This is a genomic window from Paraburkholderia sp. BR10954, from assembly GCF_040965775.1.
Taxonomy (GTDB): domain Bacteria; phylum Pseudomonadota; class Gammaproteobacteria; order Burkholderiales; family Burkholderiaceae; genus Paraburkholderia; species Paraburkholderia youngii.
Genome location: NZ_JBFRCK010000020.1, coordinates 56,825 through 113,630, shown reverse-complemented (window position 1 = coordinate 113,630; position 56,806 = coordinate 56,825). Strand labels below are relative to the sequence as shown.

Below are 56,806 nucleotides of genomic sequence, written 5' to 3'. Positions count from 1 at the left end.
GCATGCCCGCGATCGGCGACTTCGGATCGTTCTTCGCGGCCGGATTCACCACGTCGTTCGTGCCGAGCACCAGCACTACGTCGGTCTGGCCGAATTCGTTGTTGATGTCCTCCATTTCGAACACGAGGTCGTAGGGCACCTCGGCTTCGGCGAGCAGCACGTTCATGTGACCGGGCATGCGGCCCGCCACGGGGTGAATCGCATAGCGCACGTCCACGCCCTTTTCGACGAGCTTGTCGGTCAGCTCCTTCAGCGCATGCTGCGCGCGCGCCACGGCCAGCCCGTAGCCCGGTACGATCACGACACTCTCGGCGTTGCCCAGCATGAACGCCGCATCATCGGCGGAGCCCGCTTTTACCGGACGCTGCTCCTGCGCGCCAGCCGCTGCCGCTGAGCCAGCCTCGCCGCCGAAGCCGCCAAGCAGCACGCTGAAGAACGAGCGGTTCATCGCGTGGCACATGATGTACGACAGAATCGCGCCGGAAGAGCCCACGAGCGAACCCGCGGTGATCAGCATCGCGTTGTTCAGCGAGAAGCCGATACCCGCCGCCGCCCAGCCCGAGTAGGAGTTCAGCATCGACACGACCACCGGCATGTCCGCACCGCCGATCGGAATGATGATCAGCACGCCGAGCACGAACGCGATGATCGTCATGATGATGAACGGCAGCCACGACTGCGTGAGGAAGAACAGGACACCGAAGCCGAGCATCGCGAGCGCGAGCATCAGGTTGATCAGATGCTGGCCGCCGTAGACCACGGGCGCGCCCCGAAACAGCCGGAACTTGTACTTGCCCGACAGCTTGCCGAACGCGATCACCGAGCCGCTAAAAGTGATCGCCCCCACGAAAGTGCCGATGAACAGCTCGATGCGGTTGCCGTATGGCAGGAAGCCCGGATACGGCGCATCTTCTGCAACGAGCCCGAATGCGGCGGGATCGGAAACTACCGCGTACGCAATGCAGACAGCAGCAAGACCGATCAGCGAATGCATCGCCGCGACCAGCTCGGGCATCTTCGTCATCTCGACGCGCGCGGCGACATACGCGCCAAGACCGCCGCCCACCACGAGCGCCGTGAAAAGCAACGCAAGCCCGAGCCCGAGATTCGAGCCGAACTGCGCGGACTCCTTCACGATAAGCGCAAGGGTGGTGAGAATGGCGATCGCCATGCCGATCATGCCGAAGGTATTGCCAGCGCGCGCGCTCCTCGGGTTGGAAAGCCCCTTGAGCGCCTGAATGAAACAGACCGACGCCACCAGGTAAAGCAGCGTAACGAGGTTCATGCTCATTTACGCGCCCTCCTTGCCGGTGAGCTTCTTCGGCTCTTTCTTGCGGAACATCTCCAGCATGCGCCGCGTGACGAGGAATCCGCCGAACACGTTGACGGCCGCGAGCAGCACGGCGAACGTGCCGAAGAACTTGCCCGCCCCGCCCACGGTCAGTCCCGTGGCGAGCATCGCGCCGACGATGACGATCGCCGAAATCGCATTGGTCACGGCCATCAGCGGCGTATGCAGAGCAGGCGTGACGTTCCAGACCACGTGATAGCCGACGTAGACGGCTAGCACGAAGATGATCAGATTGATGACCGTATGATTGATGACTTCCATTCCTGTTCTCCTTCTCGTCATGCCTTGCGCGTGACCTGGCCGTCACGGGCCAGCAGCGTAGCTGCGACGATGTCGTCCGCGAGATCGATGTTGAGGATGCCCTCCTTCGTGACGATCAGCTTCAGGAAGTCGAGCAGATTGCGCGCGTAGAGCGCGGAGGCATCGGCGGCGACCATCGAAGCGAGGTTCGTGTAGCCGCAGATCTGCACCCCATGGTGCGTCACGACCTTGTCGGCCTCGGTGAGGGGGCAATTGCCGCCGCGCCGTCCCGTGGCCTGCTCGGCGACCGGACCGCGTCCCGCCGCGAGGTCGATCACGACCGAGCCCGGCTTCATCGCCTGCACGGTTTCCGATGGCAACAGCGTTGGCGCGTCGCGGCCCGAAATCAGCGCGGTCAAGATGACGATGTCGGCCTGCTTTGCGCGCTCATGCACCAGCGCCGACTGGCGCGCGAGCCACGAAGGTGGCATGGGGCGAGCGTAGCCGCCCACACCTTGGGCCGCCTCGCGTTCCTCATCGGTTTCGAACGGCACGTCGAGAAACTTTCCGCCGAGAGACTCGATCTGCTCCTTGACCGCCGGGCGCACGTCGGAAGCTTCGATCACCGCGCCAAGGCGCCGCGCCGTGGCAATGGCCTGCAGACCCGCCACGCCCGCACCAAGAATCAGCACGCGCGCCGCCTTCACGGTGCCCGCGGCGGTCATGAGCATCGGCATGAAGCGCGGATAAAGGTTCGCAGCCAGGAGCACCGCCTTGTACCCGGCGATATTGGCCTGCGAGGACAGCACATCGAGGCTCTGTGCGCGCGTCGTGCGCGGTGCGGCTTCGAGCGCGAACGCGGTGACGGCAGCCGCGGCGAGTGTGGTCGCATTGTCGACGTTGAAGGGGTCGAGCATGCCGACGAGCACCGAACCCCGCTTCATGAACGGCAATTCGCTCCGCGTTGGCGACTGAACCTTGAGCACGAGGTCCGCGCCGAAGGCAGCAGCCGCATCTGCTACCCGCGCGCCCACGGCGATGTACGCCTCGTCAGGATAGCTCGCGCCGATGCCCGCCCCGGTCTGGATCGTCACCGTGTGCCCCTGGGCGACGTATTTCCTGACTGTTTCGGGTGTCGCGGCCACACGGCTTTCGTTCGCCCGCGTTTCCGCGGGGATTCCAATGTGCATCAAAGTACTCCTGGTTGCATGTGCGTGGTATGAACGTACCCACGAGGCCTGCTGCGGGAGGCAGCAACCATTCGACCTTCGGGCGCAATGCACCCCTCAAGGAACTGGTGGGTAATCCATAAAAAAAGCGCACCCTCGAAGAATGCGCTTCACAGGCTTTTCCGCGCTCTATAGAACTTTCTTTTCGCGCAGAGCATCGATATCGGGCTGCGACATACCGAGCACGTCACGCAGCACGTCGTCCGTATGTTGGCCGAGCGTCGGCGGCGCGCCGTACGAATCGATAGGCGTGCCCGACATCTTGACCGGATTCGCCACCATACGAACTGGCTGATCTGTGAGCGGGTGCGCGACTTCCACGCACATCGCGCGTGCCTGCACATGCGGATCTGCGAACACCTGTTCCAGATTGTTGATCGGTCCAGCCGGCACTCCGGCGGCGTCGAGTGCTGCGAGCAGTTCATCGCTCTGCCATTCGACGATCAGCGGCTCGAACACTTCGCCCAGTGCACGACGATTCTTCACGCGCAGAGCGATCTCGCTGAATCGCGGATCAGTAGCAAGTTCGGGATGCCCGAGAACATTGCACATTCGCGTGTACTGCTCGTTGTTGCCGGCAACGATCATGATGTCGCGATCGGCGCAACGGAACATGCGGGACGGCATGCCACCATTGCCCTCGGTACCGCGCCGGATCGGAATCTGGCCGGAAACGAGGTACTGGCTTGCATAGTGCGATGTGGCAGCAATCATCGCGTCCAGCAATGCCAGGTCGATGTACTGCCCTTCGCCAGTACCGCCTTGCGCCGCGTCGCGATGATAGAGGGCCGCGATGATCGCCGAAGCGGCATACTGACCACAGAGGATGTCGGCAAGACTGGGCCCGGTTTTCATAGGGCCGCCGCCGGGCACGTCGTCACCGTTTCCGGTCACGCTCATCAAGCCACCCATCGCCTGGAAAATCGAGTCATAGCCCGGCCGTGGGCTATACGGTCCGGTCTGGCCGAACCCGGTTATCGAACAGTAGATCAGGCGCGGATTGACCAGCTTGAGGCTCTCGTAGTCGAGCCCGTAACGCTTGAGGTCGCCCACCTTATAGTTCTCGAGCAACACGTCGCATTGTGCAGCCAGCGAGCGGATCAGCGCCTGGCCTTCAGGCGTAGAAATATCGCAGGTGATCGACTTCTTGCCGCGGTTCGCGCTGATAAAAAACGTCGACTCGCGCGTGACTTTGCCGTCCCGATCCATCAGGAACGGTGGGCCGAATTGCCGCGAATCGTCGCCCTTTCCCGGACGCTCGACCTTGATGACCTCGGCGCCGAGATCCGCCAGCATTTGAGCCCCCCACGGCCCCGCGAGAATACGGCTCAGGTCGAGGACGCGAACACCCGCCAACGCGCCTTTTGTCATAACAAACTGTCCCCTTGAATTCGCACCGGCTGCGCCGGAAGCCATGCATCAGCGGCCGACGAATTTCGCCGCACGTTTTTCGATGAAGGACTGAACACCTTCCTTGGCATCTTCAGTGTTGTAGAGAAACTGCTGGGTCGACTGAATGGTCGCGTAAGCATCCTGCCAGCCTTGTCCCAGCGAAACCCGCGCATTCTGCATCGTGGCCTGCACGGCTAGCGGTGCCTGCGCCGCAATTCGCTCTGCGATCGCGAGCGCCCGGTCGAACTCCTGCCCCGCGGGCACGACATCCTGCACGAAGTTCATGTGCCGCGCCTCTTCCGCGGTGAATTCGTCGCCAGTAAGTAGTACCTTCATCGCGTTGCCCCAGCCGGCACGCTGGACCATGCGGAACGTCGCACCACAACCTGCCATGATCCCCCGCTTGACTTCAAGCTGGGAGAAACGGCAGTTGTCGGCCGCCACAGCCACTTCCGATGCGAGCATCAATTCGACCGCGACCGTGAAACAGATTCCCTTGAGCGCAATGACGACCGGCTTGGTGCGCAGCGGCGCGCGCAAGTTGAACGGATCGACCTCGCCTTCAGGAAGCAGGGATTTCCCTTCCCGGCGCAATGGCGCGATCTTCGGCATGTCGAGCCCTGCCGTAAAGTGATCCCCTTCGGCGTAGACCAGCCCGCAAAAAATATCGCTGCTCTGTTCGAGCTGCGTGTAAGCCATGGCCAGTTCGCGGAACATCTTCGGGGTAAATCCGTTGCGCTTTTCCGGCCGGTCGATGCCCATCAAAAGCAGGTTCCCGCGCTGCTCAACGCGAATCTGTCCGTCCTCGTGACGAGTAGTCATGCAGTGTCTCCTCGCGGTGTTTCCCGTTAGTGAATCTGCCCTCGCGCTCAATTGACAAAGCCGGGCCTCACATTCAGAATCATAAACGTCGTTCAAATAATTGGCAACGTGCGGTACGCTTTGACGTAACCCGAACGGCGCGCCGCGGCCCACGAACCACGCGCGAGCAGCGTTTCCCCTCATTCCCTCAAGGAAGAACCATGGCCTACGAGACGATCATCGTCGAAACGCACGGAAAAGCCGGCTTGCTCAGGCTGAACCGTCCGCAAGCCTACAACGCGCTGAACAACCAGCTGATGGACGAGCTGACGGCAGCACTCGACGACTTTGAAGCCGATCCCGCCATCGGCTCGATCGTGCTGACCGGCAGCGAAAAGGCGTTCGCCGCCGGAGCCGACATCAAGATGATGAACGAATGGACGTACATGGACGTCTACAAGAATCAGTTCATCACATCGAACTGGGAACGCACCTCGCGTTGCCGCAAGCCGGTCATCGCGGCGGTCGCGGGTCTTGCGTTGGGCGGAGGCTGCGAACTGGCCATGATGTGCGACTTCATTCTCGCCGCCGACAACGCCCGTTTCGCCCTGCCCGAAATCACGCTGGCGACCATTCCCGGCGCTGGCGGTACCCAACGCCTCACGCGCGTGCTCGGCAAATCGAAGGCGATGGAGATGATCCTCACCGGCCGCAAGATGGACGCCGTCGAGGCCGAACGATGCGGCCTCGTAAGCCGCATCCTGCCAGTCGGCACGCTCGTCGAAGAAGCACTGAAAACGGCCGATGAGATCGCGCGATATTCGCAACCCGTCGTGGCGATGGCGAAGGAGTGTGTGAACCGCGCCTACGAATCCAGCCTCGCGGAAGGCATCCTGTTCGAGCGGCGCATGGCCTATTCGACCTTCGCCACCGCAGATCGAAAGGAAGGCATGGCAGCCTTCGCCGAAAAGCGCAAACCCCAGTTTCGCGATTGTTGAATCACCAAGAACGCCACGCGCATCGTGGCAAACCGAGCACGCCAGGTCACGCGCGTCAGGCGCATTTCTCTGGCACCCACACTCCCTATCCAGATTACAGGCGCGCGATGAAACCGTATGTCAACCGCATTACTGAATTACTCGGCATTCAATATCCCATCATTCAGGGCGGCATGCGCTGGGTGGCGCGAGCCGAACTGGCGGCGGCCGTGGGCAACGCGGGAGGGCTCGGGTTCATCTCCGCGCACACCCATGCAAGCGCCGATGCACTCGCGCGCGAAATCGACAAGGTGCGTTCGCTCACGGACAAGCCCTTTGGCGTCAACCTGACCGTTCTCGGCGCGAATGCCGGTCTCGACTATGACGGGTATGTTCGCACGATCGTGTCCCAGGGCGTCCAGGTCGTTGAAACGGCTGGCAGCAACCCCGCGAAATACATCGCCGAGTTCAAGGCACATGGCGTTAAGGTCGTGCATAAGTGCGTCACGGTTCGCCACGCGGTGAAGGCCGAATCGCTCGGCGCAGACGTCGTCAGCATCAACGGGTTCGAATGCGCGGGGCACCCTGGTGAAGACGATATCCCCGGACTGATCCTGATTCCCGCCGCAGCCGAAAAGCTCAAGGTGCCGATTCTCGCGTCCGGGGGCTTCGCCGATGGGCGCGGCCTGATGGCGGCTCTCGCGCTCGGCGCGGATGGCATCAACATGGGTACGCGTTTCATGCTCACGCAAGAATCGCCGGTCCACCCAGCGATCAAGCAACGTCTGCTGGAAGCGACCGAGCGCGATACCGTCCTGTTGGGCCGCTCGATCGGGGACCCGAGCCGCGTGGTCAAGAATAGCGTGAGCCTCGCCGCGCTCGAACTTGAGCGCAGCAAAAACGTGACGCACTCGGACCTGTCCGCACTGACCGGAGCACAGCGCTGGATGGATGCGTTCGCTACGGGAGAAGTCGAAGGCGGCGCTTTCCCCGCCGGTATCGTCACAGGCCTCATTCACGATTTGCCGACCTGCGCGGAATTGATCGCCCGCATCGTCAAGGAAGCCGCCGCGATTGCCCAACGTCAGCTCGGCTTCAGCGCTGCTCTGGCATGAAACTGACCGGCCTTCGAGTCATTGACCTGTCGCAGTTCATGCCGGGTCCGTTCCTCGCTGCCAACCTCGCCGATCACGGGGCGCAAGTCATCAAGGTCGAACCGGTCACCGGCGACCCGACGCGCGGCGCACCCGGCACGGACGGCGCTTTCTTCGCGGCGATCAACCGCGGCAAGCGCAGCATCGGCCTCGACCTGAAGCATCCGGACGGACGCGAGGTCGCGTTGAAGCTGCTGAACGAGGCCGATGTCGTCATCGAATCGTCGAGGCCGGGCGTCGCTGCTCGCCTTGGCATCGACTACGACACGGTGAGCCGCGCGAACCCGAAGGTCGTTTATTGCGCGATTACCGCATTCGGCCAGACCGGCCCGCTCTGTCAATTGCCCGCACACGATCCGGTAGTTCAATCGCTTGCAGGTACGCTGCCGCGCGATGAGCGGGGAATGCCGATTGCCATGGGACCGTCGCTCGCCGCGCTGGCCGGTTCGCTGACGGCATTGTCCGCTGTGTTGATGGCGCTGCTGCGCGTCCGGGAAACCGGGCGCGGCGACTACATCGACGTGTCGCTGTTCGATGCGGCGCTCACGGCACAGCCGTACCTGAGCGGCCGTTTGCTCAACATGCCGGCCGGGCAATCGTCGGAAGCGACCGAGGGCGATAGCGGACTCGCGATGCTCAGCACCTACGAGACCGCCGATTCGAAATGGCTCTGCCTCGGCGGCCGGGAATACAGTTTTGCCAGCAACCTTCTTACGCCGCTCGGCCGTCCCGACCTGGTCGCCGACGCGACCGGGCCGGCCGGTGAAGGCCAGATACGCGTTCGAGCATTCCTGACGCAAACATTCATTACACGCACGCTCGATGAATGGCTCGATTGGTTCAAAGGCCGGAACGTCAGCGTGGCGCCGGTGCTCTCGACCGCGGAGGCGCTAAACCATCCACATGCTCATGAGCGAAGAATGGTCCAGACCGATCCGTCCGGACGCGCCCACGTAGCGAGCCCGATTCATTTCCGCATGGAGCCCGCGTCGCCACCGCTCGCGGTTCCGGGACTGGGCGAGCATGCGGAGCTCGTCCTGCACAGCATCGGCTACAGCGAAGACCGGATTGCGGAACTCGTTGCCTCGGGCGCCGTGCGGGGGCAGCACAACGAAGCGCATGACTTTGCGCAAGCCGCCAATTGACGCCAACAACATCATGCCCATACTGCTAGAGGCGGACGCCATCGACTTTGCGTCCATCATCCGTCGCGGCGACACTGTCACATGGGGCCAATCGAACGCGGAGCCTCTTGCGCTCACCCGCAAGCTGCTCGAGCAACGGCATGCTGTCGGCGCGTTCCGGGTTTTTCTCGGCGCCAGCAACTACGACACGTGCCGCCCCGAGCACGCCGACTGCATCGATTTCGTTTCGTACTGCGGCAGCGGCTCCAACCGCGCACTGGCCAAGGCTGGCGCGCTCGACATTCTTCCGTGCCACTATTCGCAGTTCCCGGAGATGATCGACTCGGGTCAGCTTGCGATCGACGTGCTGCTGCTGCAGTTGGCGCCCCCTGATTCGCAAGGCCGCTATAGCCTGTCGGTCGCGCATGAGTATCTGATCCCTGCGCTCGAGCGCGCGCGCGTCATCGTTGCGGAGGTCAATGAACAGGCCCCCTGGACTTACGGCGAACGGTATCTTCGCGACGACGAGATCGACTTCATTCTTCCGACATCACGCGCTCTGCCCGAGAGTTCGCCAAGCGCGGCAAGCGCGACGGATCAGGCGATTGCACAAAACACGGCCGCTTTGATCGAAGACGGCGCCACGATTCAACTCGGCCTCGGCGCGATTCCCGAAGCGATCCTCGCTTGCCTCGGCGATCGGCGCGACCTCGGCATTCATTCCGGCACGATCGGGGACAAGGTCGCCGATCTGATGGAAATCGGCGTGATCAACAATGCGCGCAAGACCATCGACGCGGGCAAGACCATTGCAGGCGTGATGATGGGCGGCCGTCGCATTCACGAGTTCGCGCATCGCAACGACGCCGTCGAGTTCCGTTCGACCCGCTACACGCACGACGCGAACGTGCTCGCAAGCATCGAGCGCTTCGTCGCCATCAACTCGGCTGTGGAAGTCGATCTGAGCGGCCAGATCAACGCCGAGGTTGCCGGTGGCTTGTATGTGGGCGCGGTGGGCGGCGCACTGGATTTTCTGCGCGGCGCGCGGCGCTCGCGTGGCGGCGTTCCAGTCATCGCATTGCCGTCTACCGCGGGCAAGGGCGCCAGCCGCATCGTCGCGTCGTTGAATGGACCGGTCAGCACGCCACGCAGCGATGCCGCCATCGTGGTGACCGAATACGGCGTAGCCGATCTGCGCGGCCTGACGCTGCGGCAACGGCGCGAACGCATGCTGGCGATCGCCCATCCGGATCATCGCGGCGATCTCGATCAGATGCCGAGCGCCCTGCCCCTTCATCGCACCGGAAGCGCGACGCTCGTTGCCTGATCGCAAGCGCAGCCGCATCCGCAACCTCGAACTTTGCAAGGAAACGTCCCATGAAACGCGCGGCAATTGTCTCCCCTGTACGAACGCCCGTGGGCACCTTTGGTGGCAGCCTGCGCGGCGTTAGCGTCGAAGAGCTCGGCGCACTCGTCGCGAACGAAACGATCCGGCGTGCCGGGCTCGACCCCGCTCGCATCGACGACGTCGTCTTCGCACAATCGTATGCGAACAGCGAAACGCCGTGCGTGGGCCGCTGGATCGCGCTGCAGGCGGGGCTGCCTGTCGACGTGCCCGGCATGCAGCTGGACCGCCGCTGCGGCGGCGGCCTGCAGGCGCTCGCCACCGCCGCGATGATGGTGCAGACCGGTGCCGCGGACGTCGTGCTGGCTGGCGGCGTGGAAAGCATGAGCAACATCGAGTACTACAGCACGGACATGCGCTGGGGCGCCCGCTCGGGCTCCGTGCAGTTTCACGACCGGCTCGCGCGCGGCCGCGAGCGCTCGCAGCCGGAATCACGTTTCGGTTATATCTCCGGCATGATCGAGACCGCAGAAAATCTCGCCATCGACTATGGCATCAGCCGCGAGGCCGCCGACGAGTTCGCGCTGCGCAGCCATCAGCGCGCCGCGGCAGCGTGGGAGTCGGGCCATATGGCCGAAGAGGTCGTTGCGGTCAGCGTTCCGCAGAAAAAGGGCGAGCCGCTGCTGTTTTCCAAAGACGAGGGATTCCGTGCGGACGCCAGTATGGAAAGCCTCGGCAAGCTTCGCGCGTTGATGCCGGGAGGAACGGTCACCGCAGGTAACTCCAGCCAGCAGAACGATGCGGCCGCCGCTTGCCTCGTCGTCGCGGAAGACCGCCTCGAGGAGCTCGGACTCGAACCCATGGCCTGGCTGACCGGATGGGCTGCGGCGGGCTGCGAGCCGTCACGGATGGGCATCGGCCCCGCGCCCGCAGTGCAGAAGCTGATGATGCGCACCGGTCTTACGCTCGATCAGATGGATCTCGTCGAAGTGAACGAAGCGTTCGCATGCCAGGTACTGGCTGTCCTCAAAGGCTGGAACTGGCACGACATCGACCGGCTCAACGTGAATGGCTCGGGCATATCGCTCGGACACCCGATCGGCGCAACGGGCGTGCGGATCGTGACCACGCTGTTGCACGAGCTGACGCGTCGAAAGGGACGCTATGCGCTCGAGACCATGTGCATCGGCGGCGGCCAGGGTATTGCCGCCGTGTTCGAGCGCGCCTGACCCGGGGCTATGACGCGCACGGCTCGACGCCGTGCGCGTGTCCGAACGCTTAGACCTCGACCTCGATCATCACGAAGTCAGCCTTGCTCGCCCCGCATTCAGGACATGCCCAGTCATCCGGAATGTCTTCCCAACGAGTGCCTGGCGCGATGCCCTCCGCCGGAAGTCCCGCTGCTTCGTCGTAGTAGAAACCACAAAAGATACATTGCCACTTTTTCATGATCGTCGATGAGTCGTTGAGGGTGGGGATACTTCAGGGTGCTACGTCCCAGACGAGCGGCAGATAAAGCATGCCGTTGACGGAGCCCGAACCGCATCGCGGCTTGTCGCCCTCGCGAATACGATAATCGGGAATGCGTTTGAGCCACTCCTGCAGGAAAACCTTGATCTCCGTACGCGCAAGGAACGACCCCGGGCAGCGATGCGGGCCGTTGCCGAACGCCGCGTGAAGCACTGGCTTGCGCGTCAGGTCGACGGCGAGCGGATCGCTGAACTTGCGGTCGTCGAGGCCAAAGAGCGAGTTCGGCAATTGAATCTGGTCACCCTTCCTGAACTGGATGCCCTTGTATTCCATGTCCTGCGTGATGAGCCGCGCGGTGTTCGCCACGCCAAAGCGACGAATCATCTCATCGACTGACGAAACCATCAGTTCTGGATTTTCGATTAGCTGGCGCCGATGAGCCGGGTTCTCCGCGAGGAAACGCGCGATGAAACCCATCATCGATGCGACGGTATCGAGGCCGCCGAACAGCACGACGATGAACATGCCGAACATCCGCTCAGGGCTGATCGGTTTGCCGTCGATCTGCGCGTTCGCGATCAGGCTGACGAGATCGCCGCCCGCCTCTGCCTTGCGCTTTTCCACCCAGGTGGAAATATAGCCAATCAGCCGGTGCTGGGATTCGTTGCGCTGCTCGACATTGCCGCGCACGGCCCATTCAGCCCATTCGAGCAATTGTCCGCGATCGCTCAACGGCAGATCGGCCAGACGCAGGAAAATCACGATCGGCAGGATCTTCGAGAACTCCGACACGAACTCGCATTCGCCTCGTGGAGCGATTTTTTCGATCAGCTCGATTGCGAGGCTACGCACGTCGCTTTCCAGCGAGGCGATAGCTTGCGGCAGAAAAGCGGGCGTGATCAGGTTGCGGTACTGGGTATGTTCGGGCGGGTCGAGTTCCAGCGGCACGAGCTGCGTTTCATTGAGCGCCGGGATGTTGACGCTGCGATGCGAAAAACGGGTATGGTCCTTCTGCATCGCCTCGATGTCTTCGCCGCGCGTGGCGATCCAGTGACCGCCATAGTACGGAGACCAGACGATATCGGGACCCGTATGCAGCGTCTTCCACGCCCGATGGACGTCGTCTTCGGCACCGGGCGGATTCATATAGTCGAAATCGACCACGAGTTCCCGCGGAACATGGTCCGGCACGGTCCAGCCTTTCATGTCGTTCATTGCGTGTCTCCTTTCATTTTGTCGTCTTCGAATGGATGAATCACCAGGCACTCGCTGCCAAAGCAATATCGTTCACATTCCGCAACGGCGTTCAGTTTTTGTTATTATACGTGGGCGAGCTTTTCAACATCAACGCCTGTATCGAACGGAGACAAGAGTGAGCGATTTCGTCAAGGACAAGGTGGTAGTGGTAACGGGTGCGGGTGCCGGCATCGGGCGGGATTTCGCGCTGCAATTCGCGGCGAACGGCGCCAAGGTCGTTGTCAACGACCTCGGTCGCAACGCCGAAACCGGCGAATTCGCCGCACAGCGCGTCGTCGCGGAAATCAAGGAGGCGGGCGGCCAAGCGGTTGCCTCCACGGACAGCGTGGCCGAATGGGACTCCGCGCAGAAGATCGTGCAGGCCGCGCTGGACACGTTCGGTCGCATCGACTGTGTGGTCAACAACGCCGGCATCGTGCGTGACCGTATGTTTTTCAACATGAGCGTCGATGAGTGGAAAGCCGTCGTCGACGTTCATCTGAACGGGTCGTTTTTCGTGGCACGCGCCGCGGCTCCGCATTTCAAGGCGCAAAACGGCGGCAGCTTCGTTCATATGACCTCCACGTCGGGTCTGATCGGCAACATCGGACAGGCCAACTACTCGGCCGCCAAGATGGGTGTCGTCGGTCTGTCGAAGTCGATTGCCCTCGACATGGCCAAATTCAACGTGCGCTCGAACTGCATCGCACCGTGGGCATGGACGGCGATGACGGCCTCGATCCCCTCGGAGACACCTGAGCAAAAGGCACGCGTCGAAGTTCTCAAGCGCATGGAATCGCGCAAGATCGCGCCGCTCGCGGTCTACCTCGCTTCCGACCATGCCGCGAAGGTGTCGGGGCAGATCTTCGGCGTGCGCGCAAACGAGATCTACTTCTTCAACCAGATCCGGATGATCCGCTCGCTGCATCGCGACGGCGGCTGGACGCCCGAAGCGATTGCCGAGCAGGTCATGCCGGCGTTCGAAGCGAGCTTCTTCCCGAACGTGCCTTCCATGGCGCTCACGCCGTGGGACCCGGTGTAAGCCAAATCGCAACACTCCCGCGTCACCCCTTGAAGTGGCGGCGCGGGCGATGCAGCGCTCACTCCGCCGCACCTCTCACCCCTCTGCCGAATCGCGCACCTTTTCGGACGCGCTGACGATACGTCTTGCCTTGAGCAACACGGGCAAGTCCACCATCCGTCCATCGACGGACACTGCCCCGCCTTCCGCCCGCTCATACGCTTCGACGATCCGCCGCGCCTTGGCAATCTGATCCGCACTCGGGCTGAAAGTGGCGTTGACCGCTTTGACCTGGCGCGGATGAATGCACAGCTTGCCGCCAAAACCCAGCGATCGCGCCTTCGACGAGTCCTCGGCGAGTTGCCGCTCGTCGTCGATCGCCACGGTGACGCCATCGACCGGACTTTCAATTCCAGCAACGCGCGACGCCAGCACGATACGCGAACGCGCGAGCAGCAACGCGTCCCATGAGCCGTCGCAATCCAGATCGAGCTCGAAGTCGACCGAGCCGAAGACCAGCCGCTCGACGCCGGGCATGCTTGCCACCTCCAACGCATTCCAGACGCCCGCGGCGGATTCGATGATCGGCCAGATTGGCTTCGTCGTTGCCGCCGCTACGGCGGTCAGCGCAGCGGGCGTCTCCGCCTTGGGCAACACGACGCCATCGATCCCATCGAACGCGGCAAGTGACAGGTCCTCGTCGAACCACGGTGTTCCAGCGCCATTGATGCGCAACAGCACGCAAACTGGCGATGCCGAAAATGTTCGTACCGCATCGGCAACATGGGCACGCGCCGACGCTTTGTCCGCGTCTGCAACGGCGTCCTCCAAGTCAACGATCACCGCATCGGCGCCTGCCGCGAGCGCCTTGGCGAATCTTTCGGGCTTGCTTCCCGGCACAAAAAGAAACGAACGCATAAGTCTCCAATTCAGCGCCCGGTCCGGCTACGGCGAATACGCCGGCGGACCGGACTCAACGATCAGTTGAGAACAGCGGTGGCGTCCATCCGCAATGACCCGTCACTACCAGCGATCCACAAGCTCACTTTGCCTGGGTCGGATTCCTCTCGCTTTCCGCAAACATAGAAAGGCGAAGTGTCCACCACCGGTTTGATCGCGCGGAACGAAAACGCGCCGACGCGCGCGCCCGGCAGTTCCGATCTCAGCGAGTCCATGAGTAGCGTGGCGAGCAGCGGGCCGTGCACGACGAGACCCTCGTAGCCCTCTTCGCCGCTTGCGTAAGGCCGATCGTAGTGAATGCGATGACCATTCAACGTCAGTGCCGAATAGCGGAACAGCAGCACGGGATCGGGATTGATCTCGCGGGCCCAATGGGCGCCTGCGGGCGCGGCCTGTGACGCCGCCAGCTTCTCGCCAGCAACCGGATGATCGCGATACACGATATCCTGGCGTTCTACGAGCGCAACGCCATTCGCATCACTGACTTCGTGCTTGACCTTGACGAACACCAGATCGCCGGTGCGCCCCTGCTTGTGAGCTACGCTCTCGATCGAAGAAAGTCGGGTGATCGCGCTGCCCGCTCTCAGCGGCCGTAGAAACTCGAGTTGACTGCCCGCCCACATGCGGCGAGGCAAGTCGACCGGCGGCAGGAAACCGCCACGCTTCGGATGCCCGTCGAGCCCGACCACCGACTGACGATGAACCGGCAGAAAATAGAGCCAGTGCCACAACGGCGGCAACTCATCGCCAGCTGCCGCGGGCAGGTCGTCCCGGTCTAGCACGGCGCCGAGCGCTGTCATCGGCGTGAGGGTGAGCTGGTCCTTCACTTCCTCCGTGCGCCCGGTCCATTGCTGCAAATAATCGATATCCATGACCATGGTGCCGGTCACTCCAGATCCAGCGCGTTGCGAATCGCCGCAGCGATCGGAAGCAGTGGATCTTCTTCTGGCGTGGTCGGGTTGAACAGCTTGTTATGGCAAATCGCGACGGCGAGCCCGGTGTCCGGGTCCGCCCAGCCGATCGAATTGCCCTGGCCCGGATGGCACAACGCGCGCGGCGAACGCGCCGCCGTCACCGGCGGATGGTTGCCGCCGAACCAGAAGCCGCCGATCGTGATCGGAATCGGAAAGCCAAACATCACCGGGTCGGGCTCTTCGCTATTGGCACGTGGCGTATTCAGCGTGGCGACGAGCTCCTTCGACAGTATCCTCACGCCGTCCAACTCACCGCCACATGCGAACATCGCCCAGAAGCGCGCCTCGCTCCGCGCATTGAAGATCCCGCCAACACCCGCCACTTCCGCGCGCCGCACGTCCGGACGCTCGAACACGTGCGGCGTCAATGCAACCTGTTCGGGCATCGAGCGCAGGAATAGCGGCGGCAGGTACTCCGCGGGAACCGGCACCATCGCATCCGTGAGACGTGCGATGCGCGGTTCGACTTCGTCAGGGATGCCAATCCATAGATCTTCTATGCCTAACGGCATCGCGATCTCTTCCCGGACGAAACGGCCCAACGAGCGCTTCTTCGGATCGGCCCGTCGCACCAGCTCGCCAACGATCCAGCCGAACGTCATCGAAAGGTAAAGCGTCTTCGTCCCCGGCTCGGCGAGCGGCTCCAGGTTTGCGATCGCGCGGGTCATCCAGTGCCAGTCGCACATCAGCTCCGGCGTGACGTCTTCAGGCATTTGCGGCACGCACGCGCGATGAGTCAGCACATCGCGCACCGTGGTTTTCTCCTTGCCGTGCGCGCCGTACTCCGGCCAGTAGCGCGTCACTGGCGCGTCGTACTCGATCAGGCCGCGGTCGGCCAGGATGTGCAACGCGGTTGCCGCAACGGCCTTCGTTACCGAATAGACATTGAAGAGCGTGTCGCCATCGACAGGACGGCCGGTGGACGGATCGGCCACGCCGCTCCATGCGTCGATCACGAGTTTGCCGTTCAGATAAGCCGCCACCTGCACGCCGATCTCACCGCCTTCGCGCGTCGCGCGGTCGAGCGCCTGCTGAACGATCGCGCTGCGCTGCGTTGATGCTTGCACTGCCAATGTCATATCGGGTCTCCCATTTGTGAACATGTCGCGTTGACGGGCTACGTTCTGCCAGACTGCGCGGCAATACCGGCAAGCCCTTCGAGCGCCAGCCCATAGCCCAGTTCGGCGACCATGCGACGCTTGAACGGCTGCGTAAAGACCGCGCGCGTGTATCGCAACGTTTCGACCGGCTTCGCCGCGATTTCGCGCGCGATTTGCCAGGCGCGTTCGAGCAGCGTGTCGGGCGCGACGACTTCGCCGACTACACCAAGCTCCCACGCGCGTTGCGCACTGATGCGCTCGCCGGTGAGCAGAAAGTGGCGGGCGCGGTTGTGGCCGATCAGCATCGGCCAGACGATCTGCACGCCGTCCGCGGGCACGACGCCGTGAATGAAGTGCGCCTGATCCGAGATTTCTGCGTGGCTGGAGGCGAGCACGATGTCGGACAGCGCCAGCAGCTCGGCATGAATATGCGCAGGCCCGTTGATCGCGCCGATAACCGGAACCGGAATGTCCAGCAGTTGCATCAGCAAGTCTTGCCCCTCGCGTTGCAAGCGCGGCCAGACTTGCGAAAGCGGCTCCGCCGGCAACTCGGCGTAATTCATCGCGTCGCAGAACGAATCGCCGGTGCCGGTCAGGATGACCACGCGATTGTCGAGGTCGCGTGCGATCTGATAGAACGCCTCGCCTAGCTGGCCGTGAATGCTGCGATCGAGTGCGCCCCACTTCAGCGGGCCGCCATCCGTATGCAGGCGGACTTGCAAAACACCGTCGCGTCGCTCGAATTCGATATTCGAAAAGCGTCCGCGATAGTCTTCGAGGCGACTCATCGCGCATCCTCCAGGATCAGCCCGGCGGCGCGCCATGCCATCGCCATCATCGGGCCATTGGTGTTGCCGGAAATCATCGTGGGTGTGACGGACAGATCCATCACCCGCAGGCCTTCGACACCGCGCACGCGCAGCCGCGAATCGAGCACGGCAAGCGGGTCCGCGCCCATCTTGCAAGTACCGCATGCGTGAAAACCGGATTGGCCGTCGCGCCGGTACAGGTCAAGAATTTCGTCGTCGGTCTGGACAGCGAGGCCGGGGCGTGTCTCCCCCACCAGCAGGCTCCTGAGCGGTTCAGCGGCCAGTACGTTGCGCATCAGCCGAAACGCGTTGACGGCCGTCTGCTGGTCGTACGGATCGGCAAGATAGTTCGCGACGACTTCAGGCCGCACGCGCGGGTCCGACGACTGGAGCCTGATGTGCCCCTCGCTGCGTGGACGCAGTGGATAGCTGAAGAGCTGCATGCCCGGGAACGACTCGAACGCGTAACCCGCCGCGCCGAAATCCATCGAGTACGGCGCCATCATCAATTGAACGTCGGGACGCTTCGCATCGGGCGCGGTCTTGACGAAACCGCCCACCTGATACGAGCCGAGCGACATCACGCCGCGGCGGAACAGAAAATACTGCATCGCGTTACGCCATAGCCGCATGCCGCTGAACTGCCGGTTCTGCGAATCGCGCCAATGCTGCAGACGCGCCTGCACCATATACAGATAGTGCTCGCGCATGTTCCGTCCGACACCCGGATTCGCCGCCACGACAGGAATGCCGAGCGACTGCAAATGGACTGGATCGCCAATGCCCGAAAGCTGCAAAAGCCGCGGCGACTCGATCGCGCCCGCCGACAGCACGACCTCGCGGCGCGCACGGTAAGCGATCTGCTGCCCCGCGCTTTCGCACTGGACACCGACGGCGCGCGTGCCGTCGAACACGATTCGCGCGGCTTGCGTGCCGGTAACGACGGTCAGATTCTTGCGCGTCCTCGCAGGCTTCAGAAAGGCTTCGGCCGAGCTTTGCCGGCGACCGTTGCGGATCGTATAGATCAGATAGGCCACGCCCTCATGATCGAGCCGGTTGATGTCTTCAACGCGCCTCACGCCGAGCGACCGGCACGCTTCGAGCACGGCGTCGCCGATACGATTGCGCTGCGCGTACTGCGACACTTTCAGCGGTCCACCCTCGCCTCGTAGCTCATCGGCGCCGAGCGCGTGATCCTCGATGCGCCGGAAGCACGGCGCCAGATTCTGCCAGCTCCATCCCTCGACACCCAGCTCGGCCCATCCGTCGTAGTCCTCGGGATGACCCCGCATATACACCATGCCGTTGATGCTGCTGGAACCACCGAGCATCTTGCCGCGCAGCCAGATCTCGTTGCGATGCCCGTTCCCGTCATCGGGCTGCACCGGAATGAACCAGGCATGAGCTGGATCGCCCAGCAGCTTTCCGAAGCCTTTAGGCATTCGGATCAACGGATTGCGATCTTCCGGACCTGCCTCGATCAGCAGCACTGAATGGCGCCCGCTTTCCGAAAGACGATTGGCCAGCACGCAACCTGCGGCACCGGCGCCAATCACTATAAAGTCAAACTCGATCATCTATGCGTTCTCCACCGTCCTGCGTGCGGACCAGCGCTACCTCGTTAGCTGGCCCGTCACACATGCCTTGTCGGCCAGCCTCGTCCACGACACGCGAGGCTGGCGCTGTTCTGGTTAGCCGAAGACGACGGGAATCGAATGCGGAACGCGCATCATGATTCCATTGATCTGTGGAGCTGCCGCGGCCGGATCGAGGCGAAGATTGGGCAGGCGATCGAGAATCGCGTTGAGCGCGCGCGTCATTTCCACGCGCGCAAGGTGCTGGCCGATGCATACGTGCGGGCCATACGCGAATGCGAAGTGCCGGTGCGCAGGCTTTCGATAGATGTCGAACTTGTCCGGATCGGGGAAGCGGCTGGGGTCGCGATTGGCGCTTCCCGCCAACACGTCGAGAAATGCGCCCGCCGGAATCTCCACACCGCCGAGCGTGACGTCACGCGAGGCCATCCGCGATTGCATCAACACGGGGCCATCCCAGCGCAGAGCCTCCTCGATCGCCTGCGCGACCAGCGTGCGATCCTCGCGCACCGCTTCGAGCTGCGCGGGATCGCGCAACAGCGCGAGCAGGAGCACGCTGGTTGCGCGATACGTGGTGTCACCGCCCGCATTCACCAATTGGCGCAGGAACGAAATGACGACCTCGTCCGGCAGCAACTCGCCATCGACTTCCGCGATGGCCAGCGAACTGACGAGATCGTCGCCCGGATTGCGGCGGCGCTCCTCGACGAGTCGAGCGAAATACGCGCCCAGCTTCGTCGACGCCTCCACACCGTGTGCCACATCGATCGAAACCAGCGTCTGCGCGATCGCCAGCTTGTGGAAGATCTTGACGTCTTCCGGCGGCAATGCCAGTTGGCGGTAGATGATATTGAACGGATAGTGAAGCGTGAACTCGTTGACGAGATCCGCATGTCCGCGATCCATGAACTTCGACATCAGTTCGTTCACGACCGGATCGACCAGCGTATCGCCCCATGCTGCCACCGTGTGCGGCAAAAAGGCCTTCTGGAAGATGCGGCGGTAACGCGGGTGCTCGGGCGCGTCCATCGTCGAGATGCTGCGTCCGAAGCTGATGCCGATATTGCGCTCGTAAGACTTGTTCGAGAACGTGACCGGATCTCCGAGCACCTGCGCTACCTCGTCGTATCCGAATACGCAGTAATGCGCAACATCGGACATCGTGAGATCCGCTGCCGCGCCCATCAGCACACGGTAGTCGCCCTTCTGAACCGAGCCTTTCTCGCGGAGCTCGGCAATCCGCGGATACGGGTTGGGATCGGCGCCAAAAGCGAGCGAATCCTCGAAAAAGGGGTTGAACTTGGGATCGTCGAAGTCCTCGAGTTGCAGCGCGCCCGCCATGGTTTCTGTCTCCATTAATCGTTCATTTAAAGGCACCTCTGCCTTGCCGAGGCGTGCCGATAGTTGAACTATGTTCTATTTTGCACGAATGTGCAAGATCGATTTATCATTCGCTGAAAGGGGTCGCGCACTGTCCGAGTCGCACCCGCCATGAAAGGGAAACCATGCCGTCCAAAACGACTCACGCCGCGAGCAGCCCGGCGACTGCCATCAATGAGCCGCGCGCCACGGCGCGCAGTACGACGCCAGAGCGCATTCTCGATACGGCCGAGCGGCTGTTCGCGATGCACGGCTACTTCGGCACGTCGATTCGCGACATCATGCAGAGCTGTGGCATGGAGCTGAGCCTCGCGCGCTACCACTTCGGCAGCAAAGATGCGCTGTTTCAACAGGCGATCGGCCGTCGGGCGGCCGTGATCAGCCGGCAGGTCATCGAATCGCTCGAGGCCGGACTCGCGCCGCTGCGAGGCAAGCGTCCCGATGTCGAGACGATCGTGACCGCACTTTCCGCACCGGCTTTCGCGCATCTGACGAGCGGCGATCCGGGGTGGCGAAACTACCTGCGCCTGCTGACCCAGATTGGCTGCCTTCTGGAGCGCCCCGACCTCACGGCGCCGTTTTATGACCAATACGCGCCCGCGGCCGCGCGCTATCGTGACGCCTTCGCCAACGCGCTTCCTCATGCCACGCGGGAGACCGTCGAACTGGTGCAGCATTTCGTCGAGTCCGTGTTTCATCTCGTGCTCAACGAGCTTTACGCGCAGGAAGCGCGATCCCGAACACGGGCACTCACGACGGCGCATATCGAGCGCATGCGCACCTACCTGATCCGTTTCGCGGTTGGCGGCATCGAGGGGATGGTCAGCTCCACGGCGGCTCAGCGGGGTTCATGAGCATTGACAGCAGCAACGACGGTCGTTCACAATTTAGAACACTATTCGCAGCTTCTGGCCGCAGCGAACTTGTGGCCGTATGAGATGGAGTTGGCTTCATGACAGCTGGAGACGCAGAGAACACCGCACTGATCGTCGGGGCGGGTCACGCAGCGGGAGAATGCGCGACCGCGATTCGCGAACAGGGATGGACGGGGCGCATCGTGATGGTTGGAGAGGAATCCCACTTGCCGTACCAACGGCCGCCGCTCTCCAAGGCATTTCTGTCGGGCGAATCGACCGCCGAGCAGCTCTACCTGAAACCGCTGTCGACGTACGACAAAGCGCGTGTCGAGTTCATTCCGAATGTGCGCGCGCAACGCATCGACCGTGACGCGAAACGGGTCACGCTCTCCAACGGCAGCGAAATCGGCTATACGAAACTCGTTCTGGCTACCGGCGGGCGCGCGCGGCGCCTGGCGTTGCCCGGTATCGAAACGATCGAGAAGCTGCAGAACTTTCACTACCTTCGCACGCTCGATCACGTCGCGCGCATTCGAAACCAGTTTCATGCCGGCTCGCGCCTCGTGATCATCGGCGGCGGATATGTCGGACTGGAGGTGGCCGCCGTAGCCGTGAAGCGCGGCTTGCACGTCACCGTGCTCGAAGCATTGCCACGCGTCCTCGCGCGCGTCACGGCGCCCGAGCTTTCCGCGTTCTACGAGAAAGTGCACCGCGAGGCCGGCGTCGACATCCGCACGAACGCGATCGTCGGTAAGTTCGAACTCGACGCGTCGGGCGACGCGGTCGCGGCCGTGTGCTGCGCGGACGGCACGCGCGTCGCCGCGGATCTCGTCATCGTCGGCGTGGGACTGGAGCCCGCCACCGAACTTGCAGAAGCAGCCGGGCTGGCCGTCGACAACGGCATCCTGGTCGACGAATACACCCGCACGTCCGATCCGGATATTTTCGCGGTCGGGGATTGCACCAACCACCCCAACCCTTCGCTCGGCCGGCGCCTGCGTCTGGAGTCGGTGCCCAACGCGCTGGAGCAGGCCCGCACCGCGGCCGCCTCGTTGTGTGGCAAGGAGCGCGTCTACAACAGCGTGCCGTGGTTCTGGTCCGATCAATACGATCTGAAGCTCAAGATGGTCGGCCTGTCCCATGGCTACGACGATTTTGTCCTGCGCGGCAATCCCGATACCCGCTCGTTCTCAGCGTTTTATCTGAAAGACGGCGTCATGCTCGCAGCCGATACGGTCAGTCGCGTGCCCGAATTCGTGCTGGCCAAGCGATTCGTTGCCGAGAAGATTCCAGTCCGCGCGGCCGATCTCGCCGACGAATCGATCCCGTTGAAGAGTCTGCTTCCCCAGTCCAACTAATTTTTCAGAGGTTCAGAAGCCATGCCGCTCATTCGATTCATTCAGCCGGATGGCAGCGAAGCCGCCGTGAGCGCCACCGTTGGCGATTCCGTGATGCAGACGGCCGTCAACAACCAGATCCCCGGCATTCTCGGCGACTGTGGCGGCAGCTGCAGCTGCGCAACCTGCCATGCGTACGTCGACGAGGCCTGGAGCAGCCACATGCCAGCGGCCGAGTCCTATGAAGTCGACATGCTCACCTGTGCGATGGACGTGCGCGAAAACAGCCGTCTGACATGCCAGATCTTCGTGACGCCGGAGCTGGACGGATTGGTCGTCCATCTGCCCGGCGTGGCTGCGTAAGCGTGACGGACATGAAGGTTCCACGCACGACGCTGATCACCGGCGCCGCATCGGGCATGGGCGCGGCGCTGAGCCGGCATTTGACCGCGCTCGGCGAACGGGTGATCGGCGTCGATCTCCACGACGCGGAAGTTTGCGCGGACCTCACTGTCCCGGCGCAGCGCGCAGCGCTGGTCGCGCGCGTACAGCAGATCACACCGTCGATCGATGCGGTGGTCGCCTGCGCCGGCGTGTCGCCGCCGGTGCCCGGCGACACGCTGGTGGCGGTGAATTACTTCGGCGTTACTGATCTGTTGCCACGCCTGTTGCCGCTGCTGCATCGCGCAAGGGAGCCACGCGCCGTGGTGATCTCATCGCTCGCATCGCTTCATCCGGTCGATGCACGCCTCGTCGAGTTATGCCTCGACGGCAACGAGGCAGCGGCACGCGAGCAAGCTGGAACGATCGGCACACAAAGCTATGCGTCATCCAAGCGCGCGCTGACCCAGTGGATACGGCGCACGGCGGTGCTGCCCGGCTGGGCTGACAAGGGCGTGTTGCTCAATGGTGTCGCGCCGGGCGTCGTGAAGACGCCGATGGTCGCGCCGCTGCTGGAAACTGCCGAAGGTCGCGAGGCGCTTGCCGCCGGCGTGCCCACCGTCGTGCCCAATTACGCCACCGCCGAGCAGATCGTGCCGCTCCTCGCATTCCTTGCGAGTCCAGCCAATGGCTACATGGTGGGTCAAGTCCCCTTCGCCGACGGCGGTGCCGACGTGCTCTTGCGTGGAGAAGCCGCGCTGTAACGCGCAAGAGCCGCGGACACTGCCGTGCTTACGGCGCCTTCGTCAAAGCGTCGATGGCGTGCTGTTCGCTCGCGCTCCAGAAGGTCGCCCAGGTAGGAAAACTCTGTGGAAGGCGCGGCTGATACCGGTCGCCTTCATACTTGCCGGGCCAGTTCTGGAAGCGCGGCGCACCGGGGCGCTCGAGCCAATCCGTCGAATACCAGTGCTGTTCGTCGCGACGCTCGAAGTACCATTGCCCATCGCGCCGCACGTAGTGGTCGAAGTAGCAGATGGCCATCACCACCCACGCACCGTTGTCCTCATGCTCCGCGCGACAATAGACGCTTCCCGTTGCATGGTCGGCGTCGATGAAATCGACTGTGTGGCCGCAGATCTGGTGAATGCTGCGGTAAAAGCCGCGCAAAATATGCTCGGACCCATAGAAGGTCTTCAGCGCCGCGCGCCCCACGCCCCATCGGCCACAGTTGACGTCTTCGGCGAACAGTTGCACCAGACTGTCCAGATCGCGCGAATCGACCGCAAGCGCGTATCGCACCGGCAACTGTTGTATAGCAAGCTGCGCCTCGATGCGCTCGATACGCGCATGAAGACCGGAATCCGTCGTCATGCCGCCCCCTTCGCAACGTTAGTCGTCGCCGCCGAGCGCGCACGGATTTCGTCCGCGTAGTAAGGCTGGTGCGAAAGAAGCCCGCCATCGACGTTAAACACCTGGCCGGTGACGAACGCCGCTTCATCCGAAGCGAGATACACCACCGCATGCGCAATGTCTTCGGGCTGCCCGAGCCGCGGCGTCAGATGGTGGCTCAACATCATCTCCCCGAGCACGCCCGCGTAGTACGCCTGGGTCACCGGCGTGACGATCAGGCCGGGAGCAATCGCGTTGCAGCGTATTCCCTCCTTACCGTGCTGCGCGGCGATGTAGCGCGTCAGGTTCTCGATACCGGCCTTGCAGACACCATATGCGCTATACCCCAGAGCACCCGCCTGAGCCGAACCCGACGAGGTATTGATGATCGAACCGCCACCACGTGCCCGCATCAGCGGCAGTGCACGCCGGGAAGCCAGCATGGTGCCGCGAAGATTGATGCGCATCGTGTCGTCCCAGACAGCGACGTCGACTGTCTCGACCGCCGCATCGACGGTACTGGAAAGCGACGTGGCCGCGGCGTTGTTGTGCAGGATATCGAGGCCGCCCCAAGTCTTGAGCGTCAACTCGAACATCGCGTCGATCGAACCTTCGTCGCCAATATCGACACGCGCCGCGACTGCGTGGCCGCCCGACTCCTCGATGCGACGAACCTGCTCCTGTGCGCCTTCGAGATTGAGGTCCGCCACGACGAGCAGCGCGCCCTCATCCGCGAGTCTCGCAGCACAGGCCGCGCCGATGCCCGACGCGGCTCCGGTCACAATGGCTATCTTGTCCTTGACACGTTGCATCCTCATTCTCCTCGGTAAGTGATCGTTATTGAGTGGCCAGTGAAAGCTTGCCGGGATTGAGGACCGGGCCCGCTGTGTGCTGACCACCATCACCGTAGATCACGGCGCCATTGACAAAATTGCATGCCTCGGAGGCCAGGAAAAGCACTGTCGCGCCGATATCCTCCACCGTATCGCCGAGGCGACACAGAGGTAACTGCGCAACCATCAGGTCGAGGAGTTTTGAACGTCGCTGATGAAAGACCCTGAATTCTGGAGTATCAGCAAGAGGTAGCAGCAGGTTGGTGGCAATTTGATCCTTGCCCCAATCCACGGCGGCCGTACGAGTCAGTCCGACCAGCCCCCACGCTGCCGCGTTGTAGGCAGCGATTCCGTCATTGACGTTTTCGCCGTAACGGTGGCCCACATTGATGATGCGTCCGCCGCCCGCGGCACGCATGTGTGGCAGCGCGGCCTGCATGGCTGCTGCGGCCGCATGAACGCGCCCGAGTGACGTCTCGAACTCCGTCGGCGGTTGCTCTTCCAGCGAGCCGATATGCGGCTGAGGCAAAACGTTGTTGACCAGTATGTCCAGGCCGCCGAGCTGGTCGACGACATGCTCGATCGCTCCACGCACTGCATCCCATGCAACGCCTGACGAAATTGCTCGTCCACCGGCACGACAAATGTCCCGCGCGACAGCCTCGGCCCCGGCGATATCAGCATCGATCAACGCAACGGCGACTCCCTCGCGCCCGAGGCGCAGAGCGATGCCACGACCGATCGCGTCGATGCCAAAAACGATTGCGCGCTTCTTGTCGAACTGGCTCATCTTGTCCGCCTTCACTGAAACACGGTGCCCACGGAATGCAATTGAGGTAATCCCAGAAGATTGGCGCCGCCATCTATGAAGAGGGATTGGCCAGTGATGAAGCGGCCGTGCTCGGACACAAGTCCCAGAACCGCTGCACCAATGTCTTCCTCGGCACGACCATGACGGCGCATCGGATTGAGACGGGCGACCGCTTCGGCCTTCTTTGCATCGCCGCGATAGAAGGCTGCGTAAGACGGACTCCAGCCGGACGGCAGAACTGCGTTGACCGTGATGTTGTCGCGCCCCCATTCATTCGCAAGGGTTCGCGTGAGACCGCGGATTGCTTCCTTTGCGGCGTTGTAGGCAAGACCGTATTTGCTGCCGTAGACGGCATTGATCGACCCAAAATTGACGATCCGGCCGCCTCCTGCTTTGCGAAACCATGGCAGTGCCGCCTGACTGGCCCACAACGATCCGTAGAGGCCGGAACGAAGCGCCACTTCGAGGTTGGCGTCGTTGGCCGAGGATTCGACCTCTACCAGGTCCGGTACGACCTGCGCATTGTTGACGAGAATGTCCAGCCGCCCGAAATGGCTGGCGCCGTCTTGCACCAGAGATTGGACCTGAGATTTGTCGGTCACGTCGGCCGGAATGAATAGTGCTTCTGCGCCGATGGCGAAAAGAGATTCAACGACTTTCATTCCCTTTTCCGCCGAGCGGCCGTTTACGACTATCTTCGCGCCAGCATGCGCAAGTCGTAGCGCAATTCCCTCGCCCAAACCTTGGGTCGAACCGGTGACGATGGCGACCTTTCCATCGAGTTGTTTCGCGAAAGTGCTCATCGTCATGAAGCCCCGGAAGCCGCAGACGATGCGGGATTCACGCCGACGGTCCGGATCTCGGCGGCATCCGCTTGCGCCCTTTCCGCACTTGCGCCGGCGCCGGTCGTGTCGCCACCATAGTCGTTCACGACGATCCGTGCGCCGCGAAGCGCAAGCTCAGTCGCAATCGCGCAGCCAATTGCACCGGCAGCACCAGTCACTATGGCGGCTTGTCCATCGAACGATAGCTGCGACATAACGGCGACTCGAACGGCGACTCGATCAGCCGGCCGCTACGCGGTCGAGATGAAAGTCGATATCGCCAAACATCTTCTCCATCATCGTCATCTTGCGGAAGTAGTGCCCCACCGGATATTCCTCGGTGAGCCCCATGCCACCGTGCAACTGGATGCCCTGCGCGCAAACGAAGCGATTGGCGCGCGCGGCAACGGCCTTGGCCGCCGAGATCACGCGGCTGCGTTCGGCCGCCGGGCTGTTCAGGTGGGCGATCCCGCAGTACAGCATCGAGCGTGCCTCCTGGGTGGCGACGAACATCTCCGCCATGCGGTGCTGCAACGCCTGGAACTTGCCGATAGGTTGGCCGAACTGCGAGCGTCCCTTGATGTACTCCGAGGTGATCGCCATCACCGCTTCCATCATGCCGAGGCTCTCAGCCACGCTCGCGAGAATCGCGAGTTCCGTTGCTTGTGTGAGCACCTCCAGCGCGCGTTCCGGGCCGACGATCAGCGCATCCTCACCGAGCTCGACGTTGTGCAGGTCGATATCCGCGGCACGCGATCCATCGAGCAAGCGGTACGAACGGTACGTCACGCCCGCAGCGCGTCGATCGACGAGAAAAACGCCCACGCCCTGCGATGCACCTTCGACTCGCGCGGTCACGAGAAACTGATCTGCGGACGCGCCTGCGATCACCAGCGTCTTCGCCCCGCTGATCAGATAACCCGAGGCTGTCTTGAGCGCGTGCGTTCGTGCGTGGCATCCCACTTTGTACCGGCTGCCCGCTTCGCTATCCGCGAGCGAAAGCAGCAGCTTTCCCTCGATGACGGCGGGAAGCAGCGTCTCGCGCTGAGCCGGCGCATCGCCTCGTTCGATGATCGTCGCGCAAAGCAGCGCCGTCTGTACGACCGGCTCGAGCGCCATGCCGCGGCCCAGCGCCTCCATCAGGATCGCCGTCTCGACGAACGAGCAACCGAGACCGCCGACGTCTTCCGGCATGGTCAGACCGAGCCAGCCAAGCTCCGCATAGGAGCGCCAATGATCGCGGCTGAAGCCCTCGTGTCCCGCCGCGATGCGCGTGCGCGCCTCGAATCCATACTCCTGCTGAACATAGCGCTCAGCGCCATCCTTCAGCATCAATTGTTCTTCGGAGAAGTTGAAGTCCATGGCTACAGTCCAAATGCCAGCTTGGCGATGATGTTCTTCTGCACTTCGCGCGCGCCGCCATAGATGGTGGATGCGCGAGCGATCAGATAGCCCGACGTGCGGCCACCCATGTAGTCCGGCCAGTTTTCGTCGACTACCGGATCACCATCTGGCTCGCTGTGGTCGTAGAAACGTATCGCGCGAGGACCGAGTGCGTCCATTTGCAGCTGCGTCACACGCTGTTGCATCTCCGAGCCGCTGATCTTCAGCGCGGAGACGACAGCGTCGAGATTGCGCTCGCTCTTCTCTTCAGCGAGGATGCGCAGCACGGACCATTCGAGCGCCATCAGGTCCGCTTCGACCTCCGCGACCTTGCGCGCGAACCCGGGCGTATCGATCAGGCGCACGCCGTCCACCGTCTCCTGTCCGGCGATGTCTTTCGCGCGTTGCAGCTCACGTTTGTTGAAGTACAGGAACGCGCTCGCCGTGCGCTCCTTTTCGAGCAGATACTTCGCATAGGTCCAGCCCATGCCAGCCTCGCCCACGAGATGCGCCTTCGGCACGCGCACGTTCTCGAGGAACACTTCATTCAGCCCCTTGCCGCCCTCGATCGAGACGATCGGACGCACCGTGATGCCCGGTGTGTCCATTCTGACCAGCAGGAAGGAGATACCGCGTTGCGGCTTCACGGTCGTATCGGTCTTGACGAGGAAGAAGCCCCAATCGGCAATCGTCGCGTCGCTGGTCCAGATCTTCTGGCCGTTGATGACGTACTCGTCACCGTCGAGCACGGCCGTGGTCTTCAGTCCGGCCAGATCCGAGCCCGCGTTCGGTTCCGAGAAGCCTTGGCACCAGAACTCGTCGCCACGCAGGATAGGCCCGAGAAAACGCTCCTTCTGCCAGTCCGAGCCAAACGCGATGATGACGGGCGCCACCATCTGCGTGGACTGCCAACCGTAGTCCATCGCATCGGCGTTGTACAGCTCTTCCATGAAGATGTGCTTGCGCAACGCGCTCCAGTCAGTGCCGCCATGTTCGGCCGGCCAATGGGGCGCGCCCCAGCCGCGCTCGTACAAAATGCGTTGCCATCTGCGGATATCATCGCGCGCGGGCGGATGCACGCCATCACGCCAGCGGCGCGAGATGTCGGCCGGTGCATGCTCGTTGAAAAACTTCCTGACTTCCTGACGAAATGATTCGTCTTCCTCGCTGTAGCCGAAATGCATGCCTGACTCCTGAATCTCTTTCGCCTTTGTCTGCTCTGCCGCGCCGCTGTGCCGCGCTCGTGCGGGGTTCCGCCTAGCGGCCCCTGAACGCGGGTGCGCGCTTTTCTCTGGCCGCGAGCCGTCCTTCCGCCGCATCCTCCGAGTTCACCGCAAGCGCCACCGCGTTGAGTTCCTGAGCAAGAAACTCTTCCATGCTGCCCGTGTTCAACCTGAACAACTGCTTGGTCAGCCCGAGCGAAAAAGTCGGGCCGGCCGCAAGCTCGCCAGCCAGCTTTTCGGCAGCCGCATCTAGGTCGCCGTCTTCGACGAGATGACTCGCCAGACCCATATCGAGCGCTTCCTTGCCGCTCAGCCGGCGATTCAGATACATGATTTCCTTCGCGCGAAACTCGCCGCAATGACGGGCGAGCAGATGCACCATGCCACCTTCAGGCAAGGTGGCGCGCATCAGGAATGCGGGAATGAACTGCGCAGTGTCGGAAACGACGAGCTGGTCCGCGCACAACGAAAAGCTCCATGCAATTCCCACCGCCACACCCCGTACCGCCGCGACCATCGGCTTGTTGAGGTTGTACAACCGCAGCGCGATCTTCTGATACACCGCCATCGATGCACGCGCGTGCGCCACGCTCATCTGCGGCGGCGCGGCGCCGCTGCCCTTGATGTCGGCGCCGGCGCAAAAAGCGCGGCCTGCGCCGGTGAGGATCACCGCGCGAATCTCGGGGTCCTGTTCGATGCGATCGAGGTGGCCGAGAATCAGCTGGAGCATCTCCGGCGTCAGCGCGTTGAGCTTCTCGGGGCGGTTCAGACACAGCGTCGCAACCGCGCCGTTCAATGTGAGTTCAACATCCATGATGTTCGGATCTTCGTTTGGGTTGGAGTGGTCGCTTCGAACGACGGGTCAACTGCCGCGAGCGTGCAGCCGGATCATCCCGTCGCCGAATGGCTCGTCGCGGCGCTTGAGCGCCTCCTTGAGGCCAACCGCTTCCATGTCTGCCTTGAATTGCGCGCGCCGCGGCCCCTGGCTCTGGTGAGCGCGGGCGTCGTTCTCGACCGCAATGCGTTGAAGCGTGCGCGAGCCGGCCAACTCCAGGCCGAGGTTGACGATGCGCTTATTCGCAGCCAACAGATCGGCATCGACGAACGACAGACGGCGCGCCAGCTCGTTCACCTCCGCGTCGAGCTGTTCTGCCGGCACCGCATCCATGACCAGCCCAATCTTCGCGGCGTCGCGGCCCGTCAGCGAGTCGCCAGATAGCAGCAGACGTTTCGCCCACTGCGGGCCCACGTGATAGAACCACATATGCGCAGGCGGCGAGCCGTTCGCACGCGTGGCGGGAAAACCGATCCTCGCATCGTCGGCGGCGATCACCATGTCGCACGCGAGCGCCAGGTCCGTGCCGCCCGCAAGACAGTTGCCATGCACCTGCGCGATGATCGGCTTGTGGATTTCGGCCATCAGATTGACCGTCTCCGACTGCCGCTCCATCGACCAGCAGTCGTCGTCGAAGCTGCGAATCGTGCCGCGATAGTCACCCGGATCAACGGCGTCCGCGGCACGGTCCGAATACGTCGTCACGAGATCGTAGCCCGCGCAGAAATCGCGGCCGGCGCCCGACAGCACGATCACGTTCACCGCTTTGAGGTCGTCGGCTTCGAGCAACGCCGCTTTGAGTTCCTGCAGTAGCGGATTGTTGATGGCGTTGCGCTTGTCCGGACGATTCAGCGTGATACGCGCAACCCGTTCCGCTACTTCAAACTTCACGCATTCCGAACTCTTCAGCCACTTGGCCATGGTCGATTCTCTCCAAATGAGGCGATTGCCGTTCACTGGGCAAACTGCTGGCGCAAGCTCACCTTGCTGATCTTGCCAGTCGGCAGTCTCGGCAGCTCGTCGACGAAGGCGATGGCCTTCGGACATTTGTAGCTCGCGATCAGGCCGCGGCAGAACTCGATCAGCTCAGCTTCGCCCGCTTGCTCACCCCGCCGCAACACGACGATCGCCTTCACGCACTCTCCCCACTTCTCGTGCGGCACGCCGATCACCGCCACGTCGATGACCGCCGGATGCTGCCCGAGCGCATCTTCGACTTCACGGCTATAAATGTTTTCGCCGCCGGAAATGATCATGTCCTTCTTGCGGTCGACGAGGAAGATATAGCCGTCCTTGTCCTGGTAGCCCATGTCGCCCGAGCGGTACCAGCCGTCGCGCAGTGCTTCCACCGTCGCCACGCTGTTGTTCCAGTAGCCGCTCAACTGCGTCTGCGAGCGCAGCCAGACCTCGCCGGTCTGACCTTGCGGCAGATCGTTGCCGTGATCGTCGACGATGCGCAGATCGATGCCCGGACACGCACGCCCCACCGATGCGAGGCGCCGTACCTGTTCCGGCGACCCTTGAGGCTTCACCTCGTGCGCAGGCAGCCAGCAGGCATTGCTCTCGGTCATGCCGTACTGCACCGAAAACACGGGGCCGAGCACCTGAATGCCACGCACAAGCAGTGGCGGCGGCACCGGTGCAGCCGCAGTGACGATGTTTTCGATGCTCGACACGTCATAGCTCGACAGCTCCGGCACGTCGAGGACCGCCTGGAGCATCGCGGCAACCATGAACGTGAAGGTGATGCGTTCTTGCGCGATCGTCTCGAGCATTTGCTTCGGATCGAAGGCGCGATGGATGACCGTCGTGCCGCCGATCCATGCGACCGCATTAACGAAGCCGATCCCGCCGACATGAAACGCCGGCGTCGTCTGCAACACACGCGTCTTGCCAGAAAACTCCGTCACGAGCGCGCAGCTTTCCGCGGTGACGCACATCGCATGGTGAGTGCGCACGACACCCTTGGGACGCCCTGTGGTGCCGCTCGTGTACATCAGATACGCGTAATCCTCGGGATTCGAGCGGATCGGAGGTCCTTCCACTGGGCCGGCTTCCATCACCGCCTCGAATGAAACGGCCCAATCAGGCGCGTCGCCGATGCAGATGTACTGCTCGATTCCGGGCAGTTGCGAACGCAGTCCGTCCACGACCTCGGCATACTGAGCCTCGAAGACGAGCGCTTTGGGCGCCGCATCCTTCAGAATGTAGAGAATCTCCGCGGGCGCCAGCCGGAAATTGACGGTCGCGAGAATAAAACCGGCCCACTCGCATGCACGGTAGGTCTCGTAGTACTCCGCGCAGTTCATTGCGAGGATCGCAATCCGATCCTGACGTCGCAGGCCGCGCTGATACAGCGCGCCCGAAAAGCGTCTTGCACGCTCCGCCAACTGAGCGTGCGTCAGACGCCGTTCCGCATACACGAGCGCCGTGTGGTCGGCATGCAAGCGAGCGTTTCGCTCGATCATCTCGCCAAGGGTTCTCATCTCAATCCCGTCGTTGTTGTGTCAGATCGTCTGTTAACCTGCGAGCGTCTGCGGATCGGCCAGCACGGTGCCGATGAATGCAGCGAAGCGCGCCGCGTCGGCTCCGTTGATCACGCGGTGATCGTAGCTGAGCGACAAGGGCAGCATCTTGCGCCAGCTGACGCCGCCGTCATCCGCCGGCGCGGCCGCCAGCCGGGTTTTAGTCACACCGAGAATCGCCACTTCAGGCGCATTGACGATAGGCGTAAAGCCAGTCCCGCCGTAGCCGCCCAGCGAGCTGATCGAGAAGCAGCCCCCCGACATCTCTGCCATCGATAGTCCCTTTTCGCGGGCCTTCTGCGAAATTGCTGCAAGTTCCACCGAGAGTTCTTCGACACTCTTCCTGTCGCAATCGCGCAGCACCGGCACGAGCAATCCAAAGCGCGTGTCCACGGCGACCCCGATGTGGAAGTACTTCTTTAGAACGATGTTTTTGCCGTCACCGTCGAGCGACGCGTTGAATTGCGGGAACTCCTGCAAAGCCCGCACCACGGCTTTGATCAGGAAGATGAGCGGCGTCAGCTTGACCGCCGGATTCGCGTCGTTGCGCGCCTTGCGATAGCTTTCGAGCGACGTAATATCGGCATCGTCATGGTGGGTCACATGCGGAATCGTCAGCCAGTTGCGCGATAGGAAGGCTCCTGTGAGCTTCTGAATGCGCGACACTGGCTTGACCTCTACCTCGCCGAATTCGGCGAAATCGACCTGCGGCCAAGGCGGCAAATGCGCACCAAGTGCTGGGGCTGCGGCCTCGCCCGAACCAGTATTCACGTTGGACTGCGCTCGGGTAGCTACGGATTCGACACTCATCGCGGATGCCTTTTCAAACGACTCTTGAATAGCGTGACCGGCCTGCGGCCAATCAGACGATTTCCGCCAGCACCGTGCCGACGGGATACACTTCGCCAACCTGGGCAACGATGCGCAGCGTGCCCGACGCCGGCGACTCGACCTCCTGAACCGATTTGTCGCTCTCGAGCGCGTAGAGAATCTGCCCTTCGCTCACGGTCGCGCCGTCTTCCGCCAGCCATTCGGCCAGCGTGCCTTCATTCATGGAAAAGCCCAGTTTGGGCAGCAGAACTTGTGTGGTCATGAGCTTGCTCTATTGATGATGGAAATTCCGGGAGCGCGTGCTTGTCATTTCAGCGTCGCGCGAACCGCCGCTTCGATGTCTGCCACGCCCGGCGCGAACGCGTCTTCGAGCGGCTTGGAGAACGGCACGGGGCAGAATTGCGCGCCTACGCGCTGCACCGGCGCCTTGAGTTCGCGAAAGAGGGCCTCGTAGATGCGAGATGCGATTTCAGCACCCACGCCGAACGGCTTGACGGCCTCGTGCACCACGACGGCGCGCCCTGTCTTGGCAACCGAAGTCAGGATGGTTTCGGTATCCAGAGGCGAGACCGTGCGCAAATCGATCACTTCGCAGGCGATCCCATCCTTGGCGAGCGCCTCCGCGGCGACCATGACCTCTTGCACGCGGCGGCTGTAACTGATCAACGTGACGTCCGTGCCTGCGCGCACGACGTTGGCCTTGCCAAGCGGAATCGCTACGCCGCGCTCCGGCGCATTGCCCGGGTTCCAGTAGGTCGGCATGTTCTCGATGAACAGACACGGGTCGTCATCGCGGATGCAGGACAGCATCAGGCCATACGCATCGGCAGGATTCGAAGGCGCGACCACCTTGATGCCGGCGACGTGCGCGAACCACGCTTCAAGATAGTCCGCGTGCTGACCACCCGTGCCGAAGCCGGCACCGGTCATCGTGCGGATCACGATCGGCACATTGGTCTGCCCACCCGACATGAAGCGCAGTTTCGCCGCGTGATTCACGATCATGTCCATCGCGACGGTCGTGAAGTTCATCAGCATGATTTCCGCCACCGGGCGCATGCCGACCATCGAAGCGCCGATCGCAGCGCCGATGATGGCCTGCTCCGAGATCGGCGTCGAACGCACGCGCGACGTGCCGTATTTCGACGACAGTCCCTTCGTTACGCCGACAATGCCGCCTTCCTGACCGTCGGCAACGTCTTCACCCAGCACGATCACGTTGACGTCGGCGGCCATTGCATCGTCGAGCGCGAAGTTGACGGCCTGGATAGTGTTGATGTTGGTTGGCATCTGGCTCATGCAAGCACCTCGTCCTTGAAGATGTCGCGACGAAGCTCAGCGACATCGGGATATTCGCTCGACAACGCGAATTCGACCGCAGCGTCGATCTGCGCCTCGTGCCCGGCTTCCATCGCGGCCAGTTGCTCTTCGCTCGCATGCTTTGCATCGATGAGCCACTGGCGGAACAGCGGCACGGGGTCCTTGGCGACCCAGGCCGCCTTTTCGTGCTTGTCCATGTATGCGTCCGGATCGCCAAATACATGGCCCTGAAAGCGGAACGTGTTCGCTTCGATGAGCGTCGGGCCGCCACCGTCGCGCGCACGCTCGACCGCCTCGCGCGCCGCCTTGTGCATCGCGATCGGATCGTTGCCGTTCACCGTCACGCCGGGCATCTGGTACGCAACCGCGCGTTGCGCGATATTGGACACGGACGTGCCGTAAGCGTATTTGGTGTGCTCGGCGTAGCCGTTGTTCTGGCAGACGAAAATCACCGGCAGTTTCCAGACCGATGCCATGTTCAGCGACTCGTGGAACGCGCCGATGTTGGATGCGCCATCGCCGAAGTAAGCGACTGCCACGCGCCGTTCACCGCGAATCTGCGAGGCAAGCGCCAGGCCATTCGCAATTGGCATCGAACTGCCGACGATGCCGGTCGTGACCATCACGCCGGAAGCGGGATGGGTAACGTGCATCGGACCGCCCTTGCCCTTGCAGGTCCCGGTCACTCGTCCACCGAGTTCGGCCCAGAGTTCCTTGAGCGGCACACCTTTGGCGATCATGTCGTGAACGCCGCGGTAGATCGTGCAGATGTAGTCGTCATCGGTGAGACACACCGACGTCGCCGACGGAATCACTTCCTGCCCGCGCGGCGAGTAGTACGGCATCACCAGCTTGCCGGCCTTGATCACGGCGCGAAAGCGCTCATCGTTCTGCTTGATGAGTGTCATGCGCCTGTAGATGTCGACCAGGACTTCGCTGGTGGGCGGCTGATAGGCATTCATTCGTCACTCTCCTGTGTCACCAGATCTTTTGCGCGCCGCTCGAATGCAGCGCCGCGATGTAACCGAACACAAACGATGCGCCGATGCTGCTGCCGGCGCCCGGATAACACCGGCCAACCACGGATGCCGTGCAGTTGCCGGTGGCGTACAGCCCAGGGATTTGCGAACCGTCGTCCTTCAGCACACGTCCGAACTCGTCGGTTACGAGACCGCCAGCAGTGCCGACATCGCCTGGATACATGCGCACCGCGTAGAACGGGCCCTCCTCGATCGGCCCGAGATTCGGGTTCGGTTTGATGGTCGGGTCTCCATGGCAGCGATCGAATGCGCGCGAGCCGCGGCCGTAGTCTTCGTCGACGCCCGTTTTGCAGAAGCCGTTGAAGCGCTGGACCGTCTTGAGCAGACCAGCACGGTCGATGCTGCATTTCGCGGCCAGTTCTTCGAGCGTGTCAGCCTTGATCATGTATCCGCTGTCGAGCCACTTCTGTGGAATCTGGCCCGGCATCGCCGTACCCCACGGGTAGTACTTGCGCTGGCGGCTGTCCATCACGACCCACGCGGGCACCGCTTTTCCAGTCTGCTTGTGGCGCTCGTACATGCGTTGACCGATCTCCATGTACGCTCCCGCTTCGTCGCAAAAGCGCTCGCCATCCTGATCGACCATGATCGAAAACGGCAGAGAGAGGTCGAGGTGATGCATGAACGGCAACGGCGAACCATCCGGAGCGCGCGCACCTTCCGGCAGTTCCTCGTTGGGGCCGAGCGACGTCACGACCCACCACGCTTCTTCCATGCAATCCACCGCGCCGCCGAGCGCGATCGCAGCTTGCAGGATTTCACCGGTATCGCCTGGATTCGCATTGGTCCAATCCGCGGACGACGGCTGCGGCTGGTACTTGCGGCGCATCTCCGCGTTGTGTGAAAAGCCGCCCGTATTGAGCAGGACGCCCTGGCGAGCGCGCACGCGCAACTCCCGGCCGCTGCGCACTGCGACAATGCCGACCACCCGCCCCTCCTCGACGATGAACTCCCGTACCGGCGTGTCCGTCCAGATCGGCACGTTCGCGCGCAGCGCCATCTGAAGCATGCGCCCCTGAATCGCCGCACCGTTGGCCACGAGCTCCTTGCCGGTGATCTTCTGGTAAAGCATGCGGCCGCCGAGCTGCATCGCCTTGCGCTTGCCGCCCCACGTCCGCTTCATCAGAAATAGTGTCGGGTACTCGTCCGAGTTGGCTGGCATCGACGGGCCTTTATAGCGCGACAAGCGCGGCGCCCATTCGCCCAGTTCCTTCACGTCGAACAACTTCGCCAAGAGCGAGCGGCCACGGGGTTCCCCGCCGGGCAGCGTGTCGTAGTAATCGGACCAGCCGTCCGCGTACACGAACTGCATCCCCTGCTGCTCGAGAAACTCGGCCATCTTCGGCCCGGTGCGCAGGTAAGCCTCGCGTCGCGCATGCGAGGTGCCCGGACCTTGATACGTCACCGCGGCGTCGAAGTACTGCCGTGCGCGCTCATACGAATCGCTTACGCCGTGGCGCTTCATCACATGATTGTTCGGCAGCCACCAGACACCACCCGAATAGCCGGTCGAGCCTCCGACCTTCGCCTGCTTCTCGATGATCAGCGCTTCCTTGCCCACCGACTTGCAGGCAAGCGCCGCACACATCGAACCACCGCCGCTGCCGACCACCACGAAGTCGTACGTTGCGTCCCAGCTCGTCGACATCACTCCTCCCGCGCGATGAATTCGCGCAGCGCGCGATGGAAGTTCGAAACCGACGTTTCCTGCAGCGGATTCGTGCGCGAACCCTTGAAGCCGCGCGACTTCATCCCCTGCTGCACGTTGGTCATGTTCTGGAAGTCCTGCCACAGGATCAGGCCGAAGTTCTCCTGAGCGTTTTCCTTCCAGTCGTCAACACCGTAGTAGAACTCGCGCTTGAGCGGCGGCTCCGCGCCCGGCGCGAAGCGCTGCAGCGACCAGATGTCGTAGATGCACGAATCGGGGTTGTCGCCGTCCGGGCGTGCGCGGTAAAACAGCGCGCCGTCGGGGTACGGAAGAAACACGAGGTTAGGGAAGACATGCCAGTCCGCGCCCGCGCGACCGAGTTGCTCGAAAGTGATCTCCGGCCAGCCGGCGCCCTCGGCGATCGCCGCTTCGCGTTGGAAATCCATTGCCTTCGCGAGGACTTCGAACTGGTTACCTGAGGGCGACATTTCCGTCATCAGCCGCTTCGCCGCTTCGTAGTCGCGCGCGGTATTGATTGCTTTCAGGGTCTCTTCCATCACACGGAAGAAGTTGACGAGACCCTGACGCACGTCCTCCGGCATCGGCTTGCCGGTTCGCGGTGACGGCGCGCCGATCATGCGCGTGGCCGTCGAGTAGCCGAACATGCCGTGGCGGCCGTAGGCGAAGCTTCGCGTTACGTCATCTCCCGCGACATCCAGCAACTGAGGATGTGTTGCCGCGACGTGATAACCCTCGGTGAACGCTTCGAGTGCAACCTTCCAGTTGCACGGAAGACGAATCGACTTGTACCAGCGGTAGCGCATCTTCTCGAACTCGAAGCAGTTCGTGATCTCCGGTACCGGATCGAGGAATTTAGCGAGCGGCTCCGCGTTCGGGTCCATGTTGATGAACACGAAGCCGCCCCACGTGTCCACCAGAACATCGGTGAGACGCAGATCACCGTCAGTCATTTCCTCGCAGCCGGCCCAGTCGTCACGATCGAGCACGCGCGCGACGCTGCCATCCAGATTCCACTGCCATCCGTGATAGGCACAGTGAAATTTCGAGGCCTTGCCGCTGCCGTTGGTCAAGCGACGGCCACGATGCTGACAGACGTTGAAAAAGGCCCTGATCTGATCAGCCGCCGTTCGCACCACGATGATCGACTCGCCGGCCACGTCGAAGGTGACGTAGTCGCCGACGTTGGGAATTTCTTCCAGCCGACATGCAACCTGCCACACGTGCGGCCACAGGCGCTCGTTCTCCCGCTCGAGAAATTGCTTCGACAGGTAACTGTCCTTCGGCACAAAATCGAGACGGACCGTGTGTTCACCCGAATCGGGACCTCTGTTACCCATTGCTATCTCCTTCGTGATGTGGCCGGCGTAGGCGCCGGTTCCGACTCTTTATGTTGTGGCCGAGTGGTTCGCAATCGATATGCAACGACCGGTTCAATTGTTGTGAACGGCGTTCAGATGCTAGGCTGACGCCCGGATTGCTGTCAATCCGGGCGAACGTCAATCGAGCGCTGCGGTCAGTGCCGGAACAGCTTCGAACAGGTCCGCGCTGAGACCGTAGTCGGCCACCTGAAAGATCGGTGCCTCCGCGTCTTTATTGATCGCGACGATGACCTTCGAATCCTTCATGCCGGCGAGGTGCTGAATCGCTCCCGAGATGCCCACCGCGATATACAACTGAGGCGCGACGATCTTGCCCGTCTGACCGACCTGATAATCGTTCGGCACGAAGCCGGCGTCGACCGCCGCACGCGACGCGCCCACGGCCGCACCAAGCTTGTCCGCAAGCGCGTCGAGGAGCTTGAAGTTGTCACCGTTCTGCATGCCACGGCCGCCCGACACCACGATGTTTGCCGCCGCAAGCTCCGGCCGGCTCGATTTCGTGAGTTCCTGCCCGACAAAACGGGCCTTATCGAAAGCCGGCGCCGATGCAACAGCGCGTGACGGCGCGGCGGTCGAACCGGTCGCTGCTGCATCGAACGCGGTCGGGCGAATGGTGATGACTTTGATCGGGTCGGACGATTGCACTGTTGCCAGTGCATTGCCGGCATAGATCGGACGCACAAAAACATCGGCAGCCTTGAAGGCAACGACATCGGAAATCTGCGCGCTATCGAGCAGCGCGGCCACACGGGGCATGAAGTTTTTGCCCACCGCCGTGGACGCTGCGATCACGTGTGTATAAGCGCGGGCCAACGAGACCACGAGTGCGGCGAGGTTTTCCGGTAACCCGTGCGCGTATTCGGGTGCTTCCGCGACGAGCACTTCGGCGACACCGGCTACGTTCGCGGCTTGCTCGACGGCGGCCGACGCGCCGTGGCCCGCCACCAGCACATGAATGTCGCCACCCACTGCGCCCGCCGCCGTGATGGCGTTGAGCGTGGCGCGCTTCAGGGTCGCATTGTCGTGTTCGGCGATAACGAGAATAGTCATAATCAGATCACCTTCGCTTCGTTTCGAAGCTTTTCAATCAGCGCTGCAACATCCGGAACCATCACACCGCCCTTGCGCGCCGGTGGCTCGGTCACTTCGAGAACCTTCAGGCGAGGCGCGACGTCAACGCCCAGCGCTTCAGGATTCAGCGTATCGAGAGGCTTCTTCTTCGCTTTCATGATGTTGGGCAGCGTCACATAGCGTGGACTGTTCAGGCGCAGATCCGTCGTGATCACCGCGGGCAGATCGAGAGCGACGCGTTCGAGACCGCCATCGATTTCACGCGTGACGAGCAGTTGCTGACCATCCACTTCCGTCTTGAACGCAAACGTCGCTTGCGGCCAGCCGAGCAATGCGGCGAGTTTCTGCCCAGTTTGGCCAGCGTCGTTGTCGATGGCCTGCTTGCCGAGCAAGACCAGTTGCGGGTTTTCCCGCGCGGCTACGGCGGCCAGCAGCTTTGCGACCGCGAGCGGCTGCAGATCCGCATCGCTCTCCACTAGCACCGCACGATCCGCCCCCATGGCGAGTGCCGTACGCAGTACCTCCTGCGATTGCGCGGTGCCCGCCGATACCACGACGACTTCAGTCGCAACGCCTGCTTCCTTGAGGCGCACCGCCTCCTCCACCGCGATCTCGTCGAACGGGTTCATGGCCATTTTTACGTTGGCCAGATCGACGCCCGAGCCGTCGGACTTGACCCGAGGTTTCACGTTGTAGTCGATCACGCGCTTCACCGCGACCAGTATCTTCAATTTGACGCTCCGAACGCTTTGTTGAACAATGTTCTATATTCTGAACCGTTCTTTTTGTAGCTGTCAACGAGAAGAATGAGGAAAGCGTCACTTAGCAATCAATTCGACGCCCTCGTTCAACACCAAGGAGACGACAAATGAAGCTCTATCGATGCGAGCGTTTCGAAGGCATTGCGGGACTGGCGTTATGCGAGGAACCCGATCCGGCGCCACCTGGCGCTCATCAGGTATCGGTGCAGGTCAACGCGAGTTCGCTGAATTTCCGTGAGTTGCTGCTGATGAATGGAGCGTTTCGCGACTGGATGGCACCGAACTTCATTCCGGCCTCGGACGGCGCGGGGGTCGTGCTCGCGGTCGGCGCAGGTGTACGTCGCTTCAAACCGGGTGACCGGGTGATGGCCAACTTCGCGGAGAACTGGCACGGCGGAGCGCGCCCGCAACACGCAGATACTTTGGGCCGCGGCGCCATCGTCGAAGGGATGCTTCGCGACATAGTCGTACTGAGCGAGGAAGAGCTGATTGGTGTTCCCGAGCACCTTTCCGACGAGGAAGCCGCAACACTGCCTTGCGCCGCCGTCACCGCATGGAACGCACTGTGTCAGCATGCGCCCCTGCTGCCGGGCCAGACCGTCCTCGTGCAAGGTTCCGGCGGCGTATCGATCTTCGCTCTGCAGCTGGCACGTCTTTTCGGCGCCCGCGTGATCGCCACTTCGTCCAGCGAATCGAAACTGAAACGCCTGGCCGAACTGGGCGCAGACGCGACCATCAACTACCGCGACACGCCCAATTGGGAAGACGCCGTGCTGCGCCTGACCAATGGCCTTGGGGTCGATCTCGTCGTCGAAGTGGGCGGGGCTCAAACGTTCGGCAAGTCGGTTGCTTGCACACGGGACGGCGGCCGGATCAGCGTCGTCGGACTGCTGACCGGTGCCCCCTCCCCCGGCGAGGGATTCTTCGCGCGCGGACTGACGATCGCACCGATCCGCGTCGGCTCCCGCCAGGACTTCGAATCGATGAACCGCGCAATCGCATTGCACAAACTGCGGCCGGTGATCGACTCGGTCTATGACTTCGCGCATGTACCGGATGCGCTTCGGCACCTCGAAAGCCAGAAACATTTCGGCAAGATCGTCATTCGCCACCAGTAATCAGCCTTCGCGTCATCCACGGGAGTCAGACAATGAAGCTCTTTTCACTGGAAGGACAAATCGCGCTCGTCACGGGCGCATCGCGCGGTCTCGGCTTTGCCATGGCGTCGGCGTTGGCGTCGGCCGGTGCGACCGTCATCCTCTGCGCGCGTTCGCGTACGAGCCTCGAAGCCGCCGCGGAATCGATTCGCAAAACAGGCGGCGTCGTCGATATCGAACCGTTCGACCTCACCGATCAGAACGCCATCCGAAACGGCGTTCGCAACGTCCTTGCGCGCCATGGCCGCATCGACGTACTGCTCAACAACGCGGGCATTTGCGAGTGGAGCGGCTTTCTCGAGTCGAGCGTCGATATGTGGCAAAGAACGATGGATACCAACGTTACGGCCGCATACCTGCTCGCGCAGGAAGTGGCGCGCCCGATGATCGAACGCGGACACGGACGCATCATCAACGTCGGGTCTTATGTGTCGGTGCTCGGCCGTGAGAAGCTTCAAGCGTACGTGGCCAGTAAGCATGCCGTTGCCGGACTCACCAAGTCGCTCGGTGCGGAGCTGGGGCGACACGGCATTCGTTGCAACGGGATCTGCCCCGGCTACTTCCTCACGGATATGGCTGAGCCCGTCACATCGAATCCGCAAATGAAGGAGATCGTGCGCTCGCACATTTCGGTTGGCCGTTGGGGCAATCCCGAGGAACTAGGCGGCGTCGCCGTGTTTCTCGCGTCGCAGGCCAGCTCTTACATGAATGGCCAGATGCTGATGGTCGACGGCGGAGTCTCGGAGATCCTGAGCTTTTCGATGTCCGTGGTGTAAGGACGAGCGGCCAGCGGGCCAACTTATTTGTGCTGCGAGGCGGTGCCGCGCGCAACGCGCGGCACCGCCACATACTCGCTACCGCAGCGTGACCTCGCCGCTACAAGCTTCGACGCTCGCCGAACCACCCGCTACGCCCCTCGCCACCGCCTTGCGCGAAATTCCCTGCAGAAGGAAATGCGACAGCGCCGGGATCAGGATCAGCGCACCGATCATGTTCCACAGGAACATGAACGTCAGCAGGATGCCCATGTCGGCCTGAAACTTGATTGGCGAGAAGGCCCACGTCACTACGCCGGCAGCCAGCGTCACGCCGACCAGCGCCACGACCTTGCCCGTGAACTGCACCGCATGACGATATGCTACGCGCAGCGGCTGCCCCGCACGCTGATACGCGAGCTGCACGCTCAGCAGATAGAGCGCATAGTCGACGCCAATCCCCACGCCCAGCGCGATCACCGGCAGCGTCGCCACCTTCACGCCGATGCCGAGCTTGACCATCAGCGCCTCGCACAGCACCGAAGTGATTCCGAGCGGCACGACGGCCACCACGACCGCGCGCCAGCTGCGGAACGTGATGAAGCACAGCAGGATCACCGCCGCATACACCATGAACAGCATGGTGCGGTTCGCCTTCGCGACAACCACGTTCGTCACTGCATCGATGCCGGCCGAGCCGGCAACCATCAGGAACTGGTGGTCGGCGTCGCTATGTTCTTTCGCGAATGCCTCCGCCGCCTCCATGACACGCGAGAGCGTCGCGGCTTTGTGATCGGTCAGATAGGCGATCACGGGCGCCGTGCCGCAAGTTTGGCTCAGTAGGTCCGGATGATCGAGCAGGATCTGCCACACCGTCTTGTTGACGATCGAAGGCACGCGGTCGACCGTGTACCACTTCGGGTAGCCCTCGTAGAAGCCCGCCGTCACCCAGCGCGCGAGGCCACCGACCGAAGTCGTCGTCTGCACGCCCGGCACGTTGCGCAGTGTGGCTTCGAGTCGGTCAGCCTCGAGAACGAGCGGGAAATTGTCGGCGTCGCACGTGCCGTGCGACGACTTGCCAGCCACGACGAAAAGATCGCTCGACAGGCCGAAATGCGTGTTGACGTAAGCGTTGTCGAGGTTGTAGCGCGAGTCTGGACGAAGCTCCGGCGCGCCCGAATCGAGGTCGCCGATCTGCAGATGCTGACTGATCGACCAGCCGAACGCCGTAAGTGCGGCCGCGCAAACGATCGCACCCACGGCCCAGCGGCGTTCGGTGAAGCGGTCGAGCAGGTTCCACAGCGCGCCTGCCGACGAGGTGCCGCGCGCCTCGTTCTGTTCGCCGCGCACACTGCGTCGTGCCGCCGACGGACTGACGCCAATGTATGAGAGCAGTACCGGCAGCAGCAGCAGATTCGTGAACACGAGCACGCCCACGCCAACGCTCGCCGTGAACGCAAGATCCTTGATCACCGGAATGTCGATGACCATCAGCACCGCGAAGCCAACCACGTCCGCGAGCAACGCCGTGAGACCGGCGAGGAAGAGCCGCCGGAACGTGTAGCGTGCCGCTACGTAGCGATGTGTGCCACGCCCGATGTCCTGAGTGATCCCGTTCATCTTCTGTGCGCCATGCGATACGCCGATGGCGAAAACGAGAAACGGCACCAGCACCGAATAGGGATCCAGCACGTAGCCGAGCGAGCGAATGATGCCGAGCTGCCAGACCACCGCAATCAGCGAGCACGCCACCACCAGCAGCGTGCTGCGATAGCAGCGCGTGTACAGAAAGATCACGCCGAGCGCAATCGCCGCGGCCACGCCGAAGTACATAGCAACCAGCTTGAGGCCGTCGATCAGGTCGCCGATCAGCTTCGCGAAGCCCACCACGTGCACGTGCACCTCGCCGTGACCCTCCTTCTTGATGACCTCGTCGATCTGGTGCGAGAGCTTCGCGTAGTCGAGCGCCTTGCCGGTATCGGCATAGTGATCGAGCAGCGGCAACTGGATCATGCTCGAATGCAGATCATTCGACACGATGCTGCCCACGATGTTTGCGCGCGCCACGTTCGTGCGCAGCTGTGCGATGGCCTGCGCGGACGCGTCGAAGCCGTCCGGCATCACCGGGCCGCCCGCGAAGCCATTCTCCGTGACCACGTTCCAGCGCACGATCGGCATCCAGATCGACTTCACGCCAGGACGGTCGACGCCCGGAATCAGGAACAATGCATCATTGACGCGTCGCAGCGCGGCAAGATACTTCGGATCGTAGATATCGCCCGAGGGATTCTCGACGACGATCCGCAGCGAATTGCCGAGCCCTTTAAGATCCGCCTTGTTGGCGAGATAATTCTTGATGTACGGATGCGACAGCGGAATCATCTTCTCGAAGCTCGCATTCACATCGAGACGCAGCGCCTGAAACCCTAGCACCGCCGTGATGATCGCGCAGATGACGATGAGCCAGGGACGGCGGTTGAAGATCAACCGTTCAAGCGCGTTGCCTGAACGTGAATCGAACTGGGCAAGATCCGCCACAACGGGCATCTTGTCGAATTGGGCATTGTTGCCGCCAGCCATGTCTGCTCCCTTTTAGTTCGACTTCGACAATGTGATCCGCGACAGGCCGGCCGCACCAGCCAGCACCGCGGTGTCGCCGCGCAACGCCATCGCGAAGATGCCGCCCGGCTGGCTCGCGCCAAGTTTTTGAAACGTTGCCCCCTGATCAGCGCTCTCGAGCAGCTCACCCGCCTGGGTCGCGAGAAGAAGGTGACCGTTCGGCAGTTCAGCCGACGCCAGGATGCTCGCGCCGGTCGGCAGCGTGATCTTGTCCCAGGTCGCGCCGCTGTCGATGGAGCGATATGCGTTGCCGAGCAGACCGTAGACGATCAACGCGTTGCCCGTGGAAGCGAGACCGAAGAGGCTGCCCTTCGACGGCGTAGGCACCGCGACGAAACGCTGCTTGCCCGGATCGAGCTTGAGCAGCAGCCCCTGTTCGCCCACGATATAAAGCGTCCCGTTGATACGGCGCATTGCATGCAGGTTCAACGCGTTGGGATTGTCGACGCGATCGAACCAGGGCACCCAGTTCTTGCCGCCGTCGTCGGTGTGGAAAATGATGTTGAACGAGCCGATGACCCAGCCCGAACGCTCATCATCAAACCAGACGTCGAGGAAAGGACGTCCCCCCTGGTCTGCTTCGAAGCGCTCTGCCTCTTCGCGCGACGCCTTCAGATCGGGTGAATCGCCCTGCTGCTTCGCGTAGTAGGCGCTCATCAGCTTCGCCGCCTGCTGGCCGTCGAGCTGCCGTGTCCAGGTATTGCCGCCGTCGGTGGTGTGGAGCACCTCGCCGTCGTGTCCGACCGCCCAGCCGAGCGCGGCCGACTTGAACGTGACAGCGACCAGATCCGAACTCACCGGCACCTGGACCTGGCGCCAGTGCATGGCCATATCGTCCGAAACCAGAATCGCCCCGCGCGGGCCTACCGCGACCAGACGCTGTCCGGCCTGGGCCAACGCGATCAGCGGTTCATGCGCGGCCTGCAGGTTGACCACGGCAGGCGAACGCATCGGATCGGCAAATTCGGCATGGACCGACCCGCTGGCGGCGCATGCCGCCGCGACGAGTGCCAGCCAACGAAACAGGGTATTGCGCATTGTGTCTCCTTCACAGTAACTGGCGATCGGTCACGCGAACAGTCCTGGATTTTTATGAAACTTCTCTGTGCGCCATGCGATACCCGGCATGGCGCACATACTGCGCCTTTCCTTGCACCTGTATCGGCTATCGCACGCCGGTCGACTGCATATGCTCAGGTGTAAAGAAGTCCTTCGTGAAGCTCGCGTTGAACATGATCCCAGGCGACTCCGCCGGATGGCTGCCGAAAATATAGATGCCGCTGTTGAAGTCGTAGAACCAGTTGCCCAGCGAATACGGCACCTTGTAGTCGTATGCAGGCGCCGTGGTCTCGAAGCCACCTCGATACAGCTTGCCGGACTGGTCATAGGCATCCATCATTCCGCCGCCACCGTCTTCGTCGAAATAGAGCGTCTTCTTGCCATACACGTGACGCGAGCCCTGCTTGAGCGCCAGGTCGACGACCCACACACGGTGCAATTCCCAGCGCACATGATCCGGGCTGACGAAATGCGGCGTGAGGATCTTGCTCGCCGGCGTTTCATACTGTTGCTGGTAGTCGTTGTACGGGATGTACATCTCTTTCTTGCCGACGAGCTTCGCGTCCCAGCGATCGATGCGTCCGTAGAACAGCTGGATGTCGTCCATCGTGATCGCGCCCGAATAGCCGGGGTTCGGCGTGTCGTAGGCAAGGTCAGGCGCCACGCGCACGCGGCGCTGACCGGGGTTGTATTCCCACGATTGCTGGTTGTGATCGGCCGTATCGGTGAAGAACCAGTAGAGCGTGGTGTCGCCGATCATTCGCGCCGGCGCAACGAAATCGTTGTTGATGTATTGCCAGATTGCGAAACCGCCCTTCTTCCTGAATTCGCCTTCCTGTTTCAGATCGAAATATGGGTAGTACAGTGAGCTCTTGAATTGCGCGGCGAGGATCGGCGTGCCTCTCGAATCAACCAGCCACGTCTTCACGTTGTTGCGCTGGGCCGTACCCACGTAGCGCAGTTCCCAGTTCCACAATGCTTCCTGACCGTTCTTCGGCACCGGGAACGGCTTGCCGCCGAACGCACCGGAAACGAACAGGCCATTCTTTTCGAGCTTCGCGTTCTGCGCGTTCTTTTCCGAATTCTCGAGATACCAGTCCGGATACGACACCGAGCGATGGGTCGGATAGACGTCCATCCGATAGGTCGGATAACGCTTGAACAGCTCGATCGAACTCGCGCTCAGCTTGTCCGCGTACTGCTGATAGTTCTGGTTAGTGATTTGCAGCACTGCCTTCTCATCCGGGAACGGGTCTGCCCACTTGCCAGAATCTGCCTTGAATCCGGTCGGAAACTGTGTGATACCGCCTGTGTAGGCGGGAATCGTCCCGTCCTTGTTCCCGGCGACTTCGGCCCCGAAAGGCGTGATCCCGTTTTCGATCGCATTCGACATCGGCGCGGCGCAAATTGCTGCAGCAAGCGCGAACGCGTTAATCAACAGCCGGTGCTTCTTCAAAACTGTCTCCATCACTTTCCAGATTGATCCAATACCAAAAGCAACCACACTACTTTCGATGCGTGCGACTCGATCCAGCCACTGCTGGTGAGACGTCCCGCCAGGCAAGCCGGGCGGGACGTCTCACTCAATACCTTATCCTCGACTCAGCGCGCAACTAGCGCACACCCGCAGATTGCATACGCTCCGGCGTGAAGTAGTCGTTCGGGAAGCTCACGTTGAACATGATCCCCGGCGACTCCGCCGGATGGCTGCCAAAAATATAGATGCCGCTGTTGAAGTCGTAGAACCAGTTACCGAGCGAATACGGAACCTTGTAGTCGTAGGCGGGCACCGTGGTTTCGAAGCCACCGCGATACAGCTTGCCCGACTGGTCATACGCGTCCATCATTCCGCCACCGCCGTCCTCGTCGAAATACAGTGTCTTCTTGCTGTAGATATGACGCGCGCCCTGCTTGAGCGTCAGGTCCACGACCCACACGCGGTGCAGTTCCCAGCGCACATGATCCGGATTCACGAAATTCGACGTGAGGATCTTGCTTGCAGGCGTATCGTACTGCTGCTTGTAGTCGTTGTACGGGATATACATTTCCTTCTTTCCGACCAGTTTTGCGTCCCAGCGGTCGATCTTCCCGTAGAACAGCTGGATGTCATCCATCGTGATCGCGCCGGAATAGCCGGGGTTCGGGGTGTCATAGGCGAGATCGGGCGCCACGCGCACGCGGCGTTGGCCCGGGTTGTATGCCCACGATTGCTGATCGTGATCGGCCGAATCCGTGAAGTACCAGAAGAGCGACGTCTCGCCGATCAGACGGGACGGTGCAGCGTAGTCGTTATAGACCTGATACCAGATCGCAAGGGGACCCTTCTTGCGAAACTCCGCTTCATACTTAGGCTCGAAATACGGATAGAGCAGCGAACTCTTGAACTGTGCAGCAAGAATCGGAGTGCCTCTCGAATCGACGAGCCACGTCTTCACGTTGTTTTTCTGGGCCGTGCCCACATAACGCAATTCCCAGTCCCACAACGCTTCCTGACCGTTCTTCGGGACCGGGAACGGCTTACCGCCGAACGCGCCCGAAATATAAAGGCCATTCTTTTCGAGCTTGGCGCTTTGCGCGTTCTTCTCCGAGTTCTCGAGGTACCAATCCGGATACGAAACGGAGCGGTGCGTCGGGTAGATGTCCATCCGGTAAGTCGGATAGCGCTTGAACAGTTCGATCGAAGCGGCGCTCAGCTTGTCGGCGTATTGCTGATAGTTCTGGGCCGTGATTTGCAGAACCGGCTTTTCACCGGCAAAAGGGTCCGCCCATTTCCCGGAGTCGGGCTTGAAGCCGGCCGGGAATTCCTTGATGCCGCCCGTGTAGGCGGGAATCGTGCCGTCCTTGTTGCCGGCAATTTCCGCTCCGAACGGGGTAATCCCGCTCTCGATTGCCAGCGTATAGGGTGAAGCCCAAACGGCGGCGAGTATCGCCAGCGCCTTAAGAAGCTTTGGGAGTCTTTTCACAGGTGCCTCCATCATCAAAACGTTGTCTGATAGGTGATGCCGATCCACGACTTGTCGCTATACGGTGCGCCGAGTGCAGTCGCGGCTCCCGTCGTAGAGTACCCCTTCTTGTTCATGTAATAGGTGTAGGTCACGTTCACCTGGTGCTTGTTGTAAATCGTGAAATCAAGCCCGACCACGAACGTGTTCTGCCCTTGTGCTTCGGCCGCTGGCGTAATGACCGAAGAGTAGCCCTTCAGATTCAGATTGACGAACAGTGGCATCGTCAGATCGACCCCCGGGAACACCTGATACCACTGCGGGCTCGCACCAATGCCGATTCCAGCCCAGAAGCGCGTCGAGCAGTTGTTGAAGGGGTTGTTCCCCGATGCTGAGCATTGGCCGGTCGTGTCATAGCTGGAATTCGCAAAGTTGCCCGCGTTGTGTGTCACGCTCAGCAGCTGGTTGAACGCGAATTCAGCCTGAAGGAACATGTTGTCCCACAAGGGCGTCTTGCCGAACGACTGCGTGACGTTCAGCAGACCGTGCAGCGTGCGACCCGTCGGCGCGTCGTTGACCGTCGTGGTATTGACGGCTGTGAGCGGCATGTTCCAGCGATACGACAGTTCGCCCGCCACTGCCGCGTTGCCGATCGCGCTGTTGAAGCCAGCGCCGATCAGGTTCACGTTGTTGCCGTACTTCGCCGTCACACCGGGCAGGTTGAAGCCAGGGAAGAGTTGCGGTCCCGCACCCGGGAGCAGCACCGCCGCCCATGGCATCTTCATGGCGAAGTGGCGGTACGTGAATTCATAGGTCGTTGCGAGCGAATCGACTCGCCACTTGCCGTTCAGGCCGATGTCGCCTATCTGACCTTTGGTCGGCGCGATGCGAGGAATCCCGAACGTGCCCAGCCCCGGAATGGTTTCGTAGCTGGCGATCGGAGGGCCGTAGAGGATCGGATCCGCGCCGCCGAAATAGGTGCCGCCTTCAGGCAGCCGGTCGTGATTCCATTCGAACGTGTACTGTGCCCCGAGGGAAATCGTGTCGGTAATGTTCGCCGTCACGGCGGCCTGAGCCGTCGGCAACACGATTTCCTTGAGCGAAGCGCTCGGGCTCTGCGTCAGCTTCATCAGGTCGAGCGGCTGTTGACCGATCGCCACCGAGTTCGCACCACCCAGCGTAGCGAACGCCGACTGCCCCCAGGTAATCGCCGTCCGGCCGAGCTTGACGTTTACAGAGTGACCACCGAGGTCGAAGGTGTTGAACACGAACGCATCGCGCAGTTCGGCGCTCGGCCCCTGATAGTACTTCTTGATGTAGCTCGTGTACTCGTTGTTCGGATAGTTCGGCAGAAACGCCGGATTGCTCGTATTGTGATTCTTGAACGTCGGGTCGTACCACGCGTCCATGCTGATGCGGAAGCCGGACGTTTCCTTGTACTTGAAATCGAACTCGCTGTAGAGGTTCAGCATCGCCTGGATCGTGCTGAACTTCGGCGTCGACAGATTGCCTTCATCGAACGTCGGACTGCTGGTGTAGAACTGGTCCGGGTTCTGCAGCCGGATGCCGTAGTCCGCGCGCACCGTGTTGTCCCATTGCATATCGATGTCCGGGTTCGGCACATCGAAGTGAAATGCATTGGCGTTCGCGCTCCACAACCCGCATGCCGCGGCGATACAGGCGGCGTGTACGCCAAGGCTGATCGCCCTTGGCTTAAGACTCTTCTGTTTCATGCGTCTCCTCTTGTCTTTGTCGAACTGCCGCAGAAAAGGCCAAGGCCGTTGGATTCCCGCAGTCTTAGCAATGAAGCGAAACCGGCCTCCCCCACCTCATCAGCATCGCGTTTCAGATACCTCCTACCACGTCACCAGAATACGAATGCTGTTCGCAAAGATAAACGCTCGAAACTCGACTGTCAACGCTCGCCCACCCCTACGTGATGCATTTTTTCGAACGCCGTTCGAAATTCGGGGTAAACGTGGGTTTGCGATTGGTGACGAATTCGAAGCGATGCGCGCATGACCGGAGCACGCATCGGTGCCAGATGCGTGGCCAGCGCGTCGCGCAAACGGGATGCCGGCGACGCTTGCATTGACAAGGCATCCGCGTCGCCTGCGAGGAATGGCGATGCAAACCATGGGTGGCTTCCTGGCAATCCGCGAGAGCGGATCATGAATCGATCTGCAGGCCGCACGCAGCCGGGATTTTTCGGCTCAAGTCCGGTACGCGATGCAGATCAGGGACGAGGTAGTCTTTCGTCTGTCACTTCGAACGCGAAAGGAGGACGAATCGCGGAAGCAGCCGAAAACGCTTGTGCGATTGGATCAGTTTCCCTGGAAGTGCATCCATATATTCTGACCACAAATCGCGACAAGACAAAATTCCTTATCCCGCGCCTGGGCAGGAGTGCATTTCTGGTTTTCGGGGAGGCGGTGGGAACACTCGCCACGCTCCGTCGTCGTGCCGAAAGAAGAATATCGCGAGGGACCTCTCCGAGGCAGACGACCGCGCGAGCACACACCTCGTCTGACTCGAATTTGCGAAGGTACATCGGGTTACGTGCACCGGGGTGGTCGCAGTTGGCGCGAGCCACTTTTCGATGAGCGAACGCAAAGAACTTTCTCCACGCTTCATGTCCTGCTCCTTCAACCGCCCCGTGTGCGCCGCTGGCAATCGCTGCCACGAACGCAAAAATTGGCGACCTTGACCGGCCCGGCCTGACAGCTGCGAATCTCCGTTCCGGCTTCCGACGCTGCGAGAAAAATCTGCTTCTGCCGTAATGTGTCGTTTGACTAAATACTAGTGGTCAGCCGACCCATTATCAAGCCCAAGTGGCACCAGGGGAAATGCTGGTATGGACAGAACCACGCTGCAGTGGAGTACGATATGTGACGCAGCAATTAAATGGACGAGACGCCGTCTGAAAAGTAATTAGTCGATGGACGAATTCTTATTCGTCAGCTGACTATCATCAGATCAAAAAGTCGCGGCTGGCCGATCTGGATCGAGCGATGCTCGTATCAGGTGGGGAATGATCTGCAGGTTTGCATATCCGGGACTGACAATGCGCGCGACAGGCAGCAGACGCGAAGGAGAGCACAACAGATGAAAGACCTGACTATCTCATCGGCAGATCTCGACAAGACGGCGGAAGACGGACCAAGACGGCGAGGGAATCGAACCACCCGCGTGCCCGCCATCATCGAAGTGGCGATCGAGGTCTTTGCATCGGAAGGTAACGCTGGGTTCACCCAACGCCGCATTGCCAGCGACGCGGGAATCCGACTGAGGACCTTGCAGCACTATTTCAGCACTCGCGAAGAACTATTGCGGGCCACGATCGAGGCATTTACAGATCGCTATTTCGAACACTATCGGACGATCGCAGAAGACAAACGGCGGCCACCGGAGACCCGGTTGGAAGTCATCGTCGACGAGGCGTTCTCTGTGCTGACGGCGCCCGGCGGCCAGCGCGTTAGCGCGTTTGTTCTGGAAACGTGGAGTCTGGCGGAGCACGAGCCCGTCTTGCATGCGTTGATGGCGAAAACCACCGCGGATTTCCAGGCTTTGCTGGCGGAACTGATCGCACAGATAAACCCGACCTTGGCGGCGAGAGAATGTACGCTGCGCGGTGCCCTGCTCCTTTCACATCTTCAGGGCCTCGTCGTCTATCTTCGCCGGGCCCACACGAACACACTCGATGTCGACTCGTTCCGTCACGCCATGAAGGTTGTCTGGCGCGCGCTGAGCAAGGCATCGCCATAGAACGAGGCGTGGGCGATATGACGGGCGTACCGAGCCGTAGATAGTCTTCTACAGACGCCCATGGTCACAATGGCCTGCTAAGGCCATCGCAACCGTTCTTCAACGGGCCACGTCCCAGACCAGAGGCAAGTGGTACAGCGTGCCGTTCACACCTCCGTGGACACCCGCCTTCTCGCCAGGCCTGATCTGGAAATCGGGAATCCGCTTCAGCCATTCCTGAAGGAAAACTTTCAACTCCACGCGCGCCAGGAACGAGCCGGGACAACGATGCGCGCCATTGCCGAACGTCGAATGGATCGGCGTGGGCCGAGTGAAATCCACCGTCAGCGGATCGTCGAACTTTCGTTCGTCCAGACCGTGCAGCGTGGTCGGCATGACGATCATGTCGCCCGCCTTCATCTGCACGCCCTTGTATTCGAAGTCGTGTGTGATCCGCCGCCCCTGATTGACCACCGGGAAGCGCCGCAGTAGCTCGTCCACGGCCTTCTGCGTCAGTTCGGGGTTGTCGATCAGCTGCTTGCGGTGGGCCGGGCTGCCGGCGAGGAATCGCGCGATGAAACCCATTGCCGAGGCAACCGTGTCGAGGCCGCCAATCAGCACGAGACCGCAAAGCCCGCGCACTTCTTCGTCGGTGAGCGCACGCCCGTCGATCTTCGAATGGACGATCTTGCTGATCAGGTCGTCACCCGGATTCGCGCGGCGCTCCGCGATCTTCACCCCCAGGTACTGGAAAATCGCACCGAGCGCCTTGAGCTTCTCGTTGGCATCGACCGGGCGGACCATCTTGTCGGCGAGGCCGAGCAAGTACTCGCGATCCTCGGCGGGCAGCGCCACCATGTTCATGAAGATGCCGATTGGCAGATGCTGCGCAAACCCCGATACGAATTCCACCTCGCCTTTGGGATAGAAACCCTCGATCAGTTCGATCGCCATTTCGCGCGCCTTCTCCTCGAGCTTGCCGATTGCCTGCGGCATGAACGCAGGCGCGATCAGCGCGCGATAGGCGGTGTGCTGCGGAGGATCGAAGAAGATCGGCGGCAACGGTTGATGCTCGACGAGCGGCACCGTCAGCTGCTTCGACGAGAAATTCTCGTAGTCCTTGAGGATGTGATAGATGTCATCGCCGCGCGTCGCGATCCAGTGTCCGCCGTTTCGCGGTGTCCACAGAATGTCGGGAATGCCTTCGGCGTGCAACTGCTTGAGCGACAGATGATAGTCGTCCTCGGCACCCGGCGGATTGTAGATATCGATGTCGAACACACGTTCGGGCGATACGTGCGCGGGAATTGGCGCGAGCTCCGGAGCCGCGCCATGAGCAGCTACTGACATCTGTTGTCTCCTTTTTCGAATCGACCGGTATCGGCGGTCGGGACCATTCTGGGTCGTCGGGCAAACTGCGATTACAGAAACGCTCCGTACAGTTCGAGATGGTGTTCGGTGTTTCCCCAGGTCATATCGATGCAGGTGAGCCGCTTCAGGTACCACCCCACCGCCAGTTCGTCGGTCATACCCATCCCGCCGTGCAGTTGCACCGCTTGCTGTGCCACGAAGCGCGCACTACGGCCGATCAGCGCCTTGGCGGCTGTGACGGCACGATGGGCTTCGCGGTCGTCGTCCTCGCCGAGCTTGGCGGCGGCAAAGTAGACGATCGATTTCGCCTGCTCTACCGCGGTCAAAATATCGGCGGCGCGATGCTGCAGCGCCTGGAATTTGCCGATCGGCGAACCGAACTGCTTTCGCGTGCGCAGGTATTCAAAGGTCAGTTCGCTCAACCGCGACATCGCGCCGACCGCTTCCGCACACAGCGCAAAAATGCCTTGATCGACCGCCCACTCGAGCAGTGGGTAGCCCTGATCGACCGCGCCGATGACAGCCTTTGCATCGACGCGCACGTTCTCCAGCACCACCTCGGCGACTCGCTGGCCATCGAGTGCGGGAAATCCTCTGACGCGGACGCCTTGGGTTCGCGCATCGACGGCGAAGAGTGTGATGCCGTGCTGATCGGTCTGCTCGCCCGCGGTACGCGCCGATACCAGCAGAATGTCCGCACTGTCGCCGTGCAATACGACGCCCTTCCGTCCGTTCAGGATGAACCCGTCACGCGCGGGCTCGGCCCTCGTCGCAACATTCCACAAATCGAAACGCGCGCCGGGTTCGAGCGTCGCCAGCGCGGTCTTCAGGCTGCCGTCGGCGATGCCGGTCAGCAACTCGGCCTTGCGCGCCTCGTGTCCTGCGCGCCCGATCAGCTTCGCGCCGAGCACCGCGGTCGAAACAAACGGCTCCAATACGAGTCCACGGCCGAAGGCTTCCATCACGAGCATGGTCTCGACCGGCCCCGTGCCAAGGCCGCCATGATCCTGCGGCACGTTCAGTGCCAGCACGCCCATTTCGGCCAGCGTAGTCCAGTGCGCAGCCGACCAGCCCTCGGGCGTAGCGGCGAGACGGCGTCGCGCCTCGAAGTCGTATTCCTTTTCGACGAAACGGCCGACCACGTCGGCCAGCATCTGTTCCTCTTCAACCAGCGTGAAGTCCATGGCGTGTCCTCAGATGCCGAGCGCCTGCTTGGCGATGATGTTTTTCTGCACTTCAGTCGAACCGCCGTAGATCGAAATCTTGCGCCAGTCCAGGTAGTGCGCGGCCAGCGCGTTGAGCAACTCGCCGTTCGCGGTTTCGCCCTGCCAGTCCGCCTCCAGCGCCTCGCTTACAAAAGGCACCGCATAGGGGCCTGCGCACTCCATGATCAGTTCCGTAAGCTCCTGCTGAATCTCCGAGCCGCGGATTTTCAGCACCGAAGCCTCCGGTCCGATCGGACGTCCCGCGGTTTCGGCCGAGACGACGCGCAGCAGCGACCATTCGTGCGCGATCAGATCGATTTCCACCCTGGCGATGCGATCGCGAAAGCGGACGTCCTCGATGAGCGGCTTGCCGTGCTTACGCTCGGTGCTGGCAATTTCCTTCAGACGTCGCATGAAACGCTTGCAGTTGCCAAGCCCCGCGATGTTGGTCCGCTCATGGCCGAGCAGATACTTTGCGATCGACCAGCCGCGATGCTCTTCACCGACGAGATTGCTCACCGGCACTTCCACGTTATCGAAAAACACTTCGTTGACGTCGTGGCCGCCGTCGAGCGTGCGGATCGGTCTGACTGTGATGCCGGGCGTCGACATATCGATCAGCAGGAACGAGATGCCTTCCTGCGGACGGCCGCTGCCATCCGTGCGAACCAGGCAGAAAATCCAGTTCGCCCACTGGGCAAACGAGGTCCAGATCTTTTGGCCGTTGACCACGTAGAACGACTGACCGTCGCACTCGACGCGGTCCGCACGCGTCTTGAGCGACGCCAGATCGGAACCCGCCCCCGGCTCGGAGTAACCCTGACACCACCAGTCCTCCATCGAGACGATGCGCGGCAGAAACCGTTCGCGCTGCGCGTCGGTGCCGAACTTCTGGATCACCGGTCCGACCATCGAAAGGCCAAACGGCATCTGGCGCGGCGCGCCGGCGGTAAAGCATTCCTCGTCGAAAATGTTGCGCTGCGCGGCATTCCAGGCGGCGCCGCCGAATTGGGCGGGCCATGCAGGTGCGCCCCATCCGTTCCCGGCCAGAATGCGTTGCCAGCGGACATAGTCTTCGCGCGGCACATGGCGGAAGTTCAGCACCCGTTCGCGAATGTCGTCGGGCAAGTGCGTCGCTACGAATTCGCGCACCGTGGCGCGAAATTCCTTGTCGGCGGGACTCTCTTTCAGGTCCATTTCAGCCTCCCGCCGGGCCGCCGCAAGGGAGGCTGAAGCCCTCCCGGGGGGCCGCGAACAACAGTGAGCATGGGGTTCGTTTCATTTCAGGCTCCAGTCGCTGCCCGGCAAAGCACGTCGGCGTTGCCGG

General features: G+C 61.9%; 51 protein-coding genes and 1 pseudogene (1 of these 52 only partly in view). 14 read left to right on the top strand and 38 right to left on the bottom strand.

All coding sequences use genetic code 11. From position 1 onward, the window contains the following. From AB4Y34_RS25270 to AB4Y34_RS25250, 5 genes are all read right to left on the bottom strand, one after another. A protein-coding gene (locus tag AB4Y34_RS25270) for an NAD(P)(+) transhydrogenase (Re/Si-specific) subunit beta (RefSeq protein ID WP_368717564.1) crosses the window boundary here: on the bottom strand, window positions 1–1,291 show its 5' portion. Its footprint begins 164 nt before the window's first position; only the first 1,291 of its 1,455 coding nucleotides appear in the window; its start codon is at window positions 1,289–1,291; the stop codon falls past the left edge of the window. After that, window positions 1,292–1,612, bottom strand: a complete 321-nt coding sequence (locus AB4Y34_RS25265) for an NAD(P) transhydrogenase subunit alpha (RefSeq protein ID WP_018436118.1) — start codon at window positions 1,610–1,612, stop codon at window positions 1,292–1,294. A gap of 17 nt (window positions 1,613–1,629) precedes the next feature. Continuing rightward, window positions 1,630–2,781, bottom strand: a complete 1,152-nt coding sequence (locus AB4Y34_RS25260; protein ID WP_368717563.1) for a Re/Si-specific NAD(P)(+) transhydrogenase subunit alpha — start codon at window positions 2,779–2,781, stop codon at window positions 1,630–1,632. A 168-nt stretch (window positions 2,782–2,949) separates the two neighbouring features. Then, window positions 2,950–4,191, bottom strand: a complete 1,242-nt coding sequence (locus AB4Y34_RS25255; protein WP_176122675.1) for a CaiB/BaiF CoA-transferase family protein — start codon at window positions 4,189–4,191, stop codon at window positions 2,950–2,952. A gap of 48 nt (window positions 4,192–4,239) precedes the next feature. Continuing rightward, on the bottom strand, window positions 4,240–5,034 hold the full coding sequence (locus AB4Y34_RS25250) for a crotonase/enoyl-CoA hydratase family protein (protein ID WP_176111333.1): 795 nt from the start codon (window positions 5,032–5,034) through the stop codon (window positions 4,240–4,242). A gap of 200 nt (window positions 5,035–5,234) precedes the next feature. Here AB4Y34_RS25250 and AB4Y34_RS25245 point away from each other — a divergent pair, with 200 nt between their 5' ends. From AB4Y34_RS25245 to AB4Y34_RS25225, 5 genes are all read left to right on the top strand, one after another. Continuing rightward, on the top strand, window positions 5,235–6,011 hold the full coding sequence (locus tag AB4Y34_RS25245) for an enoyl-CoA hydratase (protein ID WP_176365545.1): 777 nt from the start codon (window positions 5,235–5,237) through the stop codon (window positions 6,009–6,011). Between the two features lie 107 nt (window positions 6,012–6,118). Beyond that, a complete protein-coding gene (locus AB4Y34_RS25240) occupies window positions 6,119–7,105 on the top strand; it encodes a nitronate monooxygenase family protein (RefSeq protein WP_176378343.1) in 987 nt (328 codons plus the stop codon). After that, window positions 7,102–8,289, top strand: coding sequence for a CaiB/BaiF CoA transferase family protein (locus AB4Y34_RS25235; protein ID WP_368717562.1), 1,188 nt, complete (start codon window positions 7,102–7,104; stop codon window positions 8,287–8,289). Before AB4Y34_RS25240 ends, AB4Y34_RS25235 begins: the two co-directional genes overlap by 4 nt. A 13-nt stretch (window positions 8,290–8,302) precedes the next feature. Then, a complete protein-coding gene (locus tag AB4Y34_RS25230) occupies window positions 8,303–9,595 on the top strand; it encodes an acetyl-CoA hydrolase/transferase family protein (protein WP_368717600.1) in 1,293 nt (430 codons plus the stop codon). A 50-nt stretch (window positions 9,596–9,645) separates the two neighbouring features. Next, on the top strand, window positions 9,646–10,842 hold the full coding sequence (locus AB4Y34_RS25225; protein WP_368717561.1) for an acetyl-CoA C-acetyltransferase: 1,197 nt from the start codon (window positions 9,646–9,648) through the stop codon (window positions 10,840–10,842). A gap of 49 nt (window positions 10,843–10,891) precedes the next feature. Here the strand turns inward: AB4Y34_RS25225 and AB4Y34_RS25220 are convergent, their stop codons facing one another. Together AB4Y34_RS25220 and AB4Y34_RS25215 are read right to left on the bottom strand one after the other, a co-directional pair. Then, window positions 10,892–11,062, bottom strand: coding sequence for a rubredoxin (locus AB4Y34_RS25220; RefSeq protein WP_368717560.1), 171 nt, complete (start codon window positions 11,060–11,062; stop codon window positions 10,892–10,894). A gap of 33 nt (window positions 11,063–11,095) precedes the next feature. Beyond that, window positions 11,096–12,298, bottom strand: coding sequence for a cytochrome P450 (locus AB4Y34_RS25215; protein ID WP_368717559.1), 1,203 nt, complete (start codon window positions 12,296–12,298; stop codon window positions 11,096–11,098). A 157-nt stretch (window positions 12,299–12,455) separates the two neighbouring features. On the opposite strand from AB4Y34_RS25215, the gene AB4Y34_RS25210 reads away from it, so the two are divergent. Further along, complete coding sequence (locus AB4Y34_RS25210) at window positions 12,456–13,361, top strand: SDR family NAD(P)-dependent oxidoreductase (protein WP_368717558.1); 906 nt, start codon at window positions 12,456–12,458, stop codon at window positions 13,359–13,361. 75 nt (window positions 13,362–13,436) lie between these two features. Here the strand turns inward: AB4Y34_RS25210 and AB4Y34_RS25205 are convergent, their stop codons facing one another. The 6 genes from AB4Y34_RS25205 to AB4Y34_RS25180 all read right to left on the bottom strand — a co-directional run bounded on the left by AB4Y34_RS25205 (window position 13,437) and on the right by AB4Y34_RS25180 (window position 20,119). Beyond that, window positions 13,437–14,258 (bottom strand): CoA ester lyase, encoded by an 822-nt coding sequence (locus AB4Y34_RS25205; RefSeq protein ID WP_176378348.1) that lies wholly within the window; start codon window positions 14,256–14,258, stop codon window positions 13,437–13,439. A gap of 62 nt (window positions 14,259–14,320) precedes the next feature. Beyond that, entirely contained in the window at window positions 14,321–15,178 is an 858-nt protein-coding gene (locus AB4Y34_RS25200) for a MaoC family dehydratase N-terminal domain-containing protein (RefSeq protein WP_368717599.1), read from the bottom strand. An 8-nt stretch (window positions 15,179–15,186) separates the two neighbouring features. After that, on the bottom strand, window positions 15,187–16,353 hold the full coding sequence (locus AB4Y34_RS25195; protein WP_368717557.1) for a serine hydrolase domain-containing protein: 1,167 nt from the start codon (window positions 16,351–16,353) through the stop codon (window positions 15,187–15,189). A gap of 38 nt (window positions 16,354–16,391) precedes the next feature. Continuing rightward, window positions 16,392–17,162, bottom strand: coding sequence for an enoyl-CoA hydratase/isomerase family protein (locus AB4Y34_RS25190; RefSeq protein WP_368717556.1), 771 nt, complete (start codon window positions 17,160–17,162; stop codon window positions 16,392–16,394). Then, window positions 17,159–18,760: a GMC family oxidoreductase gene (locus AB4Y34_RS25185; RefSeq protein WP_368717555.1), complete on the bottom strand. Its 1,602-nt coding sequence runs from the start codon at window positions 18,758–18,760 to the stop codon at window positions 17,159–17,161. Before AB4Y34_RS25185 ends, AB4Y34_RS25190 begins: the two co-directional genes overlap by 4 nt. Window positions 18,761–18,874: 114 nt before the next feature. After that, on the bottom strand, window positions 18,875–20,119 hold the full coding sequence (locus AB4Y34_RS25180; protein ID WP_176378603.1) for a cytochrome P450: 1,245 nt from the start codon (window positions 20,117–20,119) through the stop codon (window positions 18,875–18,877). A 164-nt stretch (window positions 20,120–20,283) separates the two neighbouring features. Here AB4Y34_RS25180 and AB4Y34_RS25175 point away from each other — a divergent pair. The 5 genes and pseudogenes from AB4Y34_RS25175 to AB4Y34_RS25155 all read left to right on the top strand — a co-directional run. Beyond that, window positions 20,284–20,451, top strand: a pseudogene (locus AB4Y34_RS25175) (TetR/AcrR family transcriptional regulator); the annotation flags it as partial. A 3-nt stretch (window positions 20,452–20,454) separates the two neighbouring features. Continuing rightward, the gene (locus AB4Y34_RS25170; protein ID WP_368717598.1) at window positions 20,455–21,012 is read left to right on the top strand and encodes a TetR/AcrR family transcriptional regulator; all 558 of its coding nucleotides are present in this window, start codon (window positions 20,455–20,457) and stop codon (window positions 21,010–21,012) included. Between the two features lie 98 nt (window positions 21,013–21,110). Then, window positions 21,111–22,373, top strand: a complete 1,263-nt coding sequence (locus AB4Y34_RS25165; protein ID WP_368717554.1) for an NAD(P)/FAD-dependent oxidoreductase — start codon at window positions 21,111–21,113, stop codon at window positions 22,371–22,373. A 21-nt stretch (window positions 22,374–22,394) separates the two neighbouring features. After that, entirely contained in the window at window positions 22,395–22,715 is a 321-nt protein-coding gene (locus AB4Y34_RS25160; protein ID WP_018436097.1) for a 2Fe-2S iron-sulfur cluster-binding protein, read from the top strand. 11 nt (window positions 22,716–22,726) lie between these two features. Beyond that, window positions 22,727–23,497, top strand: a complete 771-nt coding sequence (locus AB4Y34_RS25155) for an SDR family oxidoreductase (RefSeq protein ID WP_176378354.1) — start codon at window positions 22,727–22,729, stop codon at window positions 23,495–23,497. Between the two features lie 28 nt (window positions 23,498–23,525). Here AB4Y34_RS25155 and AB4Y34_RS25150 read toward each other — a convergent pair whose 3' ends face one another. From AB4Y34_RS25150 to AB4Y34_RS25070, 17 genes are all read right to left on the bottom strand, one after another. Continuing rightward, window positions 23,526–24,104: a nuclear transport factor 2 family protein gene (locus tag AB4Y34_RS25150; protein WP_176378355.1), complete on the bottom strand. Its 579-nt coding sequence runs from the start codon at window positions 24,102–24,104 to the stop codon at window positions 23,526–23,528. Then, window positions 24,101–24,934: an SDR family oxidoreductase gene (locus AB4Y34_RS25145; RefSeq protein ID WP_176378356.1), complete on the bottom strand. Its 834-nt coding sequence runs from the start codon at window positions 24,932–24,934 to the stop codon at window positions 24,101–24,103. The genes AB4Y34_RS25150 and AB4Y34_RS25145 overlap by 4 nt, the downstream gene beginning before the upstream one ends. Window positions 24,935–24,959: 25 nt before the next feature. Next, window positions 24,960–25,745, bottom strand: coding sequence for an SDR family NAD(P)-dependent oxidoreductase (locus AB4Y34_RS25140; RefSeq protein WP_368717553.1), 786 nt, complete (start codon window positions 25,743–25,745; stop codon window positions 24,960–24,962). Between the two features lie 11 nt (window positions 25,746–25,756). Continuing rightward, a complete protein-coding gene (locus AB4Y34_RS25135) occupies window positions 25,757–26,575 on the bottom strand; it encodes an SDR family NAD(P)-dependent oxidoreductase (protein WP_176378358.1) in 819 nt (272 codons plus the stop codon). Window positions 26,576–26,830: 255 nt separating this feature from the next. Then, complete coding sequence (locus tag AB4Y34_RS25130) at window positions 26,831–27,952, bottom strand: acyl-CoA dehydrogenase family protein (protein ID WP_368717552.1); 1,122 nt, start codon at window positions 27,950–27,952, stop codon at window positions 26,831–26,833. Between the two features lie 2 nt (window positions 27,953–27,954). Continuing rightward, a complete protein-coding gene (locus tag AB4Y34_RS25125; protein WP_176378360.1) occupies window positions 27,955–29,157 on the bottom strand; it encodes an acyl-CoA dehydrogenase family protein in 1,203 nt (400 codons plus the stop codon). 73 nt (window positions 29,158–29,230) lie between these two features. Then, window positions 29,231–30,010, bottom strand: coding sequence for an enoyl-CoA hydratase/isomerase family protein (locus AB4Y34_RS25120; RefSeq protein WP_176378361.1), 780 nt, complete (start codon window positions 30,008–30,010; stop codon window positions 29,231–29,233). Between the two features lie 48 nt (window positions 30,011–30,058). Next, the gene (locus tag AB4Y34_RS25115) at window positions 30,059–30,952 is read right to left on the bottom strand and encodes a crotonase/enoyl-CoA hydratase family protein (protein WP_176378362.1); all 894 of its coding nucleotides are present in this window, start codon (window positions 30,950–30,952) and stop codon (window positions 30,059–30,061) included. Window positions 30,953–30,984: 32 nt separating this feature from the next. Next, window positions 30,985–32,517, bottom strand: coding sequence for a class I adenylate-forming enzyme family protein (locus AB4Y34_RS25110; RefSeq protein WP_176378363.1), 1,533 nt, complete (start codon window positions 32,515–32,517; stop codon window positions 30,985–30,987). Between the two features lie 33 nt (window positions 32,518–32,550). Next, window positions 32,551–33,366, bottom strand: coding sequence for a 2-oxo acid dehydrogenase subunit E2 (locus tag AB4Y34_RS25105; RefSeq protein ID WP_368717597.1), 816 nt, complete (start codon window positions 33,364–33,366; stop codon window positions 32,551–32,553). A 52-nt stretch (window positions 33,367–33,418) separates the two neighbouring features. After that, window positions 33,419–33,649: a biotin/lipoyl-containing protein gene (locus AB4Y34_RS25100; RefSeq protein WP_152851317.1), complete on the bottom strand. Its 231-nt coding sequence runs from the start codon at window positions 33,647–33,649 to the stop codon at window positions 33,419–33,421. Between the two features lie 44 nt (window positions 33,650–33,693). After that, window positions 33,694–34,686 carry an alpha-ketoacid dehydrogenase subunit beta gene (locus AB4Y34_RS25095; protein WP_176122696.1) on the bottom strand — a complete coding sequence of 331 codons (993 nt, stop codon included), beginning with the start codon at window positions 34,684–34,686 and terminating at the stop codon, window positions 33,694–33,696. Next, the gene (locus AB4Y34_RS25090; RefSeq protein WP_368717551.1) at window positions 34,683–35,669 is read right to left on the bottom strand and encodes a thiamine pyrophosphate-dependent dehydrogenase E1 component subunit alpha; all 987 of its coding nucleotides are present in this window, start codon (window positions 35,667–35,669) and stop codon (window positions 34,683–34,685) included. Before AB4Y34_RS25090 ends, AB4Y34_RS25095 begins: the two co-directional genes overlap by 4 nt. Before the next feature lie 16 nt (window positions 35,670–35,685). Next, window positions 35,686–37,395, bottom strand: coding sequence for an FAD-binding protein (locus AB4Y34_RS25085; RefSeq protein WP_176378365.1), 1,710 nt, complete (start codon window positions 37,393–37,395; stop codon window positions 35,686–35,688). Next, window positions 37,395–38,753: an SRPBCC family protein gene (locus tag AB4Y34_RS25080; protein ID WP_368717550.1), complete on the bottom strand. Its 1,359-nt coding sequence runs from the start codon at window positions 38,751–38,753 to the stop codon at window positions 37,395–37,397. The genes AB4Y34_RS25085 and AB4Y34_RS25080 overlap by 1 nt, the downstream gene beginning before the upstream one ends. Before the next feature lie 159 nt (window positions 38,754–38,912). Continuing rightward, window positions 38,913–39,845: an electron transfer flavoprotein subunit alpha/FixB family protein gene (locus AB4Y34_RS25075; protein WP_368717549.1), complete on the bottom strand. Its 933-nt coding sequence runs from the start codon at window positions 39,843–39,845 to the stop codon at window positions 38,913–38,915. Between the two features lie 2 nt (window positions 39,846–39,847). Further along, window positions 39,848–40,597 carry an electron transfer flavoprotein subunit beta/FixA family protein gene (locus AB4Y34_RS25070; RefSeq protein WP_368717548.1) on the bottom strand — a complete coding sequence of 250 codons (750 nt, stop codon included), beginning with the start codon at window positions 40,595–40,597 and terminating at the stop codon, window positions 39,848–39,850. A gap of 137 nt (window positions 40,598–40,734) precedes the next feature. Here AB4Y34_RS25070 and AB4Y34_RS25065 point away from each other — a divergent pair, with 137 nt between their 5' ends. Both AB4Y34_RS25065 and AB4Y34_RS25060 read left to right on the top strand, forming a co-directional pair. Continuing rightward, entirely contained in the window at window positions 40,735–41,745 is a 1,011-nt protein-coding gene (locus tag AB4Y34_RS25065) for an NAD(P)-dependent alcohol dehydrogenase (RefSeq protein ID WP_368717547.1), read from the top strand. 32 nt (window positions 41,746–41,777) lie between these two features. Further along, window positions 41,778–42,560, top strand: coding sequence for an SDR family oxidoreductase (locus tag AB4Y34_RS25060; protein ID WP_368717546.1), 783 nt, complete (start codon window positions 41,778–41,780; stop codon window positions 42,558–42,560). Window positions 42,561–42,638: 78 nt separating this feature from the next. Here the strand turns inward: AB4Y34_RS25060 and AB4Y34_RS25055 are convergent, their stop codons facing one another. From AB4Y34_RS25055 to AB4Y34_RS25035, 5 genes are all read right to left on the bottom strand, one after another. After that, entirely contained in the window at window positions 42,639–45,119 is a 2,481-nt protein-coding gene (locus AB4Y34_RS25055; RefSeq protein ID WP_368717545.1) for an RND family transporter, read from the bottom strand. Window positions 45,120–45,131: 12 nt separating this feature from the next. After that, the gene (locus AB4Y34_RS25050; protein WP_368717544.1) at window positions 45,132–46,196 is read right to left on the bottom strand and encodes a YCF48-related protein; all 1,065 of its coding nucleotides are present in this window, start codon (window positions 46,194–46,196) and stop codon (window positions 45,132–45,134) included. 127 nt (window positions 46,197–46,323) lie between these two features. Next, window positions 46,324–47,685 carry a DUF1329 domain-containing protein gene (locus tag AB4Y34_RS25045; protein ID WP_368717543.1) on the bottom strand — a complete coding sequence of 454 codons (1,362 nt, stop codon included), beginning with the start codon at window positions 47,683–47,685 and terminating at the stop codon, window positions 46,324–46,326. Window positions 47,686–47,830: 145 nt separating this feature from the next. Beyond that, complete coding sequence (locus AB4Y34_RS25040; protein ID WP_368597048.1) at window positions 47,831–49,180, bottom strand: DUF1329 domain-containing protein; 1,350 nt, start codon at window positions 49,178–49,180, stop codon at window positions 47,831–47,833. Between the two features lie 14 nt (window positions 49,181–49,194). Beyond that, a complete protein-coding gene (locus AB4Y34_RS25035) occupies window positions 49,195–50,892 on the bottom strand; it encodes a DUF1302 domain-containing protein (RefSeq protein ID WP_255208683.1) in 1,698 nt (565 codons plus the stop codon). A 1,372-nt stretch (window positions 50,893–52,264) separates the two neighbouring features. Between AB4Y34_RS25035 and AB4Y34_RS25030 the strand changes: the two genes are divergently transcribed. Continuing rightward, window positions 52,265–52,924, top strand: a complete 660-nt coding sequence (locus AB4Y34_RS25030; RefSeq protein WP_176122707.1) for a TetR/AcrR family transcriptional regulator — start codon at window positions 52,265–52,267, stop codon at window positions 52,922–52,924. A 99-nt stretch (window positions 52,925–53,023) separates the two neighbouring features. On the opposite strand, the gene AB4Y34_RS25025 is transcribed toward AB4Y34_RS25030, so the two are convergent. The 3 genes from AB4Y34_RS25025 to AB4Y34_RS25015 form a co-directional block, all read right to left on the bottom strand. Further along, entirely contained in the window at window positions 53,024–54,253 is a 1,230-nt protein-coding gene (locus tag AB4Y34_RS25025) for a cytochrome P450 (RefSeq protein WP_368717542.1), read from the bottom strand. A 71-nt stretch (window positions 54,254–54,324) separates the two neighbouring features. Beyond that, a complete protein-coding gene (locus AB4Y34_RS25020) occupies window positions 54,325–55,458 on the bottom strand; it encodes an acyl-CoA dehydrogenase family protein (RefSeq protein WP_368717541.1) in 1,134 nt (377 codons plus the stop codon). Window positions 55,459–55,467: 9 nt separating this feature from the next. Beyond that, window positions 55,468–56,676 carry an acyl-CoA dehydrogenase family protein gene (locus AB4Y34_RS25015; RefSeq protein ID WP_368717540.1) on the bottom strand — a complete coding sequence of 403 codons (1,209 nt, stop codon included), beginning with the start codon at window positions 56,674–56,676 and terminating at the stop codon, window positions 55,468–55,470. Between the last annotated feature and the right edge of the window lie 130 nt (window positions 56,677–56,806).

Excerpts from the sequence above, each read along its gene's own strand:
- AB4Y34_RS25250 (WP_176111333.1), bottom strand. The coding sequence starts at position 5,034 with ATGACTACTCGTCACGAGGACGGACAGATTCGCGTTGAGCAGCGCGGG.
- AB4Y34_RS25220 (WP_368717560.1), bottom strand. The coding sequence starts at position 11,062 with ATGAAAAAGTGGCAATGTATCTTTTGTGGTTTCTACTACGACGAAGCA.
- AB4Y34_RS25150 (WP_176378355.1), bottom strand. The coding sequence starts at position 24,104 with ATGACGACGGATTCCGGTCTTCATGCGCGTATCGAGCGCATCGAGGCG.
- AB4Y34_RS25045 (WP_368717543.1), bottom strand. The coding sequence starts at position 47,685 with ATGGAGACAGTTTTGAAGAAGCACCGGCTGTTGATTAACGCGTTCGCG.
- AB4Y34_RS25125 (WP_176378360.1), bottom strand. The coding sequence starts at position 29,157 with ATGCATTTCGGCTACAGCGAGGAAGACGAATCATTTCGTCAGGAAGTC.
- AB4Y34_RS25240 (WP_176378343.1), top strand. The coding sequence starts at position 6,119 with ATGAAACCGTATGTCAACCGCATTACTGAATTACTCGGCATTCAATAT.
- AB4Y34_RS25055 (WP_368717545.1), bottom strand. The coding sequence starts at position 45,119 with ATGGCTGGCGGCAACAATGCCCAATTCGACAAGATGCCCGTTGTGGCG.
- AB4Y34_RS25235 (WP_368717562.1), top strand. The coding sequence starts at position 7,102 with ATGAAACTGACCGGCCTTCGAGTCATTGACCTGTCGCAGTTCATGCCG.
- AB4Y34_RS25225 (WP_368717561.1), top strand. The coding sequence starts at position 9,646 with ATGAAACGCGCGGCAATTGTCTCCCCTGTACGAACGCCCGTGGGCACC.
- AB4Y34_RS25265 (WP_018436118.1), bottom strand. The coding sequence starts at position 1,612 with ATGGAAGTCATCAATCATACGGTCATCAATCTGATCATCTTCGTGCTA.
- AB4Y34_RS25060 (WP_368717546.1), top strand. The coding sequence starts at position 41,778 with ATGAAGCTCTTTTCACTGGAAGGACAAATCGCGCTCGTCACGGGCGCA.
- AB4Y34_RS25170 (WP_368717598.1), top strand. The coding sequence starts at position 20,455 with ATGGAGCTGAGCCTCGCGCGCTACCACTTCGGCAGCAAAGATGCGCTG.
- AB4Y34_RS25065 (WP_368717547.1), top strand. The coding sequence starts at position 40,735 with ATGAAGCTCTATCGATGCGAGCGTTTCGAAGGCATTGCGGGACTGGCG.
- AB4Y34_RS25145 (WP_176378356.1), bottom strand. The coding sequence starts at position 24,934 with ATGCAACGTGTCAAGGACAAGATAGCCATTGTGACCGGAGCCGCGTCG.
- AB4Y34_RS25015 (WP_368717540.1), bottom strand. The coding sequence starts at position 56,676 with ATGGACCTGAAAGAGAGTCCCGCCGACAAGGAATTTCGCGCCACGGTG.
- AB4Y34_RS25230 (WP_368717600.1), top strand. The coding sequence starts at position 8,303 with ATGCCCATACTGCTAGAGGCGGACGCCATCGACTTTGCGTCCATCATC.
- AB4Y34_RS25255 (WP_176122675.1), bottom strand. The coding sequence starts at position 4,191 with ATGACAAAAGGCGCGTTGGCGGGTGTTCGCGTCCTCGACCTGAGCCGT.
- AB4Y34_RS25215 (WP_368717559.1), bottom strand. The coding sequence starts at position 12,298 with ATGAACGACATGAAAGGCTGGACCGTGCCGGACCATGTTCCGCGGGAA.
- AB4Y34_RS25155 (WP_176378354.1), top strand. The coding sequence starts at position 22,727 with ATGAAGGTTCCACGCACGACGCTGATCACCGGCGCCGCATCGGGCATG.
- AB4Y34_RS25120 (WP_176378361.1), bottom strand. The coding sequence starts at position 30,010 with ATGGATGTTGAACTCACATTGAACGGCGCGGTTGCGACGCTGTGTCTG.
- AB4Y34_RS25020 (WP_368717541.1), bottom strand. The coding sequence starts at position 55,458 with ATGGACTTCACGCTGGTTGAAGAGGAACAGATGCTGGCCGACGTGGTC.
- AB4Y34_RS25025 (WP_368717542.1), bottom strand. The coding sequence starts at position 54,253 with ATGTCAGTAGCTGCTCATGGCGCGGCTCCGGAGCTCGCGCCAATTCCC.
- AB4Y34_RS25090 (WP_368717551.1), bottom strand. The coding sequence starts at position 35,669 with ATGAATGCCTATCAGCCGCCCACCAGCGAAGTCCTGGTCGACATCTAC.
- AB4Y34_RS25245 (WP_176365545.1), top strand. The coding sequence starts at position 5,235 with ATGGCCTACGAGACGATCATCGTCGAAACGCACGGAAAAGCCGGCTTG.
- AB4Y34_RS25190 (WP_368717556.1), bottom strand. The coding sequence starts at position 17,162 with ATGAGTCGCCTCGAAGACTATCGCGGACGCTTTTCGAATATCGAATTC.
- AB4Y34_RS25130 (WP_368717552.1), bottom strand. The coding sequence starts at position 27,952 with ATGGACTTCAACTTCTCCGAAGAACAATTGATGCTGAAGGATGGCGCT.
- AB4Y34_RS25140 (WP_368717553.1), bottom strand. The coding sequence starts at position 25,745 with ATGAGCCAGTTCGACAAGAAGCGCGCAATCGTTTTTGGCATCGACGCG.
- AB4Y34_RS25075 (WP_368717549.1), bottom strand. The coding sequence starts at position 39,845 with ATGACTATTCTCGTTATCGCCGAACACGACAATGCGACCCTGAAGCGC.
- AB4Y34_RS25030 (WP_176122707.1), top strand. The coding sequence starts at position 52,265 with ATGAAAGACCTGACTATCTCATCGGCAGATCTCGACAAGACGGCGGAA.
- AB4Y34_RS25195 (WP_368717557.1), bottom strand. The coding sequence starts at position 16,353 with ATGACATTGGCAGTGCAAGCATCAACGCAGCGCAGCGCGATCGTTCAG.
- AB4Y34_RS25105 (WP_368717597.1), bottom strand. The coding sequence starts at position 33,366 with ATGAGTGTCGAATCCGTAGCTACCCGAGCGCAGTCCAACGTGAATACT.
- AB4Y34_RS25160 (WP_018436097.1), top strand. The coding sequence starts at position 22,395 with ATGCCGCTCATTCGATTCATTCAGCCGGATGGCAGCGAAGCCGCCGTG.
- AB4Y34_RS25035 (WP_255208683.1), bottom strand. The coding sequence starts at position 50,892 with ATGAAACAGAAGAGTCTTAAGCCAAGGGCGATCAGCCTTGGCGTACAC.
- AB4Y34_RS25260 (WP_368717563.1), bottom strand. The coding sequence starts at position 2,781 with ATGCACATTGGAATCCCCGCGGAAACGCGGGCGAACGAAAGCCGTGTG.
- AB4Y34_RS25110 (WP_176378363.1), bottom strand. The coding sequence starts at position 32,517 with ATGAGAACCCTTGGCGAGATGATCGAGCGAAACGCTCGCTTGCATGCC.
- AB4Y34_RS25200 (WP_368717599.1), bottom strand. The coding sequence starts at position 15,178 with ATGGTCATGGATATCGATTATTTGCAGCAATGGACCGGGCGCACGGAG.
- AB4Y34_RS25180 (WP_176378603.1), bottom strand. The coding sequence starts at position 20,119 with ATGGCGGGCGCGCTGCAACTCGAGGACTTCGACGATCCCAAGTTCAAC.
- AB4Y34_RS25080 (WP_368717550.1), bottom strand. The coding sequence starts at position 38,753 with ATGGGTAACAGAGGTCCCGATTCGGGTGAACACACGGTCCGTCTCGAT.
- AB4Y34_RS25100 (WP_152851317.1), bottom strand. The coding sequence starts at position 33,649 with ATGACCACACAAGTTCTGCTGCCCAAACTGGGCTTTTCCATGAATGAA.
- AB4Y34_RS25135 (WP_176378358.1), bottom strand. The coding sequence starts at position 26,575 with ATGACGATGAGCACTTTCGCGAAACAACTCGATGGAAAGGTCGCCATC.
- AB4Y34_RS25085 (WP_176378365.1), bottom strand. The coding sequence starts at position 37,395 with ATGTCGACGAGCTGGGACGCAACGTACGACTTCGTGGTGGTCGGCAGC.
- AB4Y34_RS25095 (WP_176122696.1), bottom strand. The coding sequence starts at position 34,686 with ATGAGCCAGATGCCAACCAACATCAACACTATCCAGGCCGTCAACTTC.
- AB4Y34_RS25185 (WP_368717555.1), bottom strand. The coding sequence starts at position 18,760 with ATGATCGAGTTTGACTTTATAGTGATTGGCGCCGGTGCCGCAGGTTGC.
- AB4Y34_RS25115 (WP_176378362.1), bottom strand. The coding sequence starts at position 30,952 with ATGGCCAAGTGGCTGAAGAGTTCGGAATGCGTGAAGTTTGAAGTAGCG.
- AB4Y34_RS25050 (WP_368717544.1), bottom strand. The coding sequence starts at position 46,196 with ATGCGCAATACCCTGTTTCGTTGGCTGGCACTCGTCGCGGCGGCATGC.
- AB4Y34_RS25165 (WP_368717554.1), top strand. The coding sequence starts at position 21,111 with ATGACAGCTGGAGACGCAGAGAACACCGCACTGATCGTCGGGGCGGGT.
- AB4Y34_RS25205 (WP_176378348.1), bottom strand. The coding sequence starts at position 14,258 with ATGCGTTCGTTTCTTTTTGTGCCGGGAAGCAAGCCCGAAAGATTCGCC.